Genomic DNA, 46,685 nt, shown 5'->3' with positions numbered 1-46,685 from the left:
CGCGGCCGGCTATGTTTTTGTAGCCGGGGGGGGCGCGGCCCCCCGGCCCCCCCCCACCGCCGTCCGCGATGGTCGATGAACGCCCCGTGGCAGCAATCCATCAGGCGGTGCGCCGCGTGCTGCCGCAGCAGCAGGCCGCGGAGGTTCTCGCCGACGCGGGATTGCGCACCGGCGATTACATTCTGGCCAACCGGATTCCGAAGCTCGCGCAGGCGGTGCTGAAGATCATGCCGGCCTCGATCGCAGCCAAGATGCTGACGAAAGCGATCACCGCGCACGCCTGGACCTTCGCGGGTTCCGGCAAATTCTCCGCGCACGCCGGCAAGACCGTGACGTTCGAAATCGCCGCCAATCCGTTGTGCGCTGGCGAACACGCCGATCACAATGTCTGCGTCTGGCACGCCTCCGTATTTCAACGGCTATTCCAGTCGCTGGTGTCGCCCTATACACGAGTGACCGAGACGGCGTGCGGAGCACATGGCGACAATTGCTGTCGCTTCGTGGCGGATTGGACCTCGATCCCCGACGCCGCCAACATTTACGCCAGCAGGCGATCAGAGCCGATCGCAGGCCAATCAGAAACCCTTTCCGCGCGTTGATCCGCGGGCGATCAGAGAGATCACGACGATGTCGTCTGCCCTCGACAAATACGCCAAGAGCTCGGTGCCGCGCTACACCAGCTATCCCACCGCGCCGCATTTCGCGAAGGACTTCCCGGAGTCGATCTATCGCGGCTGGCTCGCTCAGCTCGATACCGACGAACCGGTCTCGCTGTATCTGCACGTACCGTTCTGCAAGCAGATGTGCTGGTACTGCGGTTGCAACATGAAGCTTGCGGCGAAGTACGACCCGGTCGCCGACTACGTCGAACACCTGATCGACGAAATCGATCTGGTCGCCGACGCCCTGCCCGGCACGATGCCGGTGCGCCATCTGCATTTTGGCGGCGGCACGCCGACGGTGATCGATCCGCAGGATCTCGGCGCGCTGATGACGCTGCTGCGCGAGCGCTTCGAATTCCTGCCGGACGCTGAGATCGCGATCGAGAGCGATCCCCGTACGCTGACCGAAGACATGGCCGCCAAGATCGGCGAGCTCGGCTTCACCCGCGCCAGCTTCGGCGTGCAGGAATTCGACCCGAAGGTGCAGGAAGCGATCAACCGCGTCCAGCCGCCGGAAATGGTCGCGCGCGCGATGCAGCTGTTCAAATCCGCCGGCGTCAATCGCATCAATTTCGACCTGATCTACGGCCTGCCCTATCAGACCGCCGAAGACCTGCGCCGCACCGTCGAACAGTGCGTCGAGATGAAGCCCGACCGGGTCGCGCTGTTCGGCTACGCCCACGTGCCGTGGGTCGCCAAGAACCAGCGAATGATCCCGGACGAGTCGCTGCCGAAGCCGGAGCTGCGCGCGACCCAGGCGGACACCGCTGCGGAAGCGCTGGTCAAGGGCGGCTACGTCCGCATCGGCATCGACCACTTCGCTCTGCCGGGCGACTCGCTGGCGGTCGCCGCGAAGACCGGCGAGCTGCACCGCAACTTCCAGGGCTACACTGCCGATGCGGCGCAAACCCTGATCGGGCTCGGCGCCACCTCGATCGGTCGCACCCCGAGTGGCTACGTGCAGAACATCAGCGAGACCGGCGCCTGGGCGCGCGCGGTCGAGGCCGGCAAGATTCCGGTGGCGCGTGGTCACGCCCTGACCCAGCAGGACAATCTGCGCGCCCACGTGATCGAACGCATCATGTGCGACGGCAAGGTCGATCTGGCCGCCGCCGGCAAGGCGTTCGGCTGTGCCGATGACTGGTACGCGCCGGAGCAGGAGTCGCTCGCCGAACTGCAGCGCGACGGCGCCGTGGTGTGCAATGGCAGCAAGGTGACGCTGACGCCGGAAGGCGTCCGGCTATCGCGCGTGGTGGCGTCGGTGTTCGACACCTACCTGCGCAACTCGTCGGTCCGGCACTCGATCGCGGTCTGACCGACCTTACAGTTTTACCAAACACGAAAACGCGCGCTTCGGCGCGCGTTTGTCGTTTTGATGCAGCTCAATTGCAATTTCGCAGTTGGGTGGATTATTACCGCCGACGGTAATTCTAGCAGTCATCAGTATCCTTACGGAGCTGCATCTTTAACGGAAAATACCACATCTAGCAGCCTAATCGCCGCGTGGTTCTTCCCGTGCGGGTCGGCAACGTCGCAGCCCTCCACGATCGAACCAATCGAGGTACGTGCAATGGCCCACAAACTCAAAGTCACCGACGACATGGTTGCCAAGGCCGCCGCCGCATTCCGCGCCGCCAACGGCAACGAATTGTTCTGCCTCCGTGCCGCGTTGGAAGCCGCACTCGCCAACGAAACGTTCTCGGTCGGCGATGAAGTCACGACCCAGGGCGGCGCCACCGGCATCATCCTGTCGATCAATGGTGACGAAGCGCAGATCTCGTGGTCGTGCCGGGGCAAGACCACCACCAAGCTCTCGGAGCTCGAGCATATTGAGCACGCCGAGTCGGTGCTGGCGGATAACCGCGCGGCCTAATCCCTCCTGACTGCCTCGCGCCGGCCCCTGCCGACGCCAAGCTCGCCGGCCGGCGGCTGTTACGCCGGCGGCTGGATCGTTGATCCACGTCAACCTCCCGACAGGCTGGTTTGATCCAATGCGGATCAAATGCACAAAACAATCGGGAGGACATCATGCAAATCCAGCAGATCCATCACGTCGCCTATCGCTGCAAGGACGCCAAGGAAACCGTCGCGTTCTACGGGCGGGTGATGGGAATGGAGCTGATCGGCGCGATCGCCGAGGACAAGGTGCCGTCGACCAAGGCGCCCGATCCCTACATGCACATCTTCCTCGATGCCGGCGCCGGCAACATCCTGGCGTTCTTCGAGCTGCCGAACTCGCCGCCGATGGGCCGCGACCCCAATACGCCGGACTGGGTGCAGCACATCGCGTTTCAGGTCGACGACATCGACACGCTGCTAGCAGCGAAGCAGCGCGCCGAAGCCGAAGGGCTCGAGGTCGTCGGTCCGACCGATCACACCATCTTCAAGTCGATCTACTTCCGTGACCCCAGCGGCCACAGGCTCGAAGTCGCGACCTGGACCGCGACGCCGGAACAGCTCTCCCGGATGAAGAGCGTCGCCCATGCGATGGTCGACGAATGGGCTGTGACCAAGAAGCCGCCGCGCCACACCGCGTGGCTGCACCAGAGAGAATTCGCCGACGCCGAATAGCACCAGCACGACTCGGGAGTTGCAAGATGGGCAAGCTGGTGCTCGCGGCAAAGGTCAGTCACGTCCCCTCACTGATGCTGTCGGAGGCCTCCGACAGTCCGCTGCGGCAGGCGCGCGCGGACGCCGTCGCGGCGCTTCGCGAACTCGGCCGCCGCGCAAGGGAACGCGAAGTCACAACCTTCGTGGTGTTCGACACGCATTGGCTGTCGAACTTCGGCTATCACATCAACGCCAATGTGCAGCACCGCGGCTCGTTCACCAGCCACGAGGCGCCGCACATGATCCAGGACCTGCGCTACGACCTGCCGGGCGATCCGGCGTTGGCGCAGGCGATCGCCGTCGAGGCACAGAGCCGCGGACTGAAAGTCCTGGCGCATCAGGTGCCGACGCTCGGGCTCGAATACGGCACCATCGTGCCGATGCACTATCTCAATCCCGACGGCTGGGCGAAGGTCGTCTCGATCGCTTCGCCATTGTTCACCTCGATCGAGGAGAGTCGCGCGCTCGGTGAAGCGACCCGCGGCGCAATCGATGCCTCCGACGAACGCGTTGCGATCCTTGCTTCGGGCTCGCTGTCGCACCGGCTATGGCCGAACAAGGATCTCGGCCCCGATGCCTGGACCACCATCGCCAGTGAGTTCAACCGTCAGGTCGACCTGCGGGTGCTGCAGCTCTGGCAGGAGCGGCGTTACCGAGAATTCACCGCGATGCTCCCGGACTACGCGATCAAATGTAACGGCGAAGGCGGCATGGCCGATACCGTGATGCTGTTCGCGGCGCTCGGGTGGGACGATTACACCGGCGAAGCCGAGCCATTATGCGATTATTTCCCCTCCAGCGGCTCCGGCCAGGTCAATGTCGAATTTCATGTGAGTTAATTTGCACGTGTATTCCGCCCTCAGCACCGCCCCGGCGCCTTGACAAACCGCCTCGTCCCCGGCGGAATCCGGAATAATGCGCCGCTACCCAAGCCGCGGGACAGGCATGACCGGAGTGAGCCATCTCGGAGTGCTTCAGCTCGCGATCCTGATCGGGATCGCGGCACCGGCGACGCGTGCCCAGGCACAGTGGTGGCCGAACAAAGAGCCGGTCGATTACGAGGACTGCATCGCCAAGGGCGAGACCAAGGCGGCGACCCAGGACACCAAGGCGGCGCTGCAAACTCAGTGCGACGCCAAGTTCGCCGGCCGGCGCAAACCCGGCGGCGGCTACACCTATTTCGACTTCATGCAGAACCGCAGCTTCGATATCGCCGGCCCGAACCCGACGGCCGCCGAGCTGCGGAAGATCGACGAGGAGTACACCGCGTTCCTCGACGAACGCCGCCGCCAGATGATCGTGGCGGCGTTCACCGCCAAACAACAGCAGATCGCCGCCCTGCAACAACAGACGACGGCCACCGAGCCACCACCGCCACTGCCGAAGCCCCGCGTTGTTGCCGACAAGCCCCGTGCCGCTGCCGATAAGCCTCGTGTCGCGGGCGATAAGTCCCGCCCACGCGCTGAGAAGAAGCGGGCCGAGCGGAAACGCGGGGCGGAGACGCAGCGCTACGCCTGCGGCAGCAATGATCCGGTGTCCTGCGGTCTGACTCAGCTCTCAGCCGGCTTCAGCGCGGTGAAGACTTCGCTGTTCGGGACATCGACGACGACCACCGCGCAGCGTCGCTGAGCGCAGACCCCGCCGACTCACTCCTCCGGTTCAGCGGCCGGAGCGCTGGATCACGTCCATCAGTTCCGCGATCTTCTGGCGCTGATCGGCTTTGTCACCGGTGGCGATCGCGTGCTCGACGCAATGCGCGACGTGATCCTTCAGCACTTCCTCCTCCACCCGCCGCAACGCGGCGCGGACCGCTGAGATCTGGGTGACGATGTCGATGCAGTAGCGCCCCTCCTCCACCATCTTGGAGATGCCGCGCACCTGCCCCTCGATCCGCCCCAGCCGTTTTTGACACGACGCCTTGATGTCTTTGTGCATGCCGGATATATACCCCTACACGGTATGGGTTACAAGCGCCAGGGTGACGCAATGCGCGACGCGGAACATGCGGGGCACGACGCCTCTGTCAAGAACACGGGCTGCTGCGGTTCTGGAGGGGCGAATGCGCCCGCAACCTCGTCCTGCTGCGGAGGAACAGCGAGCGCTTCGGCGCCCGCCGCGACAACGGCGACCGATCCGGTCTGCGGCATGACGGTTGACACCGCGACCGCACAGCATCGCTTCGATCACGACGGCCAGACCTACTATTTCTGCTGCGGCGGCTGCCGCGACACCTTCGCGGCCGATCCGGCCGGCGTGCTGGCGAAGGCCGCCCAGCCCTTCACGCTGCCGCCGAAGGCAGCCCCGAAGCTGCATCAACTAACGGAGATTCCGGCGAAGTCCTCATGCTGCGGCGGTGGTGACCACGCGCATCATCACGCAGCGCCTGAAGCGAAAGCAATCGATCCGGTCTGCGGCATGACCGTCGACGTCGCGACCAGCAAGCACAGCTTCGAGCACGACGGCACCACCTATCACTTCTGCTGCGGCGGTTGCCGGACGAAGTTCGCGGCCGATCCGCAGCGTTATCTGGCCAAGGCGGCCAGCTCGTCCTGTTGCGGCGGTGCGCACGACCACGCCGACCATCATCACGGCGCCCCCGCTGACGACGGCAAGGTGATCGACCCGGTGTGCGGCATGAAGGTCGATCCCGCCACCAGCAAGCATCACTTTGCCTACAAGGGCACGACCTATCACTTCTGCCGCGAAGCCTGCCAAACCAAGTTCGCCGCCGACCCGGTGTCGTATCTGGACAAGAGCAAGGCCAAGCCGGCCGCCGATGTGCCGGAAGGCACCATCTACACCTGCCCGATGGATCCGCAGATCCGCCAGGTCGGCCCGGGCACCTGCCCGATCTGCGGCATGGCGCTCGAGCCGGAGCTGGTGTCACTCGATGACGCGCCAAACCCCGAGCTCGTCGACATGACGCGCCGGTTCTGGATCGGCCTCGTGCTGGCGTTGCCGGCTGTTGTGCTCGAGATGGGCGGTCATCTCGTCGGGGGCCATGGCCTGATCGATCCGGCGCTGTCGAACTGGATTCAGCTCGTCTCGGCGACGCCTGTCGTGCTGTGGGCCGGCTGGCCGTTCTTCGTGCGCGGCTGGCAGTCGGTGGTGACGCGCAACCTCAACATGTTCACCCTGGTCGCGATGGGCACCGGCGTCGCGTACATCTACAGCCTGGTGGCGACCGTCGCGCCGCAGCTATTCCCGCCCGCCTTCCGCGGCCATGGCGGCACCGTGCCGGTGTATTTCGAAGCCGCCGCCGTGATCACCGTGCTGGTCCTGCTCGGACAGGTGCTCGAACTGCGCGCACGTGAAGCCACCTCCGGCGCCATCAAGGCCTTGCTCGGGCTCGCGCCGAAGACCGCCCGCAAGATCGAGGCCGATGGCGGCGAGAACGAGGTCGAGATCGATAGTCTCAGCGTCGGCGACAGGCTGCGTGTGCGTCCCGGCGAAAAGGTGCCGGTCGACGGCACCATCATCGAGGGCCGCGGCACGCTGGATGAGTCGCTGGTGACCGGCGAGTCGATGCCGGTGAGCCGTGGGACCGGCGGCAAGGTGGTGGCGGGCACGCTGAACCAATCCGGCGGCTTCGTGATGCGCGCCGATCAGGTCGGCCGCGACACCATGCTGTCGCGCATCGTGCAGATGGTGGCGCAGGCCCAGCGCTCGCGCGCGCCGATCCAGCGCGTCGCCGATCTGGTCGCCGGCTGGTTCGTGCCGGCGGTGCTGCTCGCCGCCATCGTCGCCTTTGCGGCCTGGGCCACCTTTGGTCCGGAACCGCGACTGACCTTTGCACTGGTCGCCGCCGTCAGCGTGCTGATCATCGCCTGCCCGTGCGCGCTCGGCCTCGCGACCCCAATGTCGATCATGGTCGGCGTCGGCCGCGGCGCGCAGGCCGGTGTGCTGATCCGCAATGCCGAGGCGCTGGAGCGGATGGAGAACGTCGACACCCTGGTGATCGACAAGACCGGCACACTCACCGAGGGCCGGCCGAGCGTGGTGGCGATCGTGACCGCGGACGGAACGGATGAAGCCGAGCTCTTGCGGCTTGCCGCCAGCGTCGAGCGCGCCAGTGAGCATCCGCTCGCCGACGCTATCGTCCGCGCCGCCAAGCAGCGCAACCTCGATCTCGCCGACGTCACGGGTTTCGACGCCCCCACCGGTAAGGGTGCGACCGGCACGGTCGCAGGCCGGACGGTAGTGATCGGCAACCGGGCGTATCTCGCCTCGCTCGGTATCGACACAGCTTCGCTCGCGGCCAAGACCGAGCAACTGCGCGGCGACGGCGACACCGTGGTGCATGTCGCGATCGACGGCCGTCTCGCCGGCCTGTTCGCCATTGCCGACGCTGTGAAGCCCTCGACGCCTGAAGCCTTGAAGGCGCTCGCCGCCGACGGCATCAAGGTGATCATGCTGACCGGTGACAACCGCGTCACCGCGAACGCGGTCGCCCGCAAGCTCGGGATCGCCGACGTCGAAGCCGAGGTCCTGCCGGATCAGAAGAGCGCGGTTGTCGAGAAGCTGCGGCAGCAGGGCCGCATCGTTGCGATGGCCGGCGATGGCGTCAACGATGCCCCGGCGCTGGCGGCCGCCGATGTCGGCATCGCGATGGGAACCGGGACCGACGTGGCGATGGAAAGCGCCGGCGTTACCCTGCTCAAGGGCGATCTCGGCGGCATCGTTCGCGCCCGCAAACTATCGCAAGCGACAATGCGCAACATCCGGCAGAATCTGTTCTTTGCCTTCGTGTACAACTCCGCCGGCATTCCGATCGCGGCCGGCATTCTATACCCGAGTTTCGGCCTGCTGTTGTCGCCGATTATCGCCGCAGCCGCGATGTCGCTGTCATCGGTCAGCGTGATCGGCAACGCGCTCCGCCTGCGCCGCACCGCGTTGTAACAGCAGCGCGGTTGCGACTGGTAGCCGCGTGCGTCCAGTTGATCTAACGCAAGGATTGGCGATCGATTGGACGTATTTTGCGGTCGCGAAGGTTTGCCGCAAATCGCTGCGTATTTGCGGATAGCGACATCGAGGTCGGCCATGTCACGAATCATTGAATTGCTGAACGACGAGCACCGCAACATCGCGCGCCTGCTCGACGTGCTCGAACAAGAGCTCAGCGTCTTCGATCGCCGCGAGCGACCCGACTACGAAATCTTCCAGGCGATTATTCAGTACTTCAAGGAGTACCCGGAAGCCTGTCACCACCCGAAGGAAGACGTCGTCTATCGCATCCTGAAGGAGCGCAATCCCGCGGTCGCCGGTACGGTCGGTGACATCGAGAAAGAGCACGAGCTGGAAGTCGACCGCCTCGCAAACTTCGCCAAGGTGGTGGACGATGTGCTGGCCGATCAGGAATTGCCGCGTCAGACCTTCCACGCTGCGGCGCGCGACTTCATCGAGCACCAGCGCCGCCACATGCTGAAGGAAGAACAGCTGCTGTTCCCGGCCGCGCTCGAAACGCTGACTCCGGAAGACTGGGCGAAGATCGACGCGCGGATCGACGATCGCAAGGATCCGATGTTCGACGGCGAGACCGCGAGCAAATTCCAGAACCTGTATGCGACCATCCTGCGCTGGGAGCAGGAAACCGCAGCAGACCGCAACAAGACGGCGGCGGTGCGCGCCTGACCGGCGCCTCGGTCCTCGCCTCCCGCGGACCTATCTGGGTGGGCGGCCTCTGAGCCGCCCGTGACGTTAGTCGTCCTCGCCGGCGTAATCGGCCCAGCAATCCGAAGTTTCGTACACCCGCACGCCGCAAAGCTGCGGCAGCTCCGGCTTGGTGCGGCGCCAGATCCAGATCGCGATGTTCTCGGCGGTCGGATTTTCCAGCCCCTCGACCTCGTTGAGACAGTAATGGTCGAGCCGCTTCAACAGCGGCCCGAACGCGGCCTCGATCTCGAAAAAGTCCAGCACAAAGCCGGTCACCGGATTAATCGGCCCGCTGAGCTGCAGTTCGACCCGATAGGAATGCCCATGCATCCGCTTGCAGCGGTGGGTTTCCGGCACGTTGGGCAAATAATGGGCGGCTTCGAAGCGGAACGCTTGGGTGATCTTCATCGGTCTTGGGGGTTGGGGCGGCGGGGTGCCCGGAACGTCGGCGGGACCCTATAAGAGCGGCAGCCACATTTGAAGCCGGCTATGCCCCCAAAACTGCGGCCGGGCAAGTCCGCCAGCCGCAGGGCCGCTCTGCCTCGGACTGCCGCTCTGGCCGCCGATGCCGTTGGCGGCCGGCGGAGGCGCCCCGGCGGGGCGCCTCCGTGGCAGTTACTTCTTGGCCTTCTTGGCTTTCTTCGCCGTCTTGGCCTTCTTCACGGTCTTCTTGGTCGCCTTCTTCGTCGCTTTCTTGGCGGCCTTCTTCGTCGCCTTCTTCGTGACCTTCTTGGCGGCCTTCTTCACCGTCTTGGCCTTCTTGGCCTTGGCGACGGTCTTCGCCTTCTTGGCTTTCTTCGCCATCTCGTCCTCTCGAGCTGATGGATACTAACGCCACGCGAGACGGGACCGGGCTCGCCGATCTTGCAACCGCCTCCGTTTTGATCGGAACAGATTCGCTGCCGCTTCTATCGGCTGACGAAGATATTTCGCGTTGTTATCCACAATTGTTCGCTTATTTCGCGCAATTCGCATCGTTAATGGCGAGTGAACAGCCGCTGTCACGCAATGGTGCGGCGCCGTTCACCGTTTCAAAACCAACTCGTATTTTTGCGAAGCATGATCAGATTCCGTTAAACGCTCGCGGCGCACCCTCCGCTCAACTTTGGGAGTAGTCATGGGCAGGCGACAGATAACAATCGGAGGTTGGGTGGCCTCCATCGAGTGGAGGCACGCATGTTGAGCATGCCGACGCTCTGGATCGTCTTCCTGATCAATTTCGTTTCGCTGGGCCTGGTGTGGGTCCACGTCACTCGCAACTATCCGAACTTCACGCCCGCCCGTTACATGACGGCAGCCTGCTTCGTGCTCGCGACGGGCGCGGTCGTCGGCATGCTCCGCCTCGTGATCAATGTCGAACTCTCGCTGATCGGCGGCGGCACACTGGTGGTCTTCGCCTGCTGTTTGTCCGCGATGGGCATGTACGAGTTCTACGGCCGCCGCGTGCCGTGGACGATGGCGTTCATCGTCACCGGTGGAGTCGCGGCTGGGCTGAGCTTCTTCATCTTTGTCGTCGACTCAATGGCGATGCGGATCGTGGTGTACTCGATGGCACAGCTGATCCCGACTGCCCTAACGCTGCCGCTGGTCATTTCCAAGGTGGGGCGGCGCAACCCGGGCGCACGGATGGCGGGCGTGATCGCCAGCCTGATCGTAACGGTCTATGTGGTGCGCTCGATCGCGGCGATGATGGGCGTCGGCGGCGAACTCTCGCTGGTTCACTTCAACGACTTCCAGGCCGGACTGGTGCTGGCCCTGGTATTCCTGTCGATGACATGGAATTTCGCCTTCCTACTGATGGCGATCGACCGGCTGCGCTCGGAAGTTGAAAATCTGGCACTGCTCGACGACCTCACCGGCGTCTCCAACCGCCGGCATCTGCTGCAGCGGATGTCGGAGCAGTGCACGATCTCGATGAGCACCGGCGAGCCGTTCGCCGTGCTGGCGATCGACCTCGACGGCTTCAAGGCGATCAACGACGGTCATGGCCACGCGGCCGGCGACGAATGCCTGCGTCGGTTCTCGCGGGCCGCGCAGTCGCGGCTGCGCCCCGGCGATCTGCTGGCCCGTGCCGGCGGCGACGAGTTCTGCGTGGTGATGCCGGGGACGACGCTGCGCGAAGGCGCGATGATCGCCCGCTACATCCTGGACGAGAGCCGCGCCGTGTCGGAGCGCGGCGAGGCTGGGATCAAGATCGCCGCATCGATCGGTGTCGCGCAGTGGACCTCGCAGATTGGCCTGCATCCCGAGCGGCTGATCGCGGCGGCGGATGTCGCGCTGTACAATGCCAAGAAGCTCGGCAAGGATCGCTACGCGGTGTACGAGCCTGCGCCGGAGCCACCGCCCGAGACCCATCTCCCCCCAGCTGAGACGCTGCGCAAGATCGCCTGACATGGCGCCGCCTTGGCGCTTTGGTGGTTCTAAGCGAGCAGCGTCGCGCGGATGGTGGATAGTCCGATCGCGATGGTGAGAATACCGACCGCGCCCTGGAGCAGGCGGTTAGCGGTCGTCAGCGAGCGCGCCGAGATCACCACCGGCACCGCGATCACCGCCGACAGCGCAGCCATCCCGACCATCGAGCCCAGCCCGAACAGCGCAACGTAAAGCAGCCCCTGTGCCGGGCTCGGCGCTTGCGACACCGCCAGCACCAACAGCGCCGCCGAACCGGCCATGCCGTGCATCAGGCCGACCAGCAGCGTCCGCCAGCGAAAGCCGTGCTCATGCCGATGTGCACTGGGCGCGTCATGGCTGAGCCGGTCGGCGTGGCTGTGCAGATGGAGGTGGCGGACACCATCGCCGTGCTGATGGACATGAACATGGACGCGGTCGCGCCACAGCCGCCACAGCAGATGCCCGCCGAGCGCCACCAGCATGAAGCCGACCGCGCCTTCCAGCGGCTCGGCGATCCGCTCGGGGATCGATTGGCCGATTACCAGCGCAATGCCTGCGAACAGGAACAGCGTCAGCGTGTGGCCGAGGCCCCAGGTCAATCCGTGCTTGACGATATCGCCGGCGCCGCTGCGCCGCGCTGCGATCGTAGACACCGCGGCGATGTGATCGACCTCGAGCGCATGCTGCATCCCGAGCAGAAACCCCAACCCCAGTATTGCGAACATCGGCCCCTGGTCGTCGCGCCGCCGGTAAATTGCGGTGGCGGCAGAATGGTGTAAGTTTCTTAATCACAACACGGCCGCAGAGCCGGAACAAGGGAGAAACGAATGATCGCCAGATCGATCGCGGCGGCGATGATGACGGCTGCGCTGCTGTCATCGTCCATCGCCCGCGCGCAAGTCTCCGACGACGTCGTCAAGCTCGGCGTCCTCACCGACATGAACGGCCCTGCCTCGACGCCCACCGGCCAGGGCTCTGTCACAGCAGCCCAAATGGCGGTGGACGATTTCGGCGGCACCGTGCTCGGCAAGCCGATCCAGGTGATCGTCGGCGACCATCAGCTCAAACCGGACATCGGCGCCACGCTGGCGCGGCGCTGGTACGACGTCGAGCAGGTCGACCTGATCCTCGACGTGCCGGTCTCCGCCGTCGGCCTCGCCGTCCAGAACATCGCCAATGAGAAGAAGCGGTTGTTCATCACCCAATCGACCGGCGCGGCGGACTTCCACGGCAAGTTCTGCAGCCCCTACACGATGCAATGGGTGTTCGACACCCACGCGCTCGCCGTCGGCACCGCGCAGGAGGTGGTGAAGCGCGGCGGCGACACCTGGTTCTTCATCACCGACGACTACGCCTTCGGCCAATCGCTGGAGAAAGACGCCGCCGCGATGGTCACCAAAACGGGCGGCAAGGTGCTCGGCTCGGTGCGGCCGCCGTTTGCGACCTCGGACGTGTCGTCGTTCGTGCTGCAGGCGCAGGCCTCGAAAGCCAAGATCATCGGCATTGCGGCCGGCCCACCCAACAACGTCAACGAGATCAAGACCGGCGGCGAGTTCGGCATCTTCAAGGGCGGCCAGCAGATGGCGGCGCTGCTGGCGCTGATCACCGACGTGCATTCGCTGGGCCTGCCCACCGCGCAGGGACTGCTGCTGACGACGTCGTTCTATTGGGACATGGACGACAAGACCCGCGAATGGTCGAAGCGCTATTTCGCCAAGATGAACCGGATGCCGACGATGTGGCAGGCCGGCGTGTATTCGGCGACCATGCATTACCTGCAGGCGATCAAGGACGCCGGCACCGACGATCCCCTGAAGGTCGCGGCCAAGATGCGGGAGAAACCGGTCAACGACTTCTTTGCCCGCGGCGGCAAGCTGCGCGAGGATGGGCTGATGGTCCACGACCTGATGCTGGTGCAGGTGAAGACCCCGGAGGAATCGAAATATCCGTGGGACTATTACAAGATCCTGGCTCACATCCCCGGCGACGCTGCGTTCGGCCCACCCGATCCTGCCTGCCCGCTGGTGAAGAAGTAGCGGGCACTGACTTCGAAGGCAGCGAGAGTCTCGATGCCTCTCTCCGTCATTGCGAGCGAAGCGAAGCAATCCAGCCCAGTGCTCCGCGGTGGATTGCTTCGTCGCTTCGCTCCTCGCAATGACGGCCGCGGGCGGTTATGATCTGAAATGCGGCGGTCGCCGCCTGCATTGCCGCGTCTAAAATGATCTCGAAGGAAAGCCCCATGGACTATCGTTCGCTCGGCCGTAGCGGCCTGAAGGTTTCGCCGCTGTGCCTCGGCACGATGATGTTCGGCGGCGCCGCTGACGAACCGACCTCGGCGCGGATCATCGACAAGGCGCGCGACGCCGGGATCAATTTCATCGACACGGCCGACGTCTATTCGACCGGCGGCTCCGAACAGGTGGTCGGCCGCGCGATCGCGGCGCATCGGGAGCACTGGATCCTCGCCACCAAGGTCGCCAATCCGATGGGCGACGGCCCGAATCGCGCCGGGCTGTCGCGCCGCCGTGTGCTGCAGGCCGCCGACGACAGCTTAAAGCGCCTCGGCACCGACTGGATCGACATCTATTATCTGCACCGCGAAGACCATGCGACGCCGCTCGATGAAACGGTACGGGCAATCGGCGATCTGATCCGTGCCGGCAAGATCCGCTATTTCGGCGTATCGAATTATCGTGCCTGGCGCGTCGCCGAGATCTGCAACATCTGCGACCGCCTCGGCATCGACCGCCCCGTGGTCAGCCAGCCGTATTACAACGCCATGAACCGGATGCCGGAGGTCGAGCACATCCCGGCCTGCGGCTTCTACGGCCTCGGGATCGTCCCCTATTCGCCGCTGGCGCGCGGCGTCCTGACCGGCAAATACGCGCCCGACGCGCAGCCGGACAAAGACAGCCGCGCCGGCCGCGCCGACAAGCGGATGCTGCAGACCGAATGGCGGCCCGAGTCGCTGAAGCTGGCGCAGCAGATCCGCGCCCACGCCGAAGCCAAGTGCGCCACCGCCATCCAGTTTGCGGTCGGCTGGGTGCTGAACAACGCGCTGGTGACCTCGGTGATCGCCGGCCCGCGCACCGAACAGCAATGGGACGATTATGTCCGAGCGCTCGACTACCGCTTCACCGCCGAGGACGAGGCGCTGATCGACAGCCTGGTGGCGAGCGGCCATCCCTCCACGCCCGGCTACAACGACCCGGCCTACCCGATCGAGGGCCGCCGGATACGCCACGCCGGCTGACCGCCGGCCGCGCTTCGGGCCAAAGTTGCGGCCGATCAAGCCGAGACGCCGAGGCGGACCGTAATCTCGGCTTCGCCGTGCGGCCGCGATCGTTGTTGCCTGTGTGCCGCGCCAGAAGCCGGGAGACCGCCCTATGACCAGCCCCCATTTCCACGCCGTGATCTGGATCGACCATCGCGAAGCGCGGGTGTTTCACTTCAATCCGTCCGACGCCGACAAGCTCGTGGTGCACGCCGACAATCCGAACCGGCACGTCCACCATCACCGCGCGGTCGGCTCCGGCCAAGAGCCGGTCGACGAGCATTTCCTCCACGCCGCGATGGAAGCGATCGCCGACGCCGGCATCGTGTTGATCGTCGGCCCGGCGCAGACCAAGCACGCGCTGGAAAAATACATCGCCGATCACAACCCGGCCCTGAAAGCCAAGATCGCCGCGGTCGAAACCGTCGATCACCCCAGCGACGGCCAAATCGTCGCCCACGCCCGCAAGTATTTCAAAGCCGAAGACCGGACCACGCCGCAGGCGCGGTGAGTGAAATTCGCAAAGCGCGGCAGGTTGGCGATCCCCACAGGTCGACCGCCAACCTGCACTTGATGCTCAGCGCTGCACGGCAGCGCCGAACCTGCGTTGCGCATCCTTCGGCGTGATCGCCGACAGATCGCAGTGCTCGAGATTATCAGCGAGAGGCGCTGTGATCAGCCGCGCGCCACCGAGGTCCGCAGCCCTTACCTGGCAATACGCGTTAAACGTTGCCGGCAAGTGTGCCAGCACCTCCCTCAAGGTCCCCTCCTTCTTGCACTGGACACTGGCGCCGGTCATGCGCCCACTCTGATCGACCTCTTCGCGCGAGAAGTCGCAGGTTCGCGGTAGATCGCCGTTCACGCCGCGGACGACAATTCCCGTCTTGACCGGCGTCTGGGCCGCGGCGGCAGTCGCGATGACGGCCATGGTCGCTGCCAGCAACGCAATGCGGATATTGTTCATGGTGTCTCTCCATCTCGGTTCATGCTCGACGCGCGGGACCGGTGGCAGCGTGAGGCTCGCGCGTCCTGAACCTCACGCTGCACCCTCCGCGGATCAGGCGGTCTTGAGATCACCGCCGGTCGCGTCATCGCGCAGGATCTTGCGATAGTGTTCGAGGTCGACCAGGCGCGCCTGCGCTGCGGCCTGGCGGGCGTCGGCGATCTGCTTGAGCTGCACAGCGGCCTTTTGCAGATACGCTGCAAGCTGATCGCCGGTGATGTAATTGCCGCTGAGCTCGTTGAGCTTCTTGCGGCCGCCGGCAAAGCTCGCATTGAACGTCTCGGACACCAGCCATGCCGCGTGCCACTCACCGCTCTGGCAGATGAAGAATTCATCCGTCGAACGGACGAGAAGCTCGAGACGATTCTTACCGATCGTCGAGCTTGCGGCGACCCTGTCGATTAACTCGAGGCGACTGTTCGCTTCCTCGCCGACCTGCTCCATGAAGTCGGCGAACGATTTGAAGAAGAACGCGATCTCTTCGATGATTTCCTTCGTCCGCTTCAGAGCGCTAATGCTGATGTTGAGCGACTTGACGGCGAGCTGGATGGTTTCCTCCTGGGTGCGCTTGCCCTTCAGCAGTGCATTGATCTTGACCAGCTTGGCGGCCTGTTCTCGCCGCTCCTTTTCGTAGGCTTCTGCCTTGTCCAGCATCCGCATCTGGGCCTCGCGCAGCCCCGCCGCCTGATCCTTTTGCTCCTGCGACAACTCTCCGAGGCCCGACGCGAGCGCGCTCAGTGACGCCTGCAGACCGGACAGCGCGCCCAGCAGCGTCTGGTATTTCTTTTCGTCCGAGGCCAGCTCGGTCTTGGCCGTCGTCAGCCGCTCTTTCAGAGCTTTGACCTCCTGCCCATCGCCCGGTTGGGTGACAGTCTCTTTCGCCGGATCGGTCTCGGCGGGCTTCCCGTCGGCTTCCTGCGCCTTCTGCAGATCCTTGCGCAGCCCCTCGACCTTTTCTTTGCTTTCCGCGGTCTTCTTCTCGGCGAGGTCGAGCTCTTTCTTCTTCTCCGAGATCTCCGTCTTGGTCTTGATCACTTCGGCGGTGGCATCGGGCTTGGCCGGCTCGCTCGGCTTCGGCGCGGCCGCTCCCAGTGCGGCGCCGGCGATGAGCGACGTGCCGCCGGTCGCCGCGGCGCCGGCAATCATCGCGATCGGCGGAATCGCAGCCGACAGAACCTGAGCACCGATCTTGACGATCTGCATGATGAAGGCGCGCTGTTCGGCCGTGTTGGCGCGGCTCTCGTAGTCGCGCGCCTTGGCCTCGAACTTCCGCGCCTCCTCCTGAAGGTCCTTGACCAGCGAATCCACTTGATCGCGATCGGCCTGGGCTTCGGCAATCTCCTTCTGGATCACTTGTTGGTCCTTGAGTCGGCTGCCGAGCGCCTTCTCACTGTCCTGCGATGCAGCCGCAGTGTCGGCGATGATCTGGTCGTAGGTGGCGGCGACCGCCAGCAGCTTCACTTTGATCGCTGTGGCCTTCGCCTTGATGTCATTCGCCAACTCCCGCAGGTCTTTCTCGGCAAATGCTTTGATCGAATCGGCCGCCCCGGTTTCCTTGGCGTCGAGCCAATCGGGGAACGCTGCATTCAAGAGACTGACGACGTTGTCGGCTGTACGCATCGCGTCGCCCATCGTCCTCTCGCTGTCACCCTGCGCGACGATCAGCTTGTCCATGATCCCGGAGATCTTGACGCGGATGGCGCCTTCCTCCTGCGGGGTCGTGTTGTAGGCGATATACAGAAGGTCGATCGCGTTGTCGGTATCGACTCTGGCGCGGCTGACGTCGTAGGTCCCCTCGATCTTGTCGACATAGTCTTTGACCAGCGGACTGTTTCGGTCCGGGAGTGAGAGCGGCGTGACGGCGCGCATCTTTTTGACTTTCGATTCGATCGCACCGGCGATGCGAGCGGCACGACTTTCAAAGGCGACCGGATCGGGCATTTCAATCTCCTGACGAGGCGGGTGAATCGATCGTGAGGCAGCACTAGAAGCAGGCGGTGAGCTGGTATTGGGCGAGCGCCGCTTTCGAGCTGGCGAGCAGCGTGTTGGCGCCTTGCAGCGCCGTGACGACGCGCTTCGCCAAATCACGAACTCTCCGCGCGGTCCTGCCGCGGCCGTCCGCGGTGTCGACGGCTTTGGCTTCGTTCAAGGCATCGGCGAATTCGTCCAGCAGCTTTTTGTTGTCGAGGATGCTCGGCCTCAGAGCTGCGAGTGCTTTGTCGAGCGCGCTGATGGAGGCTTCGGCGGCCTTGATCTCCTTATTGGCCGTCGCCGCGGCAACATCGCTGGCGGCAAATGCAGCCTCGCTTTCGCGGTAGCGCGAAGCTGCCGCATCTCTGGCGGCGGCGGCATCCGCCAGTCGCCGCGACTCCTCCGCGACCAATTTTTCGGTCTCGGGAATCGCACCGATCAACTCAGCGGTCTTCAAGGCCGGGACGCACAGGAAGCCGAGGAAACCGAATTCGGCGGAGCATTTGCGCAGTGCCGCCTGTTTCGCCTCCTCAATCTGTTGAAGCTGGTGAAGCCGGTTTCTCGCTTCACCAAAACGCTGGTTTGCTTGATCGAATTCCGCCTTGTAGCTGTCGTACTCGGCCCTCTGGCGGATCAGCGTCGCCTCCACCTCATTCTTGCGCCGGACGAGTTCACCAAGGCGGAGTTGGTCCTGGTCCCGTTTGATGACCAGTTGCTGATCCTGCTGATCCAGGCAGCCCAGTCGCTTGGTCGCATCGGTCTGCGCTTCGCGCGCCTGCGCAAGCTTGGATTCGAAATCTGCGATTTGCTCTGCGGTCAGGGCTTCATCGGCCGCCCGCACCGGCACCTGTGAAAACCCGACTGCGATTGCCAGCGCCACGGAGCAGGTCAGCACCGCAGCTCCACGGCGAATACGCGCCCCAACGGTACGGCCTCGCAAACGGTCAGATGACATCTGTTTCAGTGCCGGCTCAGTCATAGGGCGGGATCCTTGTTTTGACGTGCAACGGCAGGGCCGCGCCGAGCGCGATCCGACGATGCCGTTGACACTGAAAGGGTGTGTGAGCGCGGCGGCCGAGGCGGCAGAGCCTTGGACGGCGAGCGCAGCTCCCCCGGGGGGCTCGATATGTCCTCTTGAGAAAAACAACTTACAGTTGTATTTCTTTCAGACCTCTCGCCCTGATGGGAGTGCAAATATTCAGTCCGAACGCGAAGCTCAGCAAAAGACACCCCGGTTGCCGACGGCGGCGCGTCTCTACGCGCGGCTGCTCCGTGCTCCAGAGCTCGATCTGGCGATCGAAGACTTGCACGCGCAGGAGATGTCACGTGCGGCGACCTACGGACTGCGCTGGCGCGTCTTATCCGATGCTGGGGGCTTTGCGGTCGCCCTGCTGATCGCGGCCCATTGCGGATCAGCGAGGGCCGCGGCGATCGCCGACGCCGCACAGTCGCTCGGCCTCGCCAGCCATTGCCGCGTTCATGCGACGATCCAAACCTTGATCCATCTGGGCGACGTGAGGGCCTGTGGAGATCCGCGCGACGGCAGGACACGACTGCTCGCGCCTAACAGTTGGCTCCTGGATTTCCTCGACGACTGGCTTCGCGGACTGCTCAATGCGCTGTTCGAATGCACCTCGATCACCGCCAATCACCACGCCGCACGAGCAGCGCTGGGCGAGGCTGTTCGCGCAGCTCCGGCAACCTTCCTCCGCCTGGGCCCGCTGGATTGGCTGGTCCATGCCGTCGGCGGCGAAGCCTGGTTGCTGAGTGTCTTGACGGAGGCTCGAGAGCACGCCTCCTGTGGGATCGTTTCGACACCGTCACTCAAATTGCTGGCGCGACAGACCAGCATCTCACGCGCGCACTATGCAGCCCTCCGGTCAAAAGCAGAACTTCGAGGCCTCCTCCTGCGCAGTCCCGCCACATCCGAGTTGCGTCTCACCCGACCGTTCCTTCTGCAGAGCCGAATGTACTTCGCGCGGCGGCTTGCGCTGATCGGCGCCGCCGTTTCGTGAACTAATGAGCGGTGCAAAGCTCAACCGACCCCATAGCACGAGCAAATGCCGAGAACTTGACCGGCCGTTATCACGATCGGCCGGTTGATCGCCGGTGATCGTCCGACGCGGCTGGGACGCCAGCGCCAGCAAACGGGCCTTAAGTCGGCCCCGCGTCGCCGCCAGATCAGATGGTGAGGCTGGTCATCGTCAGCATCATCTCGTTCGATGCGGTCACGACTCGTGTGCATGCCGAATAGGCCTGCTGCGCTTGAACCATCGTGGTCATCTGATCCGCAATGTCCACATTCGACGCCTCCAGCGCACTTCCCACCACCGTGCCGGAATTGACGTAAAGGGCCGGGCCGGATTGAGGCGTCGGCGAGAATGTTCCGCCGCTGCCCTGCTTCATAAAGCCTTCGCCGGCGAAGCTGGCTATCGAAAGCGAAGCAACGTCGACCGTCTGCCCCTTGGAATAGGTGCCTTGCAGCTTGCCGGATGAGCTGACCGACAGGCTCTGCAGAACGCCGAGATTTGGCACTTCCGTACTGGTATCGAACCGAAGCGGCGCCAGGCTGCCCACGGCGCCGGTGACGGGATCAATTTGCGACCCCATCAGGTAGTAACCCGCGCCGTTGACGAGATAGCCGTTCTTGAGATCGAAATCGCCGCGTCGCGTATAGGTGGTCTCGCTGGTACTGAACGTCGGCTGGCCGCCTCCGCTCACCCCCGACGGGGCCTCGACCGTGAAATACCCCTCCCCGCCGATCGCCATATGGGTACTCACCGGATCATAGCTGATCGATCCCTGCTGATTGTTGGTCAGGACTGAACGCCATAAGACGGTATCCGAGACCTGCGGCGGATAGATCAGGTCGGAGAACGCCGTATTGGTCGCCTTGAATGCAGTTGTCTGCGAATTGGCGACATTGCCCGAGATGTTCTCAAAAGCGGCGGACTGAGCCTGCAGGCCCGTGGTCGCCGTCCACAATGCACCAAGTGATCCCATAAGGAGCTCCCTGATCGGTGTCTGCGCGTCGATTTCCACGCAACCCAAAGAGCTCTGCAAGGCGCGCACCAGAACCGCACCTCAAGCAAATCAACAACATCGACAAGTGACCCCATTCTTCTACGGGGAAATTTCGTGCGACCGGTCGGAAAGTCTTTCCTCAAAAGCGACCGGATCTGCACGTCATAAGTAATTCACAACACATGGCTTATCGGAGCCGAACGGCCGAGATAGCTTGGCGCAAGCCCCCTGAATTAGCCGAACTTCAGTCTGCTCTCCGCATCCCGTAACTACCCGCCATTCGCGACAGAGAATTCAGATCGCGGACACGTAGGCGGCCGGCTTGGTGGCGGCAGTTCCCATGGAGCTATCAGCGCGAGCGAGACCAGCTTCCTTACTGGCACAAAATGGCCGCCCCCAAATTCCGCACAAAGCAATTCGATGAATCATTCCTCGCATCTTGATTGCATCGTCCTCCCAGAGTGCTCAGTCAGATGCGCTGATCGGTCCACGTGATCGGGATTGCGCGCTCCACCTGCGGGCGTCTAGTATCGCCGCCGTGACGATCGAACAGATCGCGCCAAGAAAATGGGATGGAAACAGATGAGACTCTTCGGACTTGCGGCCGTTGTCGCGGCGACGTCGTTGTTCGCACCCGGCGTTGCGCTTGCGCAGAAATCTTACGGCCCCGGCGCCAGTGACACCGAGATCAAGGTCGGGAATTTCGTGCCGTACAGCGGCCCGGCGTCGGCTTACGGCATCGTCGGCCAAGTCCAGAGCGCCTACGTCAAGATGCTGAACGAAAAGGGCGGCATCAACGGCCGCAAGATCAATTTCATTTCGTACGATGACGCCTACTCGCCGCCGAAGGCGGTGGAGCAGACCCGCAAGCTGGTCGAAGGCGACGAGGTGCTGTTCCTCTACCATACGCTGGGCACGCCATCGAACACGGCCGTCATGAAGTATCTGAACCAGAAGAAAGTGCCGCAGCTGATGCTGTCGAGCGGCGGCACCCGGTTCGGCGACGATCCGAAGACCTACCCCTGGACCATGCCGTTCAATCCGCCGTATCAGGCTGAGGGTCGTATCTACGCGAAGTGGATCATGGCGACCTATCCCAACGCCAAAATCGCCGTGCTGGTGGCCAACGACGATTACGGCAAGGACATCTATAAGGGCGTCAAGGACGGGTTCGGCGCCAAGACCTCGATGATCATCTCCGAGGCGACCTACGACATCACCGACCCGACGATCGATTCGCAGATGGCGAAGCTCAAAGCCTCGGGCGCCGACCTGTTCCTCAATCTCTCCACGCCGAAATTCGCCGCGCTGGCGATCCGGAAGATGGGCGAACTCGGCTGGAAGCCGGTGCACGTTCTGAACAACGTCTCGTCGTCGGTCGGTGCGGTGATCAAACCGGCCGGGATGGAATTTGCTCAGGATGCGATCACCGCGAGCTACGTCAAGGATCCGACCGATCCGACCTGGAAGGACGATCCGGGCGTGAAGGAGTGGGACGCCTTCCTCGAGAAATACATGCCGGGCTCCGATCGCTCCAACGGTCTGCTGCTGTATTCCTACGGCGCCGCGCAGACGCTGGAATACATCCTGAAGCAGGCCGGCGATAATCTGACGCGTGAGAACATCATGAAGGTCGCGACCAGCCTGAAGGGCTACGCGCCGTCCTCGCTGCTGCCCGGCATCACCATGAACACCTCGCCCACCGATCATTTCCCGATCGAGCAGATGCAGCTGATGCGCTTCAAGGGCGACCGCTGGGAGATGTTCGGCGACGTGCTCGAAGCCCGGGTCACGAACTAACTAAGACTGTAGCGATTGACGGATGCGCGGGCTCGAACCGAGCTCGCGCATCACGCTTTTGGGCTTGCGCTACGCAGCCGCTCGATCAGCCCTACCCCGCAATATTGCCATCCACCACCCGGACGATGCGGTCGCAGCGTTCGGCGAGGTCGTCATTGTGGGTGACGAGCAGAAAGGTCGTGCCGCGTTCGCGGTTGATCTGGCGCATCAGCTCGAACACGTCGTTGGCGGATTTGGTGTCGAGATTGCCGGTCGGCTCATCGGCCAGCACGAGATCCGGGTCCATCGCCAGAGCCCGCGCAACCGCGACACGTTGCTGCTGGCCGCCGGACATGTTGGTGGCGCTATTGTTGCGCCATTTGGAAAGGCCGACGCGGTCGAGCAGTTCGTCGGCGCGCTTTTCCATCGCAGTATCTGGGCGACCGCGATCGACCAGCATCGGCATCATCACGTTCTCTCGCGCGGTGAAGGCCGAGATCAGATAGTGATACTGGAACACGAAGCCTATGGCGTGGCCGCGCAGATGCGTGAGCGCGGAATCGCTGAGCCGACCGGTGTCTTCCCCATTGATCAGCAGCCGTCCGCCGGTCGGCCGGTCCAGCAGACCGATGATGTTCAGCAGCGTTGACTTGCCCGATCCGGACGGCCCCATCAGCGCCAGGAAGTCCCCGCGCTGCATCGTCAGGTCGATGCCGTGCAACACTTCGGTTTCGACCGGCGTGCCGACGTTGTAGGATTTGCGGATCCCGTCGAGGTTGAGGACGTCAGCCACGGATCGCCACCACCGGATCGAGCCTTGCGGCGCGCAGCGCCGGTGCGATCGCCGCCGCAACGCCGGTCGCGGTCGCGAGCACCGAGGCCCAGACGAACAGATCGGGATCGAGGATCAGCGGAAACAGCTCGCTACCGTCGACCTGCCGGGCCAGGCGATGCCACACGATCAGTGCCAGCGCGCCGAGCCCGGAGCCGATCAGCGAACCGACGAAGGCGAGCAGCCCGCCCTGGATCAGGAACACCTGCAGGATCTGCTCGCGCCGGGTACCCATCGCCCGCAGAATGCCGATATCCTTGGAGCGCTGGATCACCGACACGATCAGCACGGCGGCGATGCCGAATGCCACCGACAATCCCACGAACAGCCGGATCAGCGTGTTGGAATTCTTCTGCGCCTGCACCGCAGTAAAGAATTGCGCGTTGGTTTTGATCCAGCTGTCGGCCTCCACCGGCAACGTCGCCTGGATCTCCTGGGCGATGTCTTCGGCCGCGTAGATGTCGTTGACGGTGAGGTCGATCGAGGTGACGCCGCCGAGCAGCCCGAGCATGCTCTGGGCATTGCGCAGCGTGACATAGGTGGTGCGCTGGTTGGCGGCCTTGTTGCCGAAATCGAAGATGCCGTTGATGGTCAGCACGCGATTGCCGGCGAGCGGGGTCGAGACGATGATCTTGTCGCCGAGCGAAGCGCCGAGGTCCCGCGCCAGCTCGGTGCCGACCACGATGCCCTCGGTGGTGATCTTCGCGCTGCCGGCGACGATGTAGTCGGGCACCTTGACGATCTTGAAATAGATCTCCGGCTCGATGCCGTTCAGCGTCACCGCCCGGCTGGTGTCGCCGCGCAGGGCCAGCGCCGAGCCGGACGCGGTGGCGGCGGCGTTGATCACGTCCGGCCTCGCCTGCATCTCGGCGCGGATCTTCGGCCATTGGTTGATCGAAATCACCCGCTGCGTCGGGCGCTGCACGGTGGCGCCCTCGAAGGTGCCGGGCGCGTCACGCAGCGGCCGCGCTACCTGGTCAGGCGGGATCAGTTGGATCTGCGGCACCGAAGTCAGCACCCGCTTGATGAAATTGGCCTGCAGCCCGGCCAGCATCGCCGACATGAAAACGATGACGCCGACGCCGATCGCGATGCCGCCGACGATCACCAGCGTCTGCACCGCGCCGTCGAGCAGAAACCGCGCCGCGGCGATCCACTCGAACGGCACCCAGCGCTTCACGGCACCACCACCCGGATGCGTTGCCCGGCTTTGACGCCTGCGGTGAGCGGGATCACCGGCTCGCCGGGGCTGAGACCGTCGAGCACTTCGTAGAAGCCGACGCCGCGCAGGCCGAGCTTGACCTTGCGCACCACGGCACGGCCGTTCTCGGTCGTCAGCACGAACGGGGATGTCGCAGCATCATGCACAGCGCGCGCCGGCACGATCACCACGTCGTTGCGCTCCGCAGTGGCGATATCGACCGACACCGTCATGTCCTGCCGCAGATAATCCGGCGGATCGTCGACCTTGAGCTTGACCTCGACCGAAGCGCGATTGATGTCGACCGACGGATTGATGTAGCTCAGCACGGCGGAGAAGCGTTTGTCTGGATAGGCGTCGGCAGAAGCGACCGCGTGCTGGCCGAGAGCGAGCTGGCCGAGATTCTTCTCGTCGATCTGCACCACGATCTGGACGTCGCCGGCCGGCGCCAGCACCAGCAGCGCCTTGCCGGGCTGCACCACGGTGCCGCGCTCGACATTGCGGGTGATCAGCACGCCGTCGCGCGGCGCCACGATGGTGGCGTAGCCGAGCCGCGCCTGCGCGGTGTTGAGATTGGCAAGCGCCTGGCTGAGCTGGGTCTCGGCCATCACGAAGTCGCTGCCGCCGGGACTGGTGGTGAACACCTGCAGCTCCGCGGTGCGCACCTGGGTACGCGCGACGTCGAGATTTTTGGTGGCGTCGTCGAGCGTCGCCTTGGTGCCGTAGCCGGAGGCGGCGAGCTTGGAGGCGCGCTCGTAAGTCGCCTCGGCATTCAGCAAATTGGCCTGCGCCTGCTTCAATGCTTCGTCGGCCGCCGGCTTGGTCAGCTCGCGAAGCTGGCGCACCCGCGCCCGCGCCTGCGCCACGGCACCCTCTGCCTGGACCACCGAGGCCTGCAGCTCCGACGCCTCGATCGCGACGAGCTGCTGGCCCTGATGCACCTGCTCGCCCTCCTTGACCAGCACGTCCTTGACGGTGCCGGTGATCTGGCTGGCGATTTCGACGCGGTAAGGTGTTTCGATATGGCCGCTGGCAACCACGGTCTGGACCAGATTGCCGCGCTGGACCAGCGCCGCCACCACTTCGGGCCCGAGCAGCAACCGGGCAAGCCCGAGACCTGCCGCGATCAGGACGAGGGCGATGCCAAGCACCGGCCATTTATGACGCCACAACCCGCCCGCCCAGCGCACCGCCAGATTGGGCCGCGGCGTGTCGATTTGCTCGACTTTCTGCAACATGATGGTCCGCGGTCGATCGCCCTGGCGAGACCTATCCCCGGACCGTTGGGCAGCCATTGCGAAAGATCAATTGCGACCACACGTCCGCGTGCTCAATTTCGCCTGCCGCTGCGGAGTCGTCCGCGGCCGATTGCCTATGGCCGAAGGATACGATGACGACGTTGATCTTGCTGGTGCTGAGCGTCGTCGTGCTGTTCACGGCGGCGGGCTGGGTGTCGTGCCGGCTGGCGCGCCGGCTGGAAGCGCGCTACCCGCCCCGCGGCGTGTTCATCAATGCCAACGGCGTGCGGATGCACGCGCTTGATCTTGCGCCTGCCCGCCCCGCCGGTTCCGGCCAGCCGACCGTATTGCTGCTGCACGGCGCCAATCTGTGCTGTGAAGACATGCGGATGTCGCTCGGCGAGCGGCTGGCGCAGCGGCTGCGGGTGATCATTCCGGACCGCCCCGGCCAGGGCTATAGCGTCACCGGCACCGGTCCAGTCGCCTCGCCGGCCTATCAGGTGACGCTGATCCGCGAAGTGCTTCGCGATCGCAACGCCGGCCCGCTGATCGTGGTCGGGCATTCGTTCGGCGGCCTGATCGCACTGCGCTATGCGCTGGACAATCCCGATACCGTCGCCGGGCTGGTCCTGATCAATCCGACCACCCATCCGCGGCCGCAGGGTCTGCCGCTGTTCCAGCGTGCCGCCGAACTGCTGATGAAGCCGCTGGTCACCTACACGCTGCTGCCGCCACTGTCGCTGGCGATGATGAAACGGATTTCGGCGCGGATCTTCCGTCCCGAGACGCCACCGGCGGATTACGCTGAGCGCAGCCGGCTGGCGCTGGCGCTGACCGCCAAGCGGTTCGCCGCCAGCCTCGAAGAATATGCCGGGCTGCGCGATCAGCTGATCGACCATGTGCCGCGCTATGGCGGCATCCAGGTGCCGACCGTGATCGTCGCAGGTACCGCCGATCCCGTGGTGCCGCCGCAGGTCCACGCCGAAGCGCTGGCCCAGGCGGTGCCGCAGGCACGGCTGCTGCGGCTCAACGGCGCCGGCCATATGGCGCATCATGCCCATGCGGACACCATCGCGGCCGAAATCGAGCTGCTGGCGGATGCGGTCGCGGAGCGCGCGGCGCCGTCACGCGCTGAAGCCGCCGAGCGCAGCTGACGCCAACGACTGTTCGCGGCGCGATGAAACCTCAGCGCGTCGGGGACGTTCCTTTTTGCGGAACCAACGGAGTGTGTCATGACCACGTTCAAGCTGGCCTGTGCCGTGATGATCCTGTCCACAGCCACCGCGATCCCGGCGCTGGCTGAGCATCGGCACCATCGCGCGCAGCATCACCACCATCATTCGCCCTATCACCAGTCCAGCGAGCCGTATCTGCATAACTATGGTCCGCCGATCTGGCCTGGGCACACCTACGCCACCTATGACGGTCCGGTACGGGCGCTGTGCGGCCAGGGAGCCGCCGCCTACCGTGGCCAGGACGGCCGCCGCCATCCCTGCTACTAAGCCCCGCACCGGGCCACCGTTCAGTTGCAACGCCCGGCGAACGGCGGCACACTCCGGCCGCGGTCGCCCGGCCGCCACGCGTTCCACGGAATCAAACCATGACCGATACTGCCGCCGAAGACGTCCGCAAAATCGCCACCGCCCTGCTGAAGACGGCCATCGAGATCGTCTCGGAAGAGGACGGCGGCGCGCACAACCAGTGCAAATTGTGCGGCGCTTCGGTGCCGTGGCTTCAGACGGGCGACGAAATCAAGCACGCGGACGATTGCCCCGTGGTGATCGCCAAGCAAATCCTGTCGTCCCGGCCGAAACTGCATGCGGTATGAGCCCGGCAGCAGCGGCGCCAACGCCGGTATGGCCAAGACTGCCGCATCCGAGATCGCGGTGTGTCTGGCGCCGGCAGAATTCATCGACAGCGATCATCCCGAGGTGATCGCGCGCGCCGCTGACGCCACGCGCGGCGCCGAAACGCTCGCCGACAAACTCCGTGCGTTGTACCTCGCGGTGCGCGACGGCGTCCGCTACGATCCGTATGTCGACTTTTCCAGCCCCGAGATTTTCCGCGCATCGAGCGTGCTGCGCGCCGAGCGCGGCTACTGCGTCGGCAAGGCTTCGGCGTTCGCGGCGCTGGCGCGAGCGTCCGGCATTCCGGCACGCGTGTGCTTTGCCGATGTCCGCAATCATCTCGCCACCGAGAACCTGACCCGGACGATGGGCACCGACCTGTTCGCGTGGCACGGCTATGCCGAATGCTTCACCGGCGAACGATGGGTGAAAGCGTCGCCCACCTTCAATCGCACGCTGTGCGACAAGCTCGGCGTCGCACCGCTCGACTTCGACGGCTCGTCCGACGCAGTGATGCAGGCGTTCGACAACAACGATGCGCGGTTCATGGAATACGTCCGCGAGCACGGCGCGTATTTCGATGTGCCGGTGAAATTCGTGCAGGCCGAGATGAAGCGGCAGTACCCTCACCTTGCGCAACAAGGCACCCTGCGCGGCTCGATGGAAGACGAAGCGGCGCAGGACGCGGCGGCGCGCGCCGCTGGTGCGGCTCAGCGCTGAATTTCAGCACGGTTCTCGGCGACGACGACCTGTTCAGGGGCCGTCGTCTTGCGCAATAGCAGAACGACGCAGATCCAATACGCTGCGTAGAAGCAGTGCTCGAGCAGAGTCGGCTGCGAGCGATAGCCGGTGAGGCCCGCCACCAGCGCGCCGATCGGCCCGTGGTCGGACAGGGTCGCCGAACTGTCCCACAGCCGCGCCGTCGACGGTAGCAAGCCGAGCTTGCTCAAGGTATCCACCCCGCTCATCAACAGCGACGCAGCGAGCAGCAACATCATCACTTCGGTCACGCGAAAGAACAGCCGCCAGGTGACGATCCAACTGCCGAGTTGCAGCAGCGCGTAGGTCGCCAGCGCAAGGCCGACCCCGACGATGCCGCCCAGGATCGGCTCGGCCGGGGATGCGCTTTCGCTTGCCGACAGCGCGCCGAGCAGGAACAGGATGGTCTCGGCGCCCTCGCGCGCGATCGCCAAGGCGGCCAGCGTGAACACGCCCCACCAGCTCGCCGTACTGGTTTCCTGGCGCAATGCCGCTTCAAGCTCGTCGCGTAGCAGGCGACCTTGGCCGCGCATCCAGGTGACCATGTGGACGATCAGGCCGGCGGCCAGCAGGGTGGCGATCGCTTCATAGATTTCGCGGCTGGTCACCGGAATCGTGCTGCTGGACAGCGCGATGGTGGAGCCGAAGCCAATCGCGATCAGCAGGCCGGTGGCCGCACCCGCCCACAGATAGCGCCGGCCAATCCCGCTCGCGTCGTTATTGCGCAGCCATGCATTGAGAATGCCGACGATCAGCAGCGCCTCGACGCCCTCGCGCCAGACCACAATGACCACGTTGCCGAACTGCGACCCGATCATCTGCGCCAACTTCGCTTAGCCCAACCGCCGGAAGCCGCCGCATCAAGGACGGCCGACTCGACTGCAGCCAGAAGTTGCGAAGATACACCAATTTCGCGAAAAATCCCGGGGAGGAATGCAATTTGAGATCACAGCCGCGCAAATGCGGCCGATCCGGGATAGAACTGACCAAGACGCCTCGGTCTCACCACCTGCTACAGCGACGACCGCCGTCGCTCGCGATGCACCGGGGCGGCCCGACTCTGGGTGGCGGATGACGCGGGACGGTCGAACAGCGGGAAAAACCGTCGGTCATCCTTGAGCATGTGGCCGAGGATGACCGAATTGACCAGGAACGCGCGTAGTTCGCCGAGCGACTGCTGCCCGGCGACCACCGCCTCGCTCACCTGCCGGGCACGGATCAGCAGATGGTCGTGCTCCATCCGGTGCAGCCCACATTCATCGTAGCCGGACGCCTCGAGCACGGCCTGTTCGTACTGAAAGTGCTCGGCGACGCGGGTGAGTAGCAGCTCGACCACCTCCGCCAGCTTGGCGGGCTCCAGAGTCTCGATCTCCGGACCAAGAATGACGTTGGCGAGGTCGAACAGCTCGCGGTGTTGAGCGTCGATCATCGGCTCGCCGCATGCATAGGTCTCGTGCCACAGGATGTCCGGGCGCCGCTCGGCGGGATCACGAGCCGCGGCGTCGGAGACCGGGCGCGTCCTGTCGCGACGCGCCTGCTTGGCAGCGTACATCCAATGATCGGCACGCTCGACGAAATCATCCGCCGTCTCGCCCGGCCTGAACTCCGCGGCACCGATCGAGATCAAGAGCCGGCCGAGGCTTTCATGGGTCGACCGGCGATGCAGCTCGCGCGCCGCGATCGCAGCGCGGATCGCTTCGCCGAGCAACAGCGCCTCGCGCAGCGGCGTACGGGGCAGGATGACGGCGAACTCGTCCCCGCCATAGCGGCAAACCACGTCGTCACGGCGACAATTGTGCTTGATGGTCGAAGCCGCGAGCCGCAGCACGTCGTCGCCGACGACATGGCCGTGGCGATCGTTGAATTGCTTGAAATTGTCCAGGTCGACGATCAGCAGCGAAAGAGGGCCGCTGTCGTCGCTGGCGACATGCTGGGACAATTGGTTCTCGAAGTACTTGCGGTTGCCGACCTCGGTGAGCGGGTCGGTCATGCTTTCGAGCCGGACCTGATCCAACTGATCCTGCAACTTGCGAACCTGATCTGCGGCGGATCTCAGCCGGTCCACCAGCACAGCGTTGGCGGTCTGAATGTCCATCGTCCAGTTCAGCAGTTCGTCGACGATCGTCTGCAGTCCGCCTTCCATCCGTCCGAGCGCCAGGCGCGGCGCCGCGCTCGACAGCCGGGTTTCGTAGCCATGGGTCGCATCCGACGCTTCTTCGATCACGTCGATCAGCGCGTTCGATTGGCTGTGGACCAGCGCGCCGATCGCATGGATGCGGGTCACAGCTTTGGTCGGATACAGAAACTGCTCGTACAGGCCCGTAATGTCACTTGCGCTGGGCCGCCCGGTCGCGGCCAAAAGTGCATTGACGGCCTCGGTGAGCGCTTTGTGCCGGCCGGAGAAGAACGTGTACCACAGCTCGAAGCTGTTCGGATCGAGGGCAAGATCGAGCTCCTGGATCTGCCTGAGAGCCTGCGCCGAAATGCGATTCTTCCAGTCGCGATCTGGATCTACGGATATCGTCATAAGCGGGTACTACAGTTTCTTCTGTCAGCGCACGGAGGCCGCAAAGGGTCGGCCGCTTTCCCGATGCTGAAGTTTAAACCCTTACCGGGCGGCGGGGCGTTGGCTTTTCGTCTCGCTTTCGAAACAACCGGTCCCAAAATCGACGGCGACCAATCGTTCCGACAACAGTATATAGTTACCCACAAAGAAGAGTCTGCGGCGGGCGTCGCAGGAGGGAAGCGGATCAGTTAAGCACGATTCGGCTCAGAGAGATGACACCCACTTACCAGTGAGCAGTTTCGACCAGGCTTATCGCTTGCTTGGGGCGGCAGAAGAGCTCGACCCGCATTCAGGATTTTGGCTGGACGGCTTCAACGTGACCGGCCGATCGAGCCGCGATCGGCCTGCATAGCAAGCTCGTCTCTCCTCCTGTACCCGCCCCAGTCACGCCGTGGTCCGCAAGAATTCGCCCAGCGTCCGCCCGCCCTCCGCCGCCTGGCTGGACAGACGGCGGACCGATTGGCCGCAATCAGCGCGCAGTTCGGACGGGCTGTAGCCGTAGCGCTGACGGAATGCGCGGCTGAATTCCTGCGCGCAGGTGAAGCCAAAGGAGTCGGCAATCTGTTGGATCTGCCGGGTCTCGGCGAGATCGCACAGCGCCCGATGCGCAGCGGCCAGCCGCGTGTTGCGGACATAGCGGGCCGCCCCGCCGTGCGGCTCGAACAGGCGATAGAGCGCGCTCCGCGACACGCCAATGCTGTTGGCGAGACTGACCGGAGTCAGTTTCGGATCCGAAAGCCGAGACTGCACCACCCGGCGTGCCCGCTCACCGAGGCTGAGGATGATGCCCTCCCGCGCTTCTTCCGCGCTGTGCGGCGCCGGCGCCAGACAAGCCGCGACCATTGCCTCGGTGGCACGAACGATCGCCGGCACCTCGTCCTGAGTCAGCTCCGGCAACCGGCGCTCCAGCGCAAGCATGTAGTCGGACAGCAGCCGTCCGCGTGCGGTGTCGATGATCGTGTTGTTGAGCCGGTCCAGCGTGCCGGCCTGCCGGGCGAACAGATCGCGCGGGATGAACAGCATCAGAATGTCCATCGGCTGCATCTCGCCGTGGAATGCTTCACCGAGCGAATAGAAGCCGACCTGGCCGGCCGCGCCGCGCGACACCTGCTCGGCCGAGCAGCCACCATCGCTGACCACCCAATTAGAGCCCTCCTTGATCAGAAAAAGATACCAGTGGTCGGCGAAGACGGTCTTGACCCGTCGCGTCGTCCGAGAGAACCGCGTGCCGGAACTCCGCTCCTGGCACATGGCAAAACTGCCAAGATCCCAGGCCGCCAGATCGATCGCAGCTGTCCGCGCCCGATGGGCAACCGGCGTCAGATCGGCCACGGGGCGCAAATACTCCCGCCAGGCATCGAACCGGTCGTGGTCAGGTAGCCCCGCAGTCGAGAATCGAGCCGGCCGCAGCGGAACTGACAAGGACGGGGATTGATTCATTGCGGATGCCTCCCTTACGGCAAGGCTCCGCCACAGCACCTGTGGTGGGCCCGGCAGGACTCGAACCTGCAACCAGACCGTTATGAGCGGTCGGCTCTAACCATTGAGCTACAGGCCCCGCCGGCGGCCGCGAGGCGGCGGACGGTGCGGCCTCCCCATACAATGACAGGACTTCGCGGGCAATCGGCCGGTTGCGAACGCCCGGGACCAAAACCCGGCTGGTGCAGCCGTGATCTGACCGCGCTCACTGGGCATGGCGAGTGGTCGCGGTTTCAGCCCGGGCATGCCGACGATCAGCCACGAGTGAAGGTCCTGCGTCCGAGCGAAAGAGTCGAACCGCGCCGATGGCGGCGCCAGGGCTGACCTTCGAGGCACGGACATGCTCGGCTCGACTGAGCGATCGGGAGCAAGGAAGGTCGGGGCCTGTGAGCAAAATCGATCAGTCAGCACATCGAGATTTTGAATCTCTCCCGCGGTCTCGTCTTTCTTCGGTCGAAGATCGTCTCCTCGAATCGATTAGTTCCGTCCTCTCTTCGTGGTGTGGGCGGACCGTGAGATCTGCAGATCAAGTGCTGACGCGCAATATGTTCGACCGCGTACAAATCGATTAGCTTTTGAACAAACATTTTAACCGAGGATGCGGCTGATCATCGCGCGACATCTCGTCGCCTATAAGTTGAATTGGACCAGCCATGCTCGCCAATGTCCCGTTACGGACGAAAATCACCACCCTCGTCGCCGTCTTGCTGATCGCGCTCTCCGGCCTTGGTTTACTTGGCCTGCTGCAGATGCGGACGTTGAATGCGAGCACTGTCGATATCGGCACCAATTGGATGCCGTCGGTCCGGGTTCTTGGCGAGATGCGCACCAACGTGGCGTTGTATCGCAACACGCTGCGCGCGCATCTGTTGGAAGCCACCACCGAACGCAAGCTAGCAATCGAGAAGCAACTCGCCGCTTTCGATGAGGCGGTGAAGCAATCGCTGCGCACCTACGCGCCGATGGTCGCCACGCCGGAGGAGCGCAAGCTGTACGACACCCTCGTCGCGTCGTGGGCGAACTACACCAGTCTCGCTCCCGCCGGCCTGGAGATGTCCCGCAAAGCCGCCGGTGAGCTTCCGGTCGCCGCCAACGACTACATGCTCAAGACGATGGGCCCGATGAGCGGACAGATCGACGAGGTGCTGAAGAAGGACATCGAGCTCAACGACAAGGGTGCGGCCGGCGCCACTGCGAGTGCGGAAGCGACCTATCTGTGGGCGATCTTCGTGATGATCGGCATCCTCGTTGTCGCGATCGCGATCGGCATCACCGCCAGCATCCTGGTGATCCGCGATCTGTCGCGGGGGATCGCCTCGATCGTCAAGCCGATGCAGGATTTCACCCGCGGCGATCTCTCCGCCGAGGTGCCGCATCGCGGCAAGAATACCGAGATCGGCGCCATGGCCGATGCACTGCAGGTGTTCAAGCAGGCGCTGATCGACAAGCGCGCGGCCGATGCGGCCGCAGCCAAGGACGCCGAGGAGAAGATCGCGCGCGGCCACCGCATCGACGCCGCCACCCGGCAGTTCGAATCCTCCGTCGGCGAGATCGTCGAAACCGTGTCGTCGGCTTCGACCGAACTGGAAGCTTCGGCGGGCACGCTGACGAAAACGGCCGAACACGCCCAGACGATCACCACCACCGTCGCAGCCGCCTCCGAACAGGCCTCCACCAACGTGCAGTCGGTGGCGTCGGCGACCGAAGAGATGACCTCGTCGATCAACGAGATCAGCCGGCAAGTGCAGGAATCCGCCCGCATCGCCGTCGAGGCGGTCGATCAGGCGCGCAAGACCAACGCCACCGTCGGCGAGCTGTCGCAGGCGGCCGCCCGGATCGGCGATGTGGTCGAACTGATCAACACCATCGCCGGCCAGACCAATCTGCTCGCACTCAACGCCACGATCGAAGCGGCGCGCGCCGGTGAAGCCGGCCGCGGCTTCGCCGTGGTGGCGGCCGAAGTGAAGGCTTTGGCCGAACAGACCTCGAAGGCGACCGGCGAGATCAGCCAGCACATCGGCGGCATCCAGGCGGCGACCGGCGAGTCGGTGTCGGCGATCCGCGAAATCGGCCACACCATCGAGCGGATGTCGGAGATCGCCTCGACGATCGCTTCGGCGGTCGAAGAACAAGGCGCCGCGACCCAGGAGATCGCCCGCAACGTTCAGCAAGCGGCGCGTGGCACCAACGAGGTGTCGGCCAACATCGTCGACGTGCAGCGCGGCGCGACCGAGACCGGATCGGCATCGGCCCAGGTGCTGTCGGCGGCGCAGTCGCTGTCTCAGGACTCCAACCGGTTGAAGGTCGAGGTCGCCAACTTCCTGCAGAGCGTCCGGGCCGCCTGAGCCGGCCTCCCCCGCTCCACCGCACAACAAGAGCCGCGCGGCTGTCAGCTGCGCGGCTCTTTCGTTTCCGGCCCTCGACAAGATCGCGCTACGCCATCGCCACCTGCGGGCCCCGCCGCCGGCTGCGGAGCAACAGCATCAGCATGATCGCGACGTTGACGGCGTTCCACGCCATGCCGTTGACGAAGGCCGCCGCATAGGAGCCGGTGGCATCGAAGATCACCCCGGAAATCCAGCCGCCGAACGACATGCCAAGCACCGATGCCATGATCACGATGCCGACTCGGGTCGCAGCCTCGCGCGCCGGCATTGCCTCGCGGACGATGATCGCATAGGCCGGCACGATGCCGCCCTGGAACAGGCCGAACATCGCCGAGATCACGTAGAGCGAACCGAGGCTATCGAAGAACAGATAGAACATCAGCGCCGCGCCCTGCGCTACGGAGCCGAGCAGCAGCGTGCGGATGCCACCGATCCGATCGGCCAGGAATCCGGATCCGATCCGGCTGATGATGCCGAACGCCAGCATCAGCGACAGCATCTCGGCGCCGCGCGCTGCGCCGTAGCCGAGGTCGCCGCAATAGGCGACGATATGGACCTGCGGCATCGCCATCGCCACACAGCAGGCGATGCTGGCGACGCTCAGCAGCACCGTGAGCGTGTTGGTGGGAAGCTGCAGATCGATCTTCGGCGGCGGCGCTGCGCCGTGACTGGCAGCGGCGTGGCCGCGCATCCTTGCGCGCAGGATCAGCACCATCAGGGTCATCGCGACGACGCAAAACCCGCCGATCGCCAGATGGGTGGCGCGCCAGCCGATGCTGGCACTGCCCCAATTGACCAGCGGCGGCCAGATCGTGCCGGCAAGATAATTGCCGCTGGCGGCGATCGTCACCGCCAGACCGCGATAGCGTTCGAACCAGTGCGAAGCTTCGGCCATGAGCGGGCCGAAGGTTGCCGAGGCACCGGCGCCGATCAGGAGATGGAAGGCGGCGAACTGCCAGAGCGCAGCCGACAGCCCGGCGCCGACATAGCCGAGCCCGAGCAGGCCGATGCCGCTGCCGATCGCCACCACGATGCCGAACCGGTCGGTCAGCTTGCCGGTGGCGACGCCGCCGAGGCCGAAGCCGAGCATCGCCATGGTGAAGGCGAGCGACGCGGCGCCCCGGCTGGCGGCGAACTCGGCCTGGACCAGCGGCAGCACCACCACCACCGACCACATCCCGACGCTGCCGATCGAGCCGATCACCAGCGCCACTCCCAGCCGGACCCACGCCTGGCGCGAGTCGAGCGTGAACGCCGGCGTTTTGCCGGTCTTTTCCACGAGCGTTTCCATTTGCACAGAGTTTCGGGCGCCGGGCTCGGGGTCAAGACCGCCGGCCAGCGCCCTGCCATGCGGTCGCACCCCGGCGGCGTTAACACTTTGCTAACCATGAACCGGGCAAATTTTGCCCAGTGAAGAAGTGTCGTCGGCCGCGAAAAACGGGGAATGCCCGTGGACGCCAGTGCGCTGCCTCACGTCGGACCCAGCGCCCCTCCGGTCGCGGCGAAGACGTCCGGCCGGCGCAAGCGACGCGCACAGGGGACTGCGGCTGAAATGACGGACACCACGGTCGGCCAGGGCACGGGCGCCGGCATTCCCAGCCTCAAAGAAATGATCGCCATCCTGCGGCGCGGCGACCTCGCGCTCGCGATCGGCGTGCTGACCATCCTGGTCGTGCTGATCCTGCCGCTGCCGGCGATCATTCTCGACCTGTTCCTGGCGATCTCGATCACCCTGTCGATTCTGATCCTGATGACGTCGCTGTTCATTCAGGCGCCGCTGGAATTTTCGTCGTTCCCGACCGTGCTCCTGATCTCGACCATGCTGCGGCTGTCGCTGAACATGGCCTCGACCCGGCTGATCCTGTCGCACGGCCATGAAGGCACCGCGGCCGCCGGTCACGTCATCGAGGCGTTCGGCGGCTTCGTGATGGGCGGCAATTTCGTGATCGGGATCATCGTGTTTACGATCCTGATCATCGTCAACTTCGTGGTCATCACCAAGGGTTCGGGCCGTATCGCCGAAGTTGCGGCACGCTTCCAGTTGGACTCGATGCCCGGCAAGCAGATGGCGATCGACGCCGATCTGTCAGCCGGACTGATCGACGAAGCCACCGCCAAAGCGCGGCGCAAGGAGCTGGAGGACGAAAGCGGCTTCTTCGGCGCCATGGACGGTGCCTCGAAATTCGTCCGCGGCGACGCTATCGCCGGCCTGCTGATCGTGTTCATCAACGTGATCGGCGGCATCATCATCGGTGTGGCGCAACAGGGGCTGTCGTTCTCCGAAGCCGGCCACACCTACACGCTGCTGACGGTCGGCGACGGCTTGGTGACGCAGATCCCAGCGCTGATCGTTTCGACCGCGGCTGGCCTGTTGGTGTCGAAGGCCGGCATCTCCGGCTCGGCCGACAAGGCGATGATGGGCCAGCTCTCCGGCTATCCGCAGGCGCTGGGCATGGCGGCTGCGGTGATGCTGGTGCTGGCCGTGCTGCCGGGCATTCCGACCCTCCCGTTCCTGGCGCTCGGAAGCGGCTCGGCCTTCCTGGCCTTGAAGGCGCGCAAGCGGAAGGCGGAAGTCACCGCCGAAAAGGCGCAGGCCGCAGTGGCGCCCGAAGCCGCCGCAGCTGCAGCCGCGGCAGCGTCGGCTGAGGAGCCGATCGCGGCGGCGCTGAAGATCGACGATCTGAAGATCGAGCTCGGCTACGCGCTGCTGCCGCTGGTCAACGGACCGGACGGCACCGACCGCCTCACCGAGCAGATCAAGGCGCTGCGCCGCTCGCTGGCGATCGAAATGGGCTTCGTGATGCCGGCGGTGCGTATCCTCGACAACGTCCAGCTCGAGGCCAACACCTACGTCATCAAGATCAAGGAAGTCGACGCCGGCACCGGCCGGATCTGGCCGAACCAGTTCATGGTGATGGACCCGGCCGGCGAGCAGGTGACGGTGCCGGGCATCCACACCACCGAGCCGACCTTCGGCCTGCCCGCCACCTGGGTCGATGCCAACTTCAAGGAAGAGGCGTCGCTGAAGGGCTACACCGTGGTCGACGCCGCCACCGTGCTGTCGACGCACCTGACCGAGCTGCTCAAGGCCAACATGTCCGACCTGTTGTCCTACGGCGAAACCCAGAAGCTGCTCAAAGACCTGCCGAAGGAACAGGGCGAGCTGGTCAAGGACATCGTCCCGGGTCAGATCACCGTTTCGGGCATCCAGCGCGTGCTCCAGCTGCTGCTCGCCGAGCGCGTCTCGATCCGCGACCTGTCGACCATCCTCGAAGGCATCGCCGAAGCGCTGGCGTTCTCGCGCAATCCGTCGACCATCGTCGAGCACGTCCGAGCGCGGCTGGCGCGCCAGATCTGCGCGCAGAACACCTCGTACAACGGCTACCTGCCGCTGATCGCACTGTCGGCCAAGTGGGAGCAGGCGTTCGCCGAATCGATCATCGGCCAGGGCGAAGACCGCACCCTGGCGATGGCGCCGTCGAAGCTGTCGGAATTCATGACCGCGGTGCGCGACAAGTTCGAACAGGCCGCCCGCGAAGGTGAAGCGCCGGTGCTGGTGACCTCCGCCTCGATCCGGCCGTTCGTCCGCTCCCTGGTCGAGCGCTTCCGGGCCCAGACCACGGTGATGTCGCAGGCCGAGATCCATCCGCGGGCGCGGTTGAAGACGGTCGGCAGCGTTTAAAGCGCCGGTTCCAAGCCTTTGGATGACAAGGCGGCTGCGCGACTTTTACGCAACAGACAAGGCCTATTGGCCTCGGGTGGTATTTTGCTGCCGAGGGCTGTGAGAACGACCACGGCAGCCTCGCCGACGCTGATTTGATTAATTTTCAGTAAGTTAGGCGGGCTTTTCGCACTGGATTCTCGCGCACTATCACGCTTGTTCACGCGTTTGTGACGCCCCCTGCGGAACGGCCGGGCGATTTCCTACGTTTTCTGCGTGAGTTCTTTGAACCTGCTTCGGGATCGCAAACACGAATTTCCGAGGGTGGAGAAGACAGCAGGAGGCTCCGCATGAACCATTCGATCTACAGTGCCGATCGCAGCACCCACTTGAAGATTGTGGCAGTGGCTCTGGTCGCCGGGATCGCGGTGGCGGGCCTCGGCATCACCGCGCGGCTCGGGGCCGACGACGGCTACACCCAGACTGCCAAGGTGATCAAAGCCGGCAAACCGACCGCAATCAGCAAGGCGGAAACGATGGTGATCCGCTAACCGTTCCAGCGTTCACGCATGCCAGATAGCCCCCCTGGCTGACGCGTGAGCTGAGGAGGTCCCACTCACCCCAAGTGGAGACCCAAAGGAAAACGCCCGCTCCCCACGGGCGTTTTTCTTTTGTGCAATGAAGTTTTCGCGCCGTTGGTCGAGCTGCTCAGCTCTTATCCGCGCGATGTCTCAGAACGCGCTTCGAACTAATCAGCTTGGGTAAAACTTGAGGTCCCAGTCCGTTACTGCTTCGGCGTGTTTCGGATCGGCTCCGGCGGCACACTCTCCACCAGCTTGCCGGTGAACACGATCGGGCCGGTGGCGACGCCGGTCGGCGAGCCGCCTTCGGGCTCGACCGTCACCGCGTAGGTCGCTTTGCTCACAAGGTCGGGATCGTATGACGACAGCGCCGGATTGACAGTGAAATCGCGGTTGCCGATCACGCCGAGCGAGCGCGGCTTCTGCAGCTTGTCGGAGACAATCCAGAGTTCGTAACTCTTGCCCGGCTCCGGCGTCGCGGCGACGCGGCGCACCGTGAAGGTCTTGGTGCCGGCGTCGACGGTGAGGATGAAGGCCGGCGCATTGCCGTCCTTCTGCAGCACGGCGACGTATTGCGCCGGCACCGCCGGCGGCGGCGTTTCGACCTTGACGATCTGGGTGCGGATCGGCGGACGCACCGCGTCCGGCAACAGGTCCGGCTGATACACCTGGGCGCCGACCACCAGCAGCAGCGACGCTGCGATCGCGCTCGACAGCATCGCCACGCCGCGCCAGATGTAGGCGCGCTTGGCGAAGTGCACCACGCGTTTGGATTCCGGGCTGAGTTCGGTCGACTCGCTGACGGGTGCGGGACCGGTGTCGTTGGCAGGGCGCGGCAAGATCGGATCTCCCGGCGCGCCGAGCACCCCGGCACTGGCGACGTCACCGATCGGCGGCGCAGCCGGCGGCGGCACCGCGCGCTGTGACTCGGCGGCGATCGCCGCCTTGATCCGATCCCATACCTCGCCGCGCGGCTCGACCAGCCCGACCATCTGATTAAGCGCGCCGAGCTTCAGCTCCCACGCTTTGACCAGCGCGGCGAACTCCGCATCGCTGCGCATCAGCGCCTCGGCTTCCGCCCATTCGGCGGCGTCGAGCGTGCCGAGTGCGTATTCCGCGGCGAGCGCGCTATGGTCTTCGCTGTGGGCCATCAGGTCAGTCCCAAACACCCCCGAACATCGAGCAGGCTGCGGCGCAGCCAGGTCTTGATCGTGTTGGCCGGAGCGCCGAACTTGGCGCCGAGCTGCTCACGGCTCCAGCCGTTGTAGTACGCCAGCAGAACCAGTTTCTGCCGTTCGGGCTCCAAACGGCCGATGCACTCCAGAAGCCGCTTCAGCTCCTCGGTCATCTCCCGGCGCGCCAGCGGGTCAGGCGTCTCCGCCGCGACGTCGTTGGCGGACGGCTCCTCTTCGATCGAGACTTCGCCGCGCTTGCGCGCGACGTCGATCGCCCGGTTGCGCGCGATCGACGCCATCCAGGTGATCGGCGAGGCCACCTTGGAATCGAACTGCGCAGCGTTGTTCCAGATCTTGACGTAGGCGTCCTGAATGACTTCTTCGGCGAGATCCTGTCGCCGCAAGATACGGAGCACGACGCCGAACAGTTTCGCCCGCGTCGCATCGTAGAGTCGCTGGAACGCATCCTGGTCGCGCTCGGCGACCGCGGCGATCAGCGAAACCAACTCAGCCGGCGACAGCATTCCGAGACCTCACCATGGCCGTTGCGGCCACGCCCCCCGTTCCGGCCGAGCGGCCCGAACCACAGCAGCATATCGTGCAACACAGTGTTCCACCACGCCACTGCATAGGCTGTGGATACCGCAAACGAAAGCCCGGACCGAGGGCCCGGGCTGTTTCGACGCAAAGTTGCGAAAGGTCAGGCGACGGCGCCCGCCCCACCGAGCCGTGCACGCATCAGGCCGATGCTGTCGAGGTCGGCCTGTTCGCGGGCGCTTTCCTCGGCGCGTTCGCGCGCCTGGTCGCGCTCGTCCAGCAATTCGACCTTCTTCATCTCGTCGAACGCCTCGGACAGCTGGCCGCGGGCCTCTTCGAGCTGCACCCGCAGCTCGTCGGCAGAGCGGGTCAGGTTCTCGCGGCGCTGAATCGCCGCTTTGGCATAGGTCGGATAAGCGAAGTGGCTGGGGTCCGTGATCCCCGCGCGTTCCTGCTCGGTGACGATTTCGCGCTCGAGATCGGCCGACATCCGCTCGAAATCCGCGATCATCGCTTCGATCTGGGCAACCCGTCTGCGCCGCTCGTCGACCTGAAACTTCTTCAGACGGATCAGCGTTTCGCGTGACTTCATCGACTCGTACTCCCCAGAAGTCCCAGTTCAACGCGGGACATCGCCGGATGGTCACGACGGGGCCACCCGGCAAATCGATTGACGTGCCAAGCATGATGGCCGGACAAAGTTAGCGTTCCGTTTCCGAATTACTCAGGATCTGCTCCAATTGGGCATATCCTGACTGCAAGCTGGTCGCCTCGTCCTTGCCTTGGCGGAGAAAATCCTCCAGCGGCTCGTGCAGCCGCACCGCCTCGTCGACCTCGGTGCTGGAGCCGGGCCGATAGGCGCCGAGCCGGATCAGCTCTTCCATGTCGGCGTAGGTCGCCATGATCTGCCGCGCCCGCTTGATCATCGGCAGATAAACCGGATCGGCCGATTTCGGCATGGTTCGCGACACCGACTTCAGCACGTTGATGGCCGGATAGCGGCCGCGCTCGGCGATCGAGCGCTGCATCACGATGTGGCCATCGAGAATGCCGCGCACCGCGTCAGCGACCGGCTCATTATGATCGTCGCCGTCGACCAGCACGGTGAAGATGCCGGTGATGGTGCCCTCGCCCAGCCCCGGGCCGGCGCGTTCGAGCAGCTTCGGCAGTTCGGTGAACACCGTCGGCGTGTAGCCTTTGGCGGTCGGCGGCTCGCCGGCAGACAGCCCGATCTCACGCTGCGCCATCGCAAAACGCGTGACCGAGTCCATCAGGCACAGCACGTCCTTGTCGTTGTCGCGGAAGTATTCGGCGATCGCCAGCGTCAGATACGCCGCCTGCCGCCGCATCAGCGCCGGCTCGTCCGACGTCGCGACCACAACCACCGAACGCGCGAGACCTTCCTCGCCGAGGTCGTCCTGCAGGAACTCCTGCACCTCACGGCCGCGTTCGCCGATCAGCCCGATCACCGACACCGCGGCATCGACGTTGCGCGCGAGCATCGACAGCAGCACCGACTTACCAACGCCGGAACCGGCGAAGATACCCATGCGCTGCCCCCGGCAGCAGGTGAGAAAGGTGTTGAGTGCACGCACGCCGAGATCGAGCGGCATGCCGACGCGCTTGCGCGAATGCGCCGGCGGCGGCTGATTGCGGAACGGCATCGGCGAAGGACCTTGTACCAGCGGCCCCTTGCCGTCGATCGGTTCGCCCAAAGCGTTAACGACGCGGCCGAGCCAATGCGGCGACGGTCGCACCTGAGCGGCCGCGTTCGCAATGATCGCACGGCAGCCGCGGCGCACGCCTTCAAGTCCTGCGAACGGCATGACGATGGCGTTGTTACCGGTGAATCCAATTACTTCGCACGGGATCGCACGGTTGGCGCCGGTTTCGACAACGATGCGTGCGCCAACGCTCATCGCGTGAATTGGCCCGGCGATCTCGACCATCAGACCGCGCACACCGACGACGCGTCCATAGGTATTGACGCTGTCGATGTCGCCGATCTGTTCCGCCAAGGCCTTCATTGCGAAACTCTTAAGTTCGTCGACGCGGGGCCTGTCGCCTTAACTTCGTGTTTACCCGCATCGTTAATCATTGCGTCACTGTCTTTGGTAGCTGAGCACGCTTGCCCCTCAGAATGAAGGGTGAGTCGCAAGAGTCGGTTGACGCCGACTCTTAAAGTGGAACTTGAAGGGGCCGGCCAACAAAAAGCTGCTTTCCCGCAACACCTTAGTGCGATTCGACAAAAATTGCACTGCAGGACCTTGCGGAGCCGAATCAGTTTTTGTTAACCATTCCTCGTCAGGATCCGAATCAGTTCTTCAAAGGCGTTTCCAGTGCCGCAAGTGTGCGGACGCCTGACGCCCGTAGCGGCGCTTAGAGGGGACTGGCATGCGCGTATTGCTGATTGAAGATGACAGCGCGACTGCGCAGTCGATCGAATTGATGCTCAAATCCGAGAGTTTCAATGTCTACACGACGGATCTCGGTGAAGAAGGCGTCGACCTCGGCAAGCTGTACGACTACGACATCATCCTGCTTGATCTGAACCTGCCGGACATGTCCGGTTATGACGTTCTCAAGCAGCTTCGCGTCTCCAAGATCAAAACCCCGATCCTGATCCTGTCCGGCCTCGCCGGCATCGAGGACAAGGTGAAGGGTCTGGGCGTCGGTGCCGACGACTACATGACCAAGCCGTTCCACAAGGACGAGCTGGTCGCGCGCATCCACGCGATCGTCCGCCGCTCGAAGGGTCACGCCCAGTCGGTGATCCAGACCGGCGATCTCGTCGTCAATCTCGACACCAAGACCGTCGAAGTCGGCGGCCAGCGCGTGCATCTGACCGGCAAGGAATATCAGATGCTGGAGCTGCTCTCGCTGCGCAAGGGCACCACGCTGACCAAGGAAATGTTCCTGAACCACCTCTATGGTGGCATGGACGAGCCGGAACTGAAGATCATCGACGTCTTCATCTGCAAGCTGCGCAAGAAGCTCGCCAACGCTTCTGACGGTCGCAACTTCATCGAGACGGTCTGGGGCCGCGGCTACGTGCTGCGCGAACCGTCCGAGGACGACGTCCGCATCCCGGCCTAACTGGTTTTACCAAGAGCGCCCTCGGGCGCTCTCCTTCCGAGTGGTCCTTGACCCCGCCGCAAATGGCGGGGTTTTTGTTTTGGGAATGCCGCTTTGGTCGCGCCAACCCCTCGCCTCAGTCATGCCGGAGTGCGCCAATCGGCGCCTACCAGCAGTCTGACGCGGGGACGACTTGGGCGAGCTTGCATAACGACGTCGGGATTCCGGGCTCGCTCGCTGGCGCGAGCGCCCCGGAATGACGAAGGGTGTGGAGCAGTAATGCGGCTGACGAGCCCGAAGGCTCTGCGCCTCAGCTGGCCCGCAGGCTGCTGAGGGCGGAGGTCGCGGGGAACGCCGGGACGATCGACGGCGCCGACTTCAGGTTCGGCAGATACACGCCGCGGCGCGAATTGTGCGGCTTGAACGCATCGGTCAGGCCCACCACGGTCTCGGCGGCGCCGAGGGTCAGATAGCCATCCGGTTCGAGTCGCTTGGCGATCCGCTCCAGAATGCCGACCTTGGTGGTCTGATCGAAATAGATCAGCACGTTGCGGCAGAACACGATGTCGAAGGTGCCGAGCGACGAGAAGTCGTGCAGCAGATTGAGCTGGCGGTGCTGCACCATGGCGCGGATCTCGGGGCTGAGCTCCCACACCTCGCCGGCCTGCTTGAAGTACTTCACCAACAGCTGGATCGGCAAACCGCGCTGAACTTCGAACTGGCTGAACAGGCCCGACTTGGACTTCTCGAGCACCTGCGGCGACAGATCGGTGGCGATGATCTCGAACCGCCAGCCAGCTACAGCCGGACCAAGCTCCTTGAGCGTCATGGCGATCGAATACGGCTCCTGGCCGGTCGACGACGCCGCGCACCAGATTCGCAACGACCGCCGCGCCGCGCGCGCCTGCAGCAGCGCCGGCAGTATCTCCTCGCGCAGGTGATCGAACGGCACCTTGTCGCGGAAGAAGAACGTTTCGTTGGTGGTCATCGCCTCGACGACGTCGGAGATCAGCGATTCAGCGCCCATCCCTTTCATCTTCTGCACCAGCTCGCTGATGCCGCCGAGGCTGAGCCGACGCGCCAGCGGCAACAATCGGCTCTCCACCAAATATTGTTTGTCGGCCGACAGATCGAGGCCGGAGCGATCCTTCAGGAGCTTGCGGAGGAATTCGTAATCCAGCGGCGTCACGAACGGTCTCCTGCAAACAGGCGGACCACCTTCGGACCAATCTGATTGAGCGGCAGCACCGCGGCGCAGACGCCGGCATTGGCGACCGCGCCCGGCATGCCCCAGACGACGCTGGAGGCTTCGTCCTGCGCGATCACGCTGCCGCCGGCCGCGACGATGTCCTTGCCGCCGCGCATGCCGTCCGACCCCATGCCGGTCAGCACCACGGCGAGAATGCCGCTCTGCCACACTTCGATCGCCGACATGAACAACGGATCGACGGCAGGCTTACAGAAATTCACCGGCGGACCGTCGTCGAGCGCGATCACCGGGTTGCCGCCCTGCTTGGCGACACGCATGTGCTTGCCGCCAGGGGCGAGATAGATGTTGCCCGGCTTGATGGCTTCGCCTTCGATGCCTTCATGCGCCGGACGGCGGCTGGCGCGCGCCAGGTGCTCGGCCAGAATCGTCGTGAAAGTCGGCGGCATATGCTGGGTGATCAGCACCGGGAAGCGATCGATCACCGGGCCGATATCGGCCACCATCGACATCAGCGCCTGCGGCCCACCGGTCGACGAGCCGATCAGCAAAACGCGCGGCGCGGTCGGACCGAACGAGCGCTTCACCAGCGCAGCTTGGCTGGCAACGGTCGGCGTGGCCACGGCGGGATGCGGCACCGGCGCCGGATGCGGATCACGCGCGATCGCCGGCGCGGCAACGCCGGGGACGGCGCGGCGTCGAACCCGGCCACCGAGCGACCGGATCTTCTGCAGCAGATCGTGCTTGAAGATATCGGCGGCCTGCGGCTCGCGGGTTGTTTCCGGCTTCGGAATGTAATCGGCGGCGCCGAGCGACAGCGCTTTGAAACTGATCTCCGCGTTGCGGCGGGTCAGTGTCGACGCCATGATCACGACCAGATCGCGCTTCTTGGCGAGCAACTGCGGCAGCGCCGAAATGCCGTCGAGCTCCGGCATTTCGATGTCGAGTACCGCAACGTCCGGCTTCACCCGTTCAAGCTGATTGACGGCGTCGAGACCGGTGCGCAGCGATGCTGCGACCACCATGTCCGGCTCGGCCTCGACCCATCTGGAGATCAAACCACGGATGACGACCGAGTCGTCGACGATCATCACGCGCAACGGCTCGTATTGCGCCGAATTCGTAGCGGGACTACCTGCCAGAGCTACGCTCATAGAACACCGACGCAACGCATACTTGCACTCCCCACCGCGTCCCACACCGCGGCGCCAAAACCGGCCGTCCGACCCCCGTCAGATCAGGCCGACTTCCTGAAACTTCGCCGTGACGATGTCCTTGTCGAACGGCTTCATGATGTATTCGTTGGCGCCGGCATGCAGCGCCCGCGCGATGTGCGCGACGTCGTTCTCGGTGGTGCAGAACACCACCTTCGGCGCGTCGCCACCGGGCATCCGGCGCAGGTTGCGCAGAAACTCGTAGCCATCCATCACCGGCATGTTCCAATCGAGCAGAACGGCATCGGGCAGCCCGTGCTTGCAGGCTTCGAGCGCCTTCTCGCCGTCTTCGGCTTCGACGATCTCGAAGTCGAGACCTTCGAGGATGCGCCGCGCGACCTTCCGGATGACGCTCGAGTCGTCGACCACCAGACATGTCTTCATTTTCTGCCTCTATCAGTTCACGCCCGGATGGGCAGTTCCTGCGATTGCGCCGCAATCAGTCCAGACGTTATGCAGCCATACGTTGAGTTGCGATTTCGAGCACTTTGTCGACGTCGAGGACGACCATGAGCTGTCCGTCGAGGCGGTGGACGCCGTTGGCGAAGGAGGCCATGCGG

The 46,685-nt window shown here is 64.4% G+C and carries 45 protein-coding genes, 1 tRNA gene and 1 pseudogene; 23 read left to right on the top strand and 24 right to left on the bottom strand.

Annotated features, from left to right (window positions below; translation table 11 throughout):
- Positions 1-68: 68 nt before the first annotated feature.
- From bchJ to VRZ08_RS22240, 6 genes are all read left to right on the top strand, one after another.
- A complete protein-coding gene (gene bchJ / locus VRZ08_RS22265) occupies positions 69-599 on the top strand; it encodes a bacteriochlorophyll 4-vinyl reductase (protein ID WP_414533937.1) in 531 nt (176 codons plus the stop codon).
- 28 nt (positions 600-627) lie between these two features.
- The gene (gene hemN / locus VRZ08_RS22260; protein ID WP_264076038.1) at positions 628-1,977 is read left to right on the top strand and encodes an oxygen-independent coproporphyrinogen III oxidase; all 1,350 of its coding nucleotides are present in this window, start codon (positions 628-630) and stop codon (positions 1,975-1,977) included.
- A 255-nt stretch (positions 1,978-2,232) separates the two neighbouring features.
- Entirely contained in the window at positions 2,233-2,535 is a 303-nt protein-coding gene (locus VRZ08_RS22255) for a preprotein translocase subunit YajC (RefSeq protein WP_107354848.1), read from the top strand.
- Between the two features lie 155 nt (positions 2,536-2,690).
- Entirely contained in the window at positions 2,691-3,233 is a 543-nt protein-coding gene (locus VRZ08_RS22250; RefSeq protein ID WP_414533936.1) for a VOC family protein, read from the top strand.
- Between the two features lie 26 nt (positions 3,234-3,259).
- On the top strand, positions 3,260-4,111 hold the full coding sequence (hpaD, locus tag VRZ08_RS22245) for a 3,4-dihydroxyphenylacetate 2,3-dioxygenase (RefSeq protein WP_264076036.1): 852 nt from the start codon (positions 3,260-3,262) through the stop codon (positions 4,109-4,111).
- 106 nt (positions 4,112-4,217) lie between these two features.
- Positions 4,218-4,901, top strand: coding sequence for a hypothetical protein (locus VRZ08_RS22240; RefSeq protein WP_414533935.1), 684 nt, complete (start codon positions 4,218-4,220; stop codon positions 4,899-4,901).
- A gap of 30 nt (positions 4,902-4,931) precedes the next feature.
- On the opposite strand, the gene VRZ08_RS22235 is transcribed toward VRZ08_RS22240, so the two are convergent.
- The gene (locus VRZ08_RS22235) at positions 4,932-5,207 is read right to left on the bottom strand and encodes a metal-sensitive transcriptional regulator (protein ID WP_414533934.1); all 276 of its coding nucleotides are present in this window, start codon (positions 5,205-5,207) and stop codon (positions 4,932-4,934) included.
- A gap of 51 nt (positions 5,208-5,258) precedes the next feature.
- Between VRZ08_RS22235 and VRZ08_RS22230 the strand changes: the two genes are divergently transcribed.
- Both VRZ08_RS22230 and VRZ08_RS22225 read left to right on the top strand, forming a co-directional pair.
- The gene (locus tag VRZ08_RS22230) at positions 5,259-8,171 is read left to right on the top strand and encodes a heavy metal translocating P-type ATPase (protein WP_414533933.1); all 2,913 of its coding nucleotides are present in this window, start codon (positions 5,259-5,261) and stop codon (positions 8,169-8,171) included.
- A gap of 141 nt (positions 8,172-8,312) precedes the next feature.
- The gene (locus VRZ08_RS22225; RefSeq protein WP_107354844.1) at positions 8,313-8,903 is read left to right on the top strand and encodes a hemerythrin domain-containing protein; all 591 of its coding nucleotides are present in this window, start codon (positions 8,313-8,315) and stop codon (positions 8,901-8,903) included.
- A gap of 66 nt (positions 8,904-8,969) precedes the next feature.
- On the opposite strand, the gene queD is transcribed toward VRZ08_RS22225, so the two are convergent.
- Positions 8,970-9,332, bottom strand: a complete 363-nt coding sequence (gene queD / locus VRZ08_RS22220; protein WP_011157217.1) for a 6-carboxytetrahydropterin synthase QueD — start codon at positions 9,330-9,332, stop codon at positions 8,970-8,972.
- A 207-nt stretch (positions 9,333-9,539) separates the two neighbouring features.
- Positions 9,540-9,728 (bottom strand): histone, encoded by a 189-nt coding sequence (locus VRZ08_RS22215; RefSeq protein WP_107343646.1) that lies wholly within the window; start codon positions 9,726-9,728, stop codon positions 9,540-9,542.
- 17 nt (positions 9,729-9,745) lie between these two features.
- Here VRZ08_RS22215 and VRZ08_RS22210 point away from each other — a divergent pair, with 17 nt between their 5' ends.
- Complete coding sequence (locus tag VRZ08_RS22210) at positions 9,746-10,039, top strand: hypothetical protein (RefSeq protein WP_264054855.1); 294 nt, start codon at positions 9,746-9,748, stop codon at positions 10,037-10,039.
- A gap of 61 nt (positions 10,040-10,100) precedes the next feature.
- Entirely contained in the window at positions 10,101-11,315 is a 1,215-nt protein-coding gene (locus VRZ08_RS22205; RefSeq protein WP_414533932.1) for a GGDEF domain-containing protein, read from the top strand.
- A 29-nt stretch (positions 11,316-11,344) separates the two neighbouring features.
- Here the strand turns inward: VRZ08_RS22205 and VRZ08_RS22200 are convergent, their stop codons facing one another.
- Complete coding sequence (locus tag VRZ08_RS22200; protein WP_414533931.1) at positions 11,345-12,040, bottom strand: sulfite exporter TauE/SafE family protein; 696 nt, start codon at positions 12,038-12,040, stop codon at positions 11,345-11,347.
- Between the two features lie 102 nt (positions 12,041-12,142).
- Between VRZ08_RS22200 and VRZ08_RS22195 the strand changes: the two genes are divergently transcribed.
- The 3 genes from VRZ08_RS22195 (at position 12,143) to VRZ08_RS22185 (ending at position 15,100) form a co-directional block, all read left to right on the top strand.
- Complete coding sequence (locus VRZ08_RS22195) at positions 12,143-13,351, top strand: ABC transporter substrate-binding protein (protein ID WP_414533930.1); 1,209 nt, start codon at positions 12,143-12,145, stop codon at positions 13,349-13,351.
- A gap of 203 nt (positions 13,352-13,554) precedes the next feature.
- On the top strand, positions 13,555-14,568 hold the full coding sequence (locus tag VRZ08_RS22190) for an aldo/keto reductase (protein WP_414533929.1): 1,014 nt from the start codon (positions 13,555-13,557) through the stop codon (positions 14,566-14,568).
- A gap of 133 nt (positions 14,569-14,701) precedes the next feature.
- Positions 14,702-15,100, top strand: a complete 399-nt coding sequence (locus VRZ08_RS22185; RefSeq protein WP_414533928.1) for a translational machinery protein — start codon at positions 14,702-14,704, stop codon at positions 15,098-15,100.
- A gap of 66 nt (positions 15,101-15,166) precedes the next feature.
- Here VRZ08_RS22185 and VRZ08_RS22180 read toward each other — a convergent pair whose 3' ends face one another.
- From VRZ08_RS22180 to VRZ08_RS22170, 3 genes are all read right to left on the bottom strand, one after another.
- Positions 15,167-15,553, bottom strand: a complete 387-nt coding sequence (locus VRZ08_RS22180; protein ID WP_414533927.1) for a protein rhiC — start codon at positions 15,551-15,553, stop codon at positions 15,167-15,169.
- A 93-nt stretch (positions 15,554-15,646) separates the two neighbouring features.
- Entirely contained in the window at positions 15,647-17,533 is a 1,887-nt protein-coding gene (locus tag VRZ08_RS22175) for a tyrosyl-tRNA deacylase (protein WP_414533926.1), read from the bottom strand.
- Positions 17,534-17,576: 43 nt separating this feature from the next.
- Positions 17,577-18,542 carry a hypothetical protein gene (locus VRZ08_RS22170; protein ID WP_414533925.1) on the bottom strand — a complete coding sequence of 322 codons (966 nt, stop codon included), beginning with the start codon at positions 18,540-18,542 and terminating at the stop codon, positions 17,577-17,579.
- Positions 18,543-18,600: 58 nt separating this feature from the next.
- On the opposite strand from VRZ08_RS22170, the gene VRZ08_RS22165 reads away from it, so the two are divergent.
- Positions 18,601-19,578, top strand: coding sequence for a hypothetical protein (locus VRZ08_RS22165; protein ID WP_414533924.1), 978 nt, complete (start codon positions 18,601-18,603; stop codon positions 19,576-19,578).
- A gap of 166 nt (positions 19,579-19,744) precedes the next feature.
- Here VRZ08_RS22165 and VRZ08_RS22160 read toward each other — a convergent pair whose 3' ends face one another.
- A complete protein-coding gene (locus VRZ08_RS22160; protein WP_414533923.1) occupies positions 19,745-20,566 on the bottom strand; it encodes a flagellar hook basal-body protein in 822 nt (273 codons plus the stop codon).
- A gap of 603 nt (positions 20,567-21,169) precedes the next feature.
- On the opposite strand from VRZ08_RS22160, the gene VRZ08_RS22155 reads away from it, so the two are divergent.
- Entirely contained in the window at positions 21,170-22,387 is a 1,218-nt protein-coding gene (locus VRZ08_RS22155) for an ABC transporter substrate-binding protein (protein WP_263991121.1), read from the top strand.
- A gap of 91 nt (positions 22,388-22,478) precedes the next feature.
- On the opposite strand, the gene VRZ08_RS22150 is transcribed toward VRZ08_RS22155, so the two are convergent.
- From VRZ08_RS22150 to VRZ08_RS22140, 3 genes are read right to left on the bottom strand one after another with little or no spacing between them, the layout of a single operon-like run.
- On the bottom strand, positions 22,479-23,159 hold the full coding sequence (locus VRZ08_RS22150; RefSeq protein ID WP_414533922.1) for an ABC transporter ATP-binding protein: 681 nt from the start codon (positions 23,157-23,159) through the stop codon (positions 22,479-22,481).
- Entirely contained in the window at positions 23,152-24,378 is a 1,227-nt protein-coding gene (locus VRZ08_RS22145) for an ABC transporter permease (RefSeq protein ID WP_414533921.1), read from the bottom strand. The genes VRZ08_RS22150 and VRZ08_RS22145 overlap by 8 nt, the downstream gene beginning before the upstream one ends.
- A complete protein-coding gene (locus tag VRZ08_RS22140; RefSeq protein ID WP_107354830.1) occupies positions 24,375-25,637 on the bottom strand; it encodes an efflux RND transporter periplasmic adaptor subunit in 1,263 nt (420 codons plus the stop codon). Before VRZ08_RS22140 ends, VRZ08_RS22145 begins: the two co-directional genes overlap by 4 nt.
- Before the next feature lie 152 nt (positions 25,638-25,789).
- Between VRZ08_RS22140 and VRZ08_RS22135 the strand changes: the two genes are divergently transcribed.
- From VRZ08_RS22135 to VRZ08_RS22120, 4 genes are all read left to right on the top strand, one after another.
- Entirely contained in the window at positions 25,790-26,791 is a 1,002-nt protein-coding gene (locus VRZ08_RS22135) for an alpha/beta fold hydrolase (protein ID WP_414533920.1), read from the top strand.
- A 78-nt stretch (positions 26,792-26,869) separates the two neighbouring features.
- Positions 26,870-27,139 (top strand): hypothetical protein, encoded by a 270-nt coding sequence (locus VRZ08_RS22130; RefSeq protein ID WP_264076024.1) that lies wholly within the window; start codon positions 26,870-26,872, stop codon positions 27,137-27,139.
- Positions 27,140-27,237: 98 nt separating this feature from the next.
- Positions 27,238-27,465 carry a DUF3222 family protein gene (locus VRZ08_RS22125; protein ID WP_011157204.1) on the top strand — a complete coding sequence of 76 codons (228 nt, stop codon included), beginning with the start codon at positions 27,238-27,240 and terminating at the stop codon, positions 27,463-27,465.
- Positions 27,455-28,204: a transglutaminase-like domain-containing protein gene (locus tag VRZ08_RS22120; protein ID WP_414533919.1), complete on the top strand. Its 750-nt coding sequence runs from the start codon at positions 27,455-27,457 to the stop codon at positions 28,202-28,204. The genes VRZ08_RS22125 and VRZ08_RS22120 overlap by 11 nt, the downstream gene beginning before the upstream one ends.
- Here the strand turns inward: VRZ08_RS22120 and VRZ08_RS22115 are convergent.
- From VRZ08_RS22115 to VRZ08_RS22100, 4 genes are all read right to left on the bottom strand, one after another.
- Complete coding sequence (locus VRZ08_RS22115) at positions 28,195-29,061, bottom strand: FTR1 family iron permease (RefSeq protein ID WP_414533918.1); 867 nt, start codon at positions 29,059-29,061, stop codon at positions 28,195-28,197. The two genes, VRZ08_RS22120 and VRZ08_RS22115, sit on opposite strands and share 10 nt — an antisense overlap.
- A gap of 194 nt (positions 29,062-29,255) precedes the next feature.
- Complete coding sequence (locus tag VRZ08_RS22110) at positions 29,256-30,770, bottom strand: diguanylate cyclase (RefSeq protein ID WP_414533917.1); 1,515 nt, start codon at positions 30,768-30,770, stop codon at positions 29,256-29,258.
- A gap of 423 nt (positions 30,771-31,193) precedes the next feature.
- Positions 31,194-32,288: a helix-turn-helix domain-containing protein gene (locus tag VRZ08_RS22105; RefSeq protein ID WP_414533916.1), complete on the bottom strand. Its 1,095-nt coding sequence runs from the start codon at positions 32,286-32,288 to the stop codon at positions 31,194-31,196.
- Positions 32,289-32,291: 3 nt separating this feature from the next.
- Positions 32,292-32,367: transfer RNA gene (locus VRZ08_RS22100), tRNA-Ile, on the bottom strand.
- Between the two features lie 574 nt (positions 32,368-32,941).
- Between VRZ08_RS22100 and VRZ08_RS22095 the strand changes: the two genes are divergently transcribed.
- The gene (locus VRZ08_RS22095; RefSeq protein ID WP_414533915.1) at positions 32,942-34,633 is read left to right on the top strand and encodes a methyl-accepting chemotaxis protein; all 1,692 of its coding nucleotides are present in this window, start codon (positions 32,942-32,944) and stop codon (positions 34,631-34,633) included.
- An 88-nt stretch (positions 34,634-34,721) separates the two neighbouring features.
- Here VRZ08_RS22095 and VRZ08_RS22090 read toward each other — a convergent pair whose 3' ends face one another.
- Entirely contained in the window at positions 34,722-35,966 is a 1,245-nt protein-coding gene (locus VRZ08_RS22090) for an MFS transporter (RefSeq protein ID WP_414533914.1), read from the bottom strand.
- A gap of 159 nt (positions 35,967-36,125) precedes the next feature.
- Between VRZ08_RS22090 and flhA the strand changes: the two genes are divergently transcribed.
- The gene (gene flhA / locus VRZ08_RS22085; RefSeq protein ID WP_263991695.1) at positions 36,126-38,357 is read left to right on the top strand and encodes a flagellar biosynthesis protein FlhA; all 2,232 of its coding nucleotides are present in this window, start codon (positions 36,126-36,128) and stop codon (positions 38,355-38,357) included.
- A 329-nt stretch (positions 38,358-38,686) separates the two neighbouring features.
- Positions 38,687-38,887 (top strand): hypothetical protein, encoded by a 201-nt coding sequence (locus VRZ08_RS22080; RefSeq protein WP_107343628.1) that lies wholly within the window; start codon positions 38,687-38,689, stop codon positions 38,885-38,887.
- Between the two features lie 233 nt (positions 38,888-39,120).
- On the opposite strand, the gene VRZ08_RS22075 is transcribed toward VRZ08_RS22080, so the two are convergent.
- The 4 genes from VRZ08_RS22075 to fliI form a co-directional block, all read right to left on the bottom strand.
- Positions 39,121-40,068 carry an anti-sigma factor domain-containing protein gene (locus VRZ08_RS22075; protein WP_414533913.1) on the bottom strand — a complete coding sequence of 316 codons (948 nt, stop codon included), beginning with the start codon at positions 40,066-40,068 and terminating at the stop codon, positions 39,121-39,123.
- Positions 40,068-40,616 carry a sigma-70 family RNA polymerase sigma factor gene (locus tag VRZ08_RS22070; RefSeq protein ID WP_107343626.1) on the bottom strand — a complete coding sequence of 183 codons (549 nt, stop codon included), beginning with the start codon at positions 40,614-40,616 and terminating at the stop codon, positions 40,068-40,070. The genes VRZ08_RS22075 and VRZ08_RS22070 overlap by 1 nt, the downstream gene beginning before the upstream one ends.
- Before the next feature lie 176 nt (positions 40,617-40,792).
- A complete protein-coding gene (fliJ, locus tag VRZ08_RS22065; protein WP_107354820.1) occupies positions 40,793-41,221 on the bottom strand; it encodes a flagellar export protein FliJ in 429 nt (142 codons plus the stop codon).
- A 109-nt stretch (positions 41,222-41,330) separates the two neighbouring features.
- The gene (gene fliI, locus VRZ08_RS22060) at positions 41,331-42,656 is read right to left on the bottom strand and encodes a flagellar protein export ATPase FliI (RefSeq protein WP_263991109.1); all 1,326 of its coding nucleotides are present in this window, start codon (positions 42,654-42,656) and stop codon (positions 41,331-41,333) included.
- A gap of 367 nt (positions 42,657-43,023) precedes the next feature.
- Between fliI and ctrA the strand changes: the two genes are divergently transcribed.
- Positions 43,024-43,725 (top strand): response regulator transcription factor CtrA, encoded by a 702-nt coding sequence (gene ctrA / locus VRZ08_RS22055; protein ID WP_011157191.1) that lies wholly within the window; start codon positions 43,024-43,026, stop codon positions 43,723-43,725.
- A gap of 289 nt (positions 43,726-44,014) precedes the next feature.
- Here ctrA and VRZ08_RS22050 read toward each other — a convergent pair whose 3' ends face one another.
- The 4 genes and pseudogenes from VRZ08_RS22050 to VRZ08_RS22035 all read right to left on the bottom strand — a co-directional run.
- Positions 44,015-44,893 carry a CheR family methyltransferase gene (locus VRZ08_RS22050; protein WP_414533912.1) on the bottom strand — a complete coding sequence of 293 codons (879 nt, stop codon included), beginning with the start codon at positions 44,891-44,893 and terminating at the stop codon, positions 44,015-44,017.
- On the bottom strand, positions 44,890-46,065 hold the full coding sequence (locus tag VRZ08_RS22045) for a protein-glutamate methylesterase/protein-glutamine glutaminase (RefSeq protein ID WP_414533911.1): 1,176 nt from the start codon (positions 46,063-46,065) through the stop codon (positions 44,890-44,892). The genes VRZ08_RS22050 and VRZ08_RS22045 overlap by 4 nt, the downstream gene beginning before the upstream one ends.
- A gap of 78 nt (positions 46,066-46,143) precedes the next feature.
- Positions 46,144-46,509, bottom strand: a complete 366-nt coding sequence (locus VRZ08_RS22040) for a response regulator (protein WP_011157188.1) — start codon at positions 46,507-46,509, stop codon at positions 46,144-46,146.
- Positions 46,510-46,576: 67 nt separating this feature from the next.
- A pseudogene (locus tag VRZ08_RS22035) lies at positions 46,577-46,685 on the bottom strand (chemotaxis protein CheW); the annotation flags it as partial.

Origin of the sequence: Rhodopseudomonas sp. G2_2311 (assembly GCF_047501505.1) — a bacterium.
In the GTDB taxonomy this organism is placed as follows: Bacteria; Pseudomonadota; Alphaproteobacteria; order Rhizobiales; family Xanthobacteraceae; genus Rhodopseudomonas; species Rhodopseudomonas palustris_H.
This window is presented reverse-complemented; position numbering and strand designations above follow the sequence as displayed.

Coding starts and splice junctions, on each gene's coding strand:
- VRZ08_RS22180 (WP_414533927.1), bottom strand. CDS start 15,553: ATGAACAATATCCGCATTGCGTTGCTGGCAGCGACCATGGCCGTCATC.
- VRZ08_RS22250 (WP_414533936.1), top strand. CDS start 2,691: ATGCAAATCCAGCAGATCCATCACGTCGCCTATCGCTGCAAGGACGCC.
- VRZ08_RS22135 (WP_414533920.1), top strand. CDS start 25,790: ATGACGACGTTGATCTTGCTGGTGCTGAGCGTCGTCGTGCTGTTCACG.
- VRZ08_RS22095 (WP_414533915.1), top strand. CDS start 32,942: ATGCTCGCCAATGTCCCGTTACGGACGAAAATCACCACCCTCGTCGCC.
- VRZ08_RS22075 (WP_414533913.1), bottom strand. CDS start 40,068: ATGGCCCACAGCGAAGACCATAGCGCGCTCGCCGCGGAATACGCACTC.
- fliI (WP_263991109.1), bottom strand. CDS start 42,656: ATGAAGGCCTTGGCGGAACAGATCGGCGACATCGACAGCGTCAATACC.
- VRZ08_RS22170 (WP_414533925.1), bottom strand. CDS start 18,542: ATGACTGAGCCGGCACTGAAACAGATGTCATCTGACCGTTTGCGAGGC.
- VRZ08_RS22200 (WP_414533931.1), bottom strand. CDS start 12,040: ATGTTCGCAATACTGGGGTTGGGGTTTCTGCTCGGGATGCAGCATGCG.
- VRZ08_RS22185 (WP_414533928.1), top strand. CDS start 14,702: ATGACCAGCCCCCATTTCCACGCCGTGATCTGGATCGACCATCGCGAA.
- VRZ08_RS22125 (WP_011157204.1), top strand. CDS start 27,238: ATGACCGATACTGCCGCCGAAGACGTCCGCAAAATCGCCACCGCCCTG.
- VRZ08_RS22210 (WP_264054855.1), top strand. CDS start 9,746: ATGGATACTAACGCCACGCGAGACGGGACCGGGCTCGCCGATCTTGCA.
- VRZ08_RS22255 (WP_107354848.1), top strand. CDS start 2,233: ATGGCCCACAAACTCAAAGTCACCGACGACATGGTTGCCAAGGCCGCC.
- VRZ08_RS22205 (WP_414533932.1), top strand. CDS start 10,101: ATGTTGAGCATGCCGACGCTCTGGATCGTCTTCCTGATCAATTTCGTT.
- VRZ08_RS22195 (WP_414533930.1), top strand. CDS start 12,143: ATGATCGCCAGATCGATCGCGGCGGCGATGATGACGGCTGCGCTGCTG.
- VRZ08_RS22160 (WP_414533923.1), bottom strand. CDS start 20,566: ATGGGATCACTTGGTGCATTGTGGACGGCGACCACGGGCCTGCAGGCT.
- VRZ08_RS22040 (WP_011157188.1), bottom strand. CDS start 46,509: ATGAAGACATGTCTGGTGGTCGACGACTCGAGCGTCATCCGGAAGGTC.
- hemN (WP_264076038.1), top strand. CDS start 628: ATGTCGTCTGCCCTCGACAAATACGCCAAGAGCTCGGTGCCGCGCTAC.
- VRZ08_RS22155 (WP_263991121.1), top strand. CDS start 21,170: ATGAGACTCTTCGGACTTGCGGCCGTTGTCGCGGCGACGTCGTTGTTC.
- VRZ08_RS22140 (WP_107354830.1), bottom strand. CDS start 25,637: ATGTTGCAGAAAGTCGAGCAAATCGACACGCCGCGGCCCAATCTGGCG.
- VRZ08_RS22175 (WP_414533926.1), bottom strand. CDS start 17,533: ATGCCCGATCCGGTCGCCTTTGAAAGTCGTGCCGCTCGCATCGCCGGT.
- VRZ08_RS22110 (WP_414533917.1), bottom strand. CDS start 30,770: ATGACGATATCCGTAGATCCAGATCGCGACTGGAAGAATCGCATTTCG.
- VRZ08_RS22120 (WP_414533919.1), top strand. CDS start 27,455: ATGCGGTATGAGCCCGGCAGCAGCGGCGCCAACGCCGGTATGGCCAAG.
- hpaD (WP_264076036.1), top strand. CDS start 3,260: ATGGGCAAGCTGGTGCTCGCGGCAAAGGTCAGTCACGTCCCCTCACTG.
- VRZ08_RS22230 (WP_414533933.1), top strand. CDS start 5,259: ATGCGCGACGCGGAACATGCGGGGCACGACGCCTCTGTCAAGAACACG.
- bchJ (WP_414533937.1), top strand. CDS start 69: ATGGTCGATGAACGCCCCGTGGCAGCAATCCATCAGGCGGTGCGCCGC.
- ctrA (WP_011157191.1), top strand. CDS start 43,024: ATGCGCGTATTGCTGATTGAAGATGACAGCGCGACTGCGCAGTCGATC.
- VRZ08_RS22190 (WP_414533929.1), top strand. CDS start 13,555: ATGGACTATCGTTCGCTCGGCCGTAGCGGCCTGAAGGTTTCGCCGCTG.
- VRZ08_RS22235 (WP_414533934.1), bottom strand. CDS start 5,207: ATGCACAAAGACATCAAGGCGTCGTGTCAAAAACGGCTGGGGCGGATC.
- VRZ08_RS22240 (WP_414533935.1), top strand. CDS start 4,218: ATGACCGGAGTGAGCCATCTCGGAGTGCTTCAGCTCGCGATCCTGATC.
- queD (WP_011157217.1), bottom strand. CDS start 9,332: ATGAAGATCACCCAAGCGTTCCGCTTCGAAGCCGCCCATTATTTGCCC.
- VRZ08_RS22045 (WP_414533911.1), bottom strand. CDS start 46,065: ATGAGCGTAGCTCTGGCAGGTAGTCCCGCTACGAATTCGGCGCAATAC.
- VRZ08_RS22165 (WP_414533924.1), top strand. CDS start 18,601: ATGCCGTTGACACTGAAAGGGTGTGTGAGCGCGGCGGCCGAGGCGGCA.
- fliJ (WP_107354820.1), bottom strand. CDS start 41,221: ATGAAGTCACGCGAAACGCTGATCCGTCTGAAGAAGTTTCAGGTCGAC.
- VRZ08_RS22090 (WP_414533914.1), bottom strand. CDS start 35,966: ATGGAAACGCTCGTGGAAAAGACCGGCAAAACGCCGGCGTTCACGCTC.
- VRZ08_RS22225 (WP_107354844.1), top strand. CDS start 8,313: ATGTCACGAATCATTGAATTGCTGAACGACGAGCACCGCAACATCGCG.
- VRZ08_RS22080 (WP_107343628.1), top strand. CDS start 38,687: ATGAACCATTCGATCTACAGTGCCGATCGCAGCACCCACTTGAAGATT.
- VRZ08_RS22115 (WP_414533918.1), bottom strand. CDS start 29,061: ATGATCGGGTCGCAGTTCGGCAACGTGGTCATTGTGGTCTGGCGCGAG.
- VRZ08_RS22215 (WP_107343646.1), bottom strand. CDS start 9,728: ATGGCGAAGAAAGCCAAGAAGGCGAAGACCGTCGCCAAGGCCAAGAAG.
- VRZ08_RS22130 (WP_264076024.1), top strand. CDS start 26,870: ATGACCACGTTCAAGCTGGCCTGTGCCGTGATGATCCTGTCCACAGCC.
- VRZ08_RS22070 (WP_107343626.1), bottom strand. CDS start 40,616: ATGCTGTCGCCGGCTGAGTTGGTTTCGCTGATCGCCGCGGTCGCCGAG.